General features: G+C 64.0%; 55 protein-coding genes (1 of these 55 only partly in view). 28 read left to right on the top strand and 27 right to left on the bottom strand.

What is annotated here, in order from left to right; translation table 11 throughout:
• Both Q0R16_RS13310 and Q0R16_RS13305 read left to right on the top strand, forming a co-directional pair.
• A protein-coding gene (locus tag Q0R16_RS13310) for an aminotransferase class I/II-fold pyridoxal phosphate-dependent enzyme (protein ID WP_295636844.1) crosses the window boundary here: on the top strand, positions 1–640 show its 3' portion. 611 nt of this gene lie to the left of the window's left edge; 640 of the gene's 1,251 nt are visible here — the last part of the coding sequence; its start codon lies off the left edge, out of view; its stop codon occupies positions 638–640.
• A gap of 13 nt (positions 641–653) precedes the next feature.
• Positions 654–2,297 carry a hypothetical protein gene (locus Q0R16_RS13305; RefSeq protein ID WP_295636841.1) on the top strand — a complete coding sequence of 548 codons (1,644 nt, stop codon included), beginning with the start codon at positions 654–656 and terminating at the stop codon, positions 2,295–2,297.
• A gap of 3 nt (positions 2,298–2,300) precedes the next feature.
• On the opposite strand, the gene Q0R16_RS13300 is transcribed toward Q0R16_RS13305, so the two are convergent.
• Entirely contained in the window at positions 2,301–2,939 is a 639-nt protein-coding gene (locus Q0R16_RS13300; RefSeq protein WP_295636838.1) for a YqaA family protein, read from the bottom strand.
• 198 nt (positions 2,940–3,137) lie between these two features.
• On the opposite strand from Q0R16_RS13300, the gene Q0R16_RS13295 reads away from it, so the two are divergent.
• The 18 genes from Q0R16_RS13295 (at position 3,138) to Q0R16_RS13210 (ending at position 18,523) form a co-directional block, all read left to right on the top strand.
• The gene (locus Q0R16_RS13295) at positions 3,138–3,638 is read left to right on the top strand and encodes a hypothetical protein (protein WP_295636835.1); all 501 of its coding nucleotides are present in this window, start codon (positions 3,138–3,140) and stop codon (positions 3,636–3,638) included.
• The gene (locus Q0R16_RS13290; protein ID WP_295636832.1) at positions 3,604–4,944 is read left to right on the top strand and encodes a terminase family protein; all 1,341 of its coding nucleotides are present in this window, start codon (positions 3,604–3,606) and stop codon (positions 4,942–4,944) included. Before Q0R16_RS13295 ends, Q0R16_RS13290 begins: the two co-directional genes overlap by 35 nt.
• Before the next feature lie 38 nt (positions 4,945–4,982).
• On the top strand, positions 4,983–6,155 hold the full coding sequence (locus Q0R16_RS13285) for a phage portal protein (RefSeq protein WP_295636829.1): 1,173 nt from the start codon (positions 4,983–4,985) through the stop codon (positions 6,153–6,155).
• A 32-nt stretch (positions 6,156–6,187) separates the two neighbouring features.
• The gene (locus Q0R16_RS13280) at positions 6,188–6,496 is read left to right on the top strand and encodes a DUF6127 family protein (protein WP_295636981.1); all 309 of its coding nucleotides are present in this window, start codon (positions 6,188–6,190) and stop codon (positions 6,494–6,496) included.
• Positions 6,493–6,918, top strand: a complete 426-nt coding sequence (locus Q0R16_RS13275) for an HK97 family phage prohead protease (protein WP_295636826.1) — start codon at positions 6,493–6,495, stop codon at positions 6,916–6,918. Before Q0R16_RS13280 ends, Q0R16_RS13275 begins: the two co-directional genes overlap by 4 nt.
• A gap of 106 nt (positions 6,919–7,024) precedes the next feature.
• Positions 7,025–8,164 (top strand): phage major capsid protein, encoded by a 1,140-nt coding sequence (locus Q0R16_RS13270; RefSeq protein WP_295636823.1) that lies wholly within the window; start codon positions 7,025–7,027, stop codon positions 8,162–8,164.
• A 168-nt stretch (positions 8,165–8,332) separates the two neighbouring features.
• On the top strand, positions 8,333–8,881 hold the full coding sequence (locus Q0R16_RS13265; RefSeq protein WP_295636821.1) for a hypothetical protein: 549 nt from the start codon (positions 8,333–8,335) through the stop codon (positions 8,879–8,881).
• Between the two features lie 169 nt (positions 8,882–9,050).
• The gene (locus Q0R16_RS13260; protein ID WP_295636818.1) at positions 9,051–9,446 is read left to right on the top strand and encodes a DUF3168 domain-containing protein; all 396 of its coding nucleotides are present in this window, start codon (positions 9,051–9,053) and stop codon (positions 9,444–9,446) included.
• Between the two features lie 33 nt (positions 9,447–9,479).
• Positions 9,480–9,887, top strand: coding sequence for a phage major tail protein, TP901-1 family (locus Q0R16_RS13255; protein ID WP_295636815.1), 408 nt, complete (start codon positions 9,480–9,482; stop codon positions 9,885–9,887).
• Positions 9,884–10,204, top strand: a complete 321-nt coding sequence (locus Q0R16_RS13250) for a gene transfer agent family protein (RefSeq protein ID WP_295636813.1) — start codon at positions 9,884–9,886, stop codon at positions 10,202–10,204. Before Q0R16_RS13255 ends, Q0R16_RS13250 begins: the two co-directional genes overlap by 4 nt.
• The gene (locus Q0R16_RS13245) at positions 10,201–10,398 is read left to right on the top strand and encodes a phage tail assembly chaperone (protein ID WP_295636810.1); all 198 of its coding nucleotides are present in this window, start codon (positions 10,201–10,203) and stop codon (positions 10,396–10,398) included. The genes Q0R16_RS13250 and Q0R16_RS13245 overlap by 4 nt, the downstream gene beginning before the upstream one ends.
• On the top strand, positions 10,388–10,969 hold the full coding sequence (locus Q0R16_RS13240) for a tail tape measure protein (RefSeq protein ID WP_295636807.1): 582 nt from the start codon (positions 10,388–10,390) through the stop codon (positions 10,967–10,969). Before Q0R16_RS13245 ends, Q0R16_RS13240 begins: the two co-directional genes overlap by 11 nt.
• Before the next feature lie 12 nt (positions 10,970–10,981).
• Positions 10,982–13,318 (top strand): DUF2460 domain-containing protein, encoded by a 2,337-nt coding sequence (locus tag Q0R16_RS13235; RefSeq protein WP_295636804.1) that lies wholly within the window; start codon positions 10,982–10,984, stop codon positions 13,316–13,318.
• 3 nt (positions 13,319–13,321) lie between these two features.
• Entirely contained in the window at positions 13,322–14,143 is an 822-nt protein-coding gene (locus Q0R16_RS13230; protein ID WP_295636802.1) for a DUF2163 domain-containing protein, read from the top strand.
• A 23-nt stretch (positions 14,144–14,166) separates the two neighbouring features.
• Positions 14,167–14,535, top strand: a complete 369-nt coding sequence (locus tag Q0R16_RS13225; protein ID WP_295636799.1) for a peptidoglycan endopeptidase — start codon at positions 14,167–14,169, stop codon at positions 14,533–14,535.
• A 7-nt stretch (positions 14,536–14,542) separates the two neighbouring features.
• A complete protein-coding gene (locus Q0R16_RS13220; protein ID WP_295636796.1) occupies positions 14,543–16,732 on the top strand; it encodes a phage tail protein in 2,190 nt (729 codons plus the stop codon).
• A 27-nt stretch (positions 16,733–16,759) separates the two neighbouring features.
• Entirely contained in the window at positions 16,760–17,212 is a 453-nt protein-coding gene (locus tag Q0R16_RS13215; protein ID WP_295636793.1) for a DUF2793 domain-containing protein, read from the top strand.
• A gap of 195 nt (positions 17,213–17,407) precedes the next feature.
• Positions 17,408–18,523 carry an OmpA family protein gene (locus tag Q0R16_RS13210; protein ID WP_295636790.1) on the top strand — a complete coding sequence of 372 codons (1,116 nt, stop codon included), beginning with the start codon at positions 17,408–17,410 and terminating at the stop codon, positions 18,521–18,523.
• A 114-nt stretch (positions 18,524–18,637) separates the two neighbouring features.
• Here Q0R16_RS13210 and Q0R16_RS13205 read toward each other — a convergent pair whose 3' ends face one another.
• Positions 18,638–19,714 carry a VacJ family lipoprotein gene (locus Q0R16_RS13205; RefSeq protein ID WP_295636787.1) on the bottom strand — a complete coding sequence of 359 codons (1,077 nt, stop codon included), beginning with the start codon at positions 19,712–19,714 and terminating at the stop codon, positions 18,638–18,640.
• A complete protein-coding gene (locus tag Q0R16_RS13200) occupies positions 19,711–20,316 on the bottom strand; it encodes an ABC transporter substrate-binding protein (protein WP_295636785.1) in 606 nt (201 codons plus the stop codon). The genes Q0R16_RS13205 and Q0R16_RS13200 overlap by 4 nt, the downstream gene beginning before the upstream one ends.
• Before the next feature lie 290 nt (positions 20,317–20,606).
• Here Q0R16_RS13200 and ispH point away from each other — a divergent pair, with 290 nt between their 5' ends.
• Positions 20,607–21,566 carry a 4-hydroxy-3-methylbut-2-enyl diphosphate reductase gene (ispH, locus tag Q0R16_RS13195; RefSeq protein WP_295636979.1) on the top strand — a complete coding sequence of 320 codons (960 nt, stop codon included), beginning with the start codon at positions 20,607–20,609 and terminating at the stop codon, positions 21,564–21,566.
• Positions 21,563–22,708 (top strand): adenosyl-hopene transferase HpnH, encoded by a 1,146-nt coding sequence (hpnH, locus tag Q0R16_RS13190; protein ID WP_295636782.1) that lies wholly within the window; start codon positions 21,563–21,565, stop codon positions 22,706–22,708. The genes ispH and hpnH overlap by 4 nt, the downstream gene beginning before the upstream one ends.
• Here the strand turns inward: hpnH and Q0R16_RS13185 are convergent.
• From Q0R16_RS13185 to hpnA, 7 genes are read right to left on the bottom strand one after another with little or no spacing between them, the layout of a single operon-like run.
• The gene (locus Q0R16_RS13185) at positions 22,705–23,328 is read right to left on the bottom strand and encodes a phosphorylase (protein ID WP_295636780.1); all 624 of its coding nucleotides are present in this window, start codon (positions 23,326–23,328) and stop codon (positions 22,705–22,707) included. The two genes, hpnH and Q0R16_RS13185, sit on opposite strands and share 4 nt — an antisense overlap.
• Entirely contained in the window at positions 23,325–25,268 is a 1,944-nt protein-coding gene (gene shc, locus Q0R16_RS13180; RefSeq protein ID WP_295636777.1) for a squalene--hopene cyclase, read from the bottom strand. The genes Q0R16_RS13185 and shc overlap by 4 nt, the downstream gene beginning before the upstream one ends.
• Entirely contained in the window at positions 25,265–26,542 is a 1,278-nt protein-coding gene (hpnE, locus tag Q0R16_RS13175) for a hydroxysqualene dehydroxylase HpnE (RefSeq protein ID WP_366857677.1), read from the bottom strand. The genes shc and hpnE overlap by 4 nt, the downstream gene beginning before the upstream one ends.
• 5 nt (positions 26,543–26,547) lie before the next feature.
• Positions 26,548–27,387 carry a presqualene diphosphate synthase HpnD gene (gene hpnD / locus Q0R16_RS13170; RefSeq protein ID WP_295636772.1) on the bottom strand — a complete coding sequence of 280 codons (840 nt, stop codon included), beginning with the start codon at positions 27,385–27,387 and terminating at the stop codon, positions 26,548–26,550.
• Positions 27,384–28,238, bottom strand: coding sequence for a squalene synthase HpnC (hpnC, locus tag Q0R16_RS13165; RefSeq protein ID WP_295636770.1), 855 nt, complete (start codon positions 28,236–28,238; stop codon positions 27,384–27,386). The genes hpnD and hpnC overlap by 4 nt, the downstream gene beginning before the upstream one ends.
• The gene (locus Q0R16_RS13160; protein ID WP_295636767.1) at positions 28,235–29,374 is read right to left on the bottom strand and encodes a glycosyltransferase; all 1,140 of its coding nucleotides are present in this window, start codon (positions 29,372–29,374) and stop codon (positions 28,235–28,237) included. The genes hpnC and Q0R16_RS13160 overlap by 4 nt, the downstream gene beginning before the upstream one ends.
• Positions 29,374–30,372, bottom strand: a complete 999-nt coding sequence (gene hpnA / locus Q0R16_RS13155) for a hopanoid-associated sugar epimerase (RefSeq protein WP_295636765.1) — start codon at positions 30,370–30,372, stop codon at positions 29,374–29,376. Before hpnA ends, Q0R16_RS13160 begins: the two co-directional genes overlap by 1 nt.
• Before the next feature lie 46 nt (positions 30,373–30,418).
• On the opposite strand from hpnA, the gene hpnI reads away from it, so the two are divergent.
• Genes hpnI through Q0R16_RS13135 form a run of 4 tightly spaced genes read left to right on the top strand, consistent with a single transcriptional unit; the run spans position 30,419 to position 34,920 of the window.
• Positions 30,419–31,594, top strand: a complete 1,176-nt coding sequence (gene hpnI, locus Q0R16_RS13150; protein WP_295636762.1) for a bacteriohopanetetrol glucosamine biosynthesis glycosyltransferase HpnI — start codon at positions 30,419–30,421, stop codon at positions 31,592–31,594.
• Positions 31,591–33,066, top strand: coding sequence for a hopanoid biosynthesis associated radical SAM protein HpnJ (gene hpnJ / locus Q0R16_RS13145; RefSeq protein WP_295636759.1), 1,476 nt, complete (start codon positions 31,591–31,593; stop codon positions 33,064–33,066). The genes hpnI and hpnJ overlap by 4 nt, the downstream gene beginning before the upstream one ends.
• 11 nt (positions 33,067–33,077) lie before the next feature.
• Complete coding sequence (gene hpnK, locus Q0R16_RS13140; RefSeq protein ID WP_295636976.1) at positions 33,078–33,917, top strand: hopanoid biosynthesis-associated protein HpnK; 840 nt, start codon at positions 33,078–33,080, stop codon at positions 33,915–33,917.
• A gap of 25 nt (positions 33,918–33,942) precedes the next feature.
• Complete coding sequence (locus tag Q0R16_RS13135) at positions 33,943–34,920, top strand: lysylphosphatidylglycerol synthase domain-containing protein (protein ID WP_295636973.1); 978 nt, start codon at positions 33,943–33,945, stop codon at positions 34,918–34,920.
• On the opposite strand, the gene Q0R16_RS13130 is transcribed toward Q0R16_RS13135, so the two are convergent.
• From Q0R16_RS13130 to Q0R16_RS13115, 4 genes are all read right to left on the bottom strand, one after another.
• Positions 34,917–35,819 carry an alpha/beta hydrolase gene (locus tag Q0R16_RS13130; protein ID WP_295636756.1) on the bottom strand — a complete coding sequence of 301 codons (903 nt, stop codon included), beginning with the start codon at positions 35,817–35,819 and terminating at the stop codon, positions 34,917–34,919. The two genes, Q0R16_RS13135 and Q0R16_RS13130, sit on opposite strands and share 4 nt — an antisense overlap.
• A gap of 15 nt (positions 35,820–35,834) precedes the next feature.
• Positions 35,835–36,941, bottom strand: coding sequence for a hypothetical protein (locus Q0R16_RS13125; RefSeq protein WP_295636753.1), 1,107 nt, complete (start codon positions 36,939–36,941; stop codon positions 35,835–35,837).
• A gap of 77 nt (positions 36,942–37,018) precedes the next feature.
• The gene (locus Q0R16_RS13120) at positions 37,019–37,705 is read right to left on the bottom strand and encodes an MBL fold metallo-hydrolase (RefSeq protein WP_295636750.1); all 687 of its coding nucleotides are present in this window, start codon (positions 37,703–37,705) and stop codon (positions 37,019–37,021) included.
• Between the two features lie 74 nt (positions 37,706–37,779).
• A complete protein-coding gene (locus tag Q0R16_RS13115; protein WP_295636747.1) occupies positions 37,780–38,442 on the bottom strand; it encodes a LexA family transcriptional regulator in 663 nt (220 codons plus the stop codon).
• Between the two features lie 132 nt (positions 38,443–38,574).
• Between Q0R16_RS13115 and Q0R16_RS13110 the strand changes: the two genes are divergently transcribed.
• Both Q0R16_RS13110 and Q0R16_RS13105 read left to right on the top strand, forming a co-directional pair.
• Positions 38,575–38,763, top strand: coding sequence for a hypothetical protein (locus Q0R16_RS13110; RefSeq protein WP_295636745.1), 189 nt, complete (start codon positions 38,575–38,577; stop codon positions 38,761–38,763).
• Between the two features lie 163 nt (positions 38,764–38,926).
• Entirely contained in the window at positions 38,927–39,118 is a 192-nt protein-coding gene (locus tag Q0R16_RS13105) for a hypothetical protein (RefSeq protein ID WP_295636744.1), read from the top strand.
• An 83-nt stretch (positions 39,119–39,201) separates the two neighbouring features.
• On the opposite strand, the gene Q0R16_RS13100 is transcribed toward Q0R16_RS13105, so the two are convergent.
• From Q0R16_RS13100 to Q0R16_RS13040, 13 genes are all read right to left on the bottom strand, one after another.
• The gene (locus tag Q0R16_RS13100; protein ID WP_295636741.1) at positions 39,202–43,791 is read right to left on the bottom strand and encodes a hypothetical protein; all 4,590 of its coding nucleotides are present in this window, start codon (positions 43,789–43,791) and stop codon (positions 39,202–39,204) included.
• 22 nt (positions 43,792–43,813) lie between these two features.
• A complete protein-coding gene (locus Q0R16_RS13095; RefSeq protein WP_295636970.1) occupies positions 43,814–45,688 on the bottom strand; it encodes a hypothetical protein in 1,875 nt (624 codons plus the stop codon).
• 290 nt (positions 45,689–45,978) lie between these two features.
• Positions 45,979–47,991 (bottom strand): heme-binding protein, encoded by a 2,013-nt coding sequence (locus Q0R16_RS13090; protein ID WP_295636738.1) that lies wholly within the window; start codon positions 47,989–47,991, stop codon positions 45,979–45,981.
• Between the two features lies 1 nt (position 47,992).
• A complete protein-coding gene (locus tag Q0R16_RS13085) occupies positions 47,993–49,333 on the bottom strand; it encodes a multiheme c-type cytochrome (RefSeq protein WP_295636967.1) in 1,341 nt (446 codons plus the stop codon).
• A 333-nt stretch (positions 49,334–49,666) separates the two neighbouring features.
• Positions 49,667–49,954, bottom strand: a complete 288-nt coding sequence (locus Q0R16_RS13080) for a hypothetical protein (protein WP_295636735.1) — start codon at positions 49,952–49,954, stop codon at positions 49,667–49,669.
• Positions 49,955–50,170, bottom strand: coding sequence for a hypothetical protein (locus tag Q0R16_RS13075; protein WP_295636732.1), 216 nt, complete (start codon positions 50,168–50,170; stop codon positions 49,955–49,957).
• Positions 50,171–50,364: 194 nt separating this feature from the next.
• A complete protein-coding gene (locus tag Q0R16_RS13070) occupies positions 50,365–51,270 on the bottom strand; it encodes a hypothetical protein (RefSeq protein WP_295636729.1) in 906 nt (301 codons plus the stop codon).
• A complete protein-coding gene (locus tag Q0R16_RS13065; RefSeq protein WP_295636726.1) occupies positions 51,270–51,830 on the bottom strand; it encodes a hypothetical protein in 561 nt (186 codons plus the stop codon). The genes Q0R16_RS13070 and Q0R16_RS13065 overlap by 1 nt, the downstream gene beginning before the upstream one ends.
• Before the next feature lie 24 nt (positions 51,831–51,854).
• Positions 51,855–52,070 (bottom strand): toll/interleukin-1 receptor domain-containing protein, encoded by a 216-nt coding sequence (locus tag Q0R16_RS13060; RefSeq protein WP_295636724.1) that lies wholly within the window; start codon positions 52,068–52,070, stop codon positions 51,855–51,857.
• A 7-nt stretch (positions 52,071–52,077) separates the two neighbouring features.
• Positions 52,078–53,514, bottom strand: coding sequence for an aldehyde dehydrogenase family protein (locus Q0R16_RS13055; RefSeq protein WP_295636721.1), 1,437 nt, complete (start codon positions 53,512–53,514; stop codon positions 52,078–52,080).
• Positions 53,515–53,639: 125 nt separating this feature from the next.
• Positions 53,640–55,313 (bottom strand): acetolactate synthase large subunit, encoded by a 1,674-nt coding sequence (locus Q0R16_RS13050; RefSeq protein ID WP_295636719.1) that lies wholly within the window; start codon positions 55,311–55,313, stop codon positions 53,640–53,642.
• A gap of 194 nt (positions 55,314–55,507) precedes the next feature.
• Positions 55,508–56,446 (bottom strand): D-2-hydroxyacid dehydrogenase, encoded by a 939-nt coding sequence (locus tag Q0R16_RS13045; protein WP_295636716.1) that lies wholly within the window; start codon positions 56,444–56,446, stop codon positions 55,508–55,510.
• A partial coding sequence (locus tag Q0R16_RS13040; protein ID WP_295636713.1) for an RES family NAD+ phosphorylase occupies positions 56,443–56,838 on the bottom strand: 396 nt, incomplete at its 5' end. The genes Q0R16_RS13045 and Q0R16_RS13040, both read right to left, overlap by 4 nt.

Raw genomic sequence — 56,838 nt, 5'->3', positions numbered from 1 at the left:
GCTGGGCGACATCGCGCCGCTGACGGAAATGATCGCAATCGCCAAGGCCAATGGCGCGATGGTGCTGGTGGATGAAGCGCATTCTATGGGCTTCATCGGCCCCAACGGCCGCGGCGTGGCCGAGGACCAAGGCGTGTTGGACCAGGTCGATTTCGTGATCGGCACGTTTTCGAAGTCGGTCGGCACGGTCGGCGGCTTCTGCGTTTCCAACCACCCCAAGTTCGAGATCATGCGGCTGGTGTGCCGGCCTTACGTGTTCACCGCCAGCCTGCCGCCGAGCGTGGTCGCCACCGCCGCCACCTCGATCCGCAAGCTGATGCACGGATCGAACAAGCGCGCGCACTTGTGGGAAAATTCGCGCACGCTGCACAAAGGGTTGCGCGAAATGGGCTTCAAGCTCGGCACTGAAACCCCGCAAAGCGCGATCATCTCGGTGATCATGCCCGATCTGGAGCGCGGTGCGGCGATGTGGGAAGCGCTGCTGCACGAAGGGCTCTACGTCAACCTGGCGCGCCCGCCGGCGACGCCCGCAGGCATGACCTTGCTGCGCTGTTCACTCTGTGCCGAGCATACGGCCGAACAAGTCCAGACGATCCTCGGCATGTTCCAGTGCGCCGGGGCGAAAGTCGGGGCGATCTGACGGGGGGTTTGTGATGCGAATGAGGACGATCGTCTGGATCACATCGGTCGTCCTGTTGGCTGGGTCGTTGCCCGTCGTCGCGCAGGACCTGCATGGCGACGAGCACCACGATCACGCCGCGACGAGCGCAACGCATTCGCATGACGATGATATTGCGCCGAAAACCGCCACGCTGCTCCCTGGCTACGGCGGCGGCGGTTTCACCATCAGCACCAAGGTGCCGGCCGCGCAGGCGTTCTTCTCCAACGGCATGGAACTCGGCGCGGCGTTCGCGCACACTGCGGCAACCAAGGCGATGCACGAAGCGTCGCGGCTCGACCCGGCTTGCGCGATGTGCCGATGGGGTGAGGCTCTGGTAGCCGGGCCCACGATCAACTTCGGCAAGGACGCTGATGAGCGCAAGGCACTGGCGAAGCTGGTCGATGAGGCCGCACGCTTGGCGAAAACAAGCGGCACCGCGCGCGAACGCGATTTGATCGCGGCGCTTTCGCTGCGTTACCGGCCCGGCGCAAAAACCTTCGACCACGACCAGGCCTATGCCGCGGCAATGCGCACCATGGGGGCCAAATACCCTGGCGACGACGCGATTGCGGTGCTTGCTGCCGATGCATTGCTGGTCACGGTTTTTGCGCCCGAGCATCCCGGCGACGTGCTGGAATTCGACCATAAGCCGCTCGATCAGGCCATCGCGCTGATCGAAACCGTGCTGCGGCGCAGCCCCGATTTCACCCCCGCGATCCACTTCTACATCCACGCCGAGGAAGTGCTCGATCAGCCCGAAAAGGCCGAGCCTTACGCCGACAAACTCGCCGCGCTGGCGCCGAATGCCAGCCACCTGGTGCACATGCCCAGCCACACCTTCTATTGGCTGGGCCGCTACCAGGAAGCGGCGGACACCAACTGGCGCGCGGTCGAGATCGGCAAGGCCAATGCTGCGCGGCTGGGGCTGGCGCCACCGATGGGTGTGTGGGGGCTGCCATACCACGCGCACAACGTGATCTTCGGGCTCTGCGGCGCGCTGATGGCGGGCGACTCGCGCATGGCGCTCAACCTCGCGCGGCCGCTTGTCGAACGTTCGGCTAGCGAGGCCGAGGCGCCTCCGGCAGCGCAATTGCTGTCGGCCTCGGGCTATTTCGCGTTGGCCCGGTTCGACGATCCGGCTTCGGTGCTGGCGTTGCCCGAACCGAAAACACCCTATCTCAAGGCGGCGCGTCACTATGCGCGCGGTGAGGCCTATTTGTGGTTGCGTGATCTGGCTGGCGCAAAGGCCGAAATGAAGGCGATCCCCGAGAAAATCGGCGACAAGCCGGTCAAGGGCGATTGGGAGCACGATAACCGCGCGCCCGAAGCGATGCTGGCGATCACCCGCAAAGTGCTCGAAGGCCGGATCGCGATGATCGAGGGCCGGCCGGCGGAGGCCGCCAAACTGTTCGGCGCGGCGGCTGATCTTGAAGAAACCCCCGATTTCCGACGCTTCTCCGACCCGCCCGCGTTCTGGTATCCGGTGCGGCGCGATGAGGCTGCGGCATTGCTCGCCAGCGGCGATGCGCTGGCTGCGCGACGCGCCGCGCAAGCCTCGCTTCGATTGCGGCCGCGCGATCCGGTGGCGATGGCCGTGCTGGCCCGGGCCGAGGGCGCCCTACCCCCGGTGCATTGATCGTCAGGCTTGCGCGGTTGCGGTTGCCGGGGCGCAATTCGACGCCTTCTTGCCACCGTGGCCGAGCATCGTCACCGCCAGCACGCCGCCCACTACCGCCACCACGAAGCCCACGACCACCCACAGCAAATACTTGTCGATGAACGCCTTGATCGGCGCGCCGAACAGGCGGAACAGCACGCCCACGATCATGAAGCTGATCGAGCGCGAAATCAGGCTGGCCGCCAGGAACATGCCCAGCGGCATGCCGATGAAGCCGGCGGTGATCGTTATCAGCTTGTAGGGGATCGGCGTTGCGCCCTTGGCGACGATGATCAGGAACCCCGCCTGCCCGCGCAGCAGGCACACCGCTTCGGGAAACGACTTCGACAACCCGAGTAGGTCGATCAGCTTCTGGCCGACGCTGTTGAACAGCAAGTGCCCGACTTCGTAGCCCAGCAATCCGCCGGCCACCGAAGCGATCGTGGCAATTGCGGCAAACCGCAGCGCCTTTTTCGGTTCGGCCAGGCACATCAGCCCGAGCAGTGGGTGCGGCGGCACTGGAAACACGCTCGCTTCGAGGAACGCGAACAGCGCCAGCCACCATTCGGCGTGCGGATGGGAGGCCTTGGCCAGCGTCCAGTCATACAAGCGGCGAAGCATGGGCAAGGAAATCCTCGGGCAAATGGCAATTGTGCGCGCCTTAAGCGACCGGCCAGGGATGTGCCAGCATTCTTGATGAACCTATATGGCACTTTTTGATTGACATCGTCACGCTCATTGGTTAGAGAAGACGAACATCACGAAATGCCGAGTCGCCCCACGGGCTGGCCGGCACCGCACCCTTTCGGATATTCCTTCATGACCACACCCGAAGCCGGGGCGCCCGCGCCCCAGCGGCGCGTTATCGCGCCGCGCAACTGGCGCGACCAGTTCCTCGCGCTGCTGGCCGAGACGGCGAACGTCAGCCACGCCGCGGCGCAAGCAAAGATCAGCCTCAGCCACGTCTACAAGATCCGTCGCGAGGACCGCGGCTTTGCCCGCGCCTGGCAGGCGGCGCTGTGCGAGGGCTACGATAACCTCGAAATGGCGCTGCTAAATCGCTTGCTGGCCGGCGAATCCAAGGATGGAGATGGCAAGAAGTACGACAACGCCACCGCCTTCCGCTTGCTGACGGTACACAAGGACAGCGCATCACGAGAACGGGCGCAACGCGAGAACGAGAGCGAGGAAGAAATCCTGGCCTCGATCGACGCCAAGCTCGCGGCGATGCGCGCTCGGGAGAAACAAGCGACCGCCTTGCTCACGCCAATCGTGACCGGACCGGATGACATTGATGGCACCGTTGCCGATGGCGGATGATCCGCTGCCCCGCATGGGTGATGCAACACGCGCTGCCTTTCTGTCACTCTTGTCGCGCGATGAACTCGACCGATCGCGCTGGCACTGGTCGCTTTGGGCACGCAAGGAACAATTGCCCCCGCCGGGCGACTGGCGGGTCTGGCTGATCCTCGCCGGGCGCGCCTTCGGCAAGACCCGCGCGGGTGCCGAATGGGTTCGCATGATTGCCCGGACCAATCCCGATGCGCGGATCGCGTTGATCGGCGCCTCGCTGGGCGATGCGCGCGCGGTGATGGTCGAGGGTGAAAGCGGGCTGCTCTCGGTGGGCGCACCCGATCGCGCGCCGAAATTCGAACCGTCGCTGCGGCGGCTGACGTGGGACAACGGGGCACAGGCGACGATCTACGGAGCGGCTGAGCCCGAAGCGCTGCGCGGACCGCAGCACAGCCACGCCTGGTGCGATGAACTGGGCAAGTGGGACGTGTCGGGCAATCGCGCAGAGCGATGCTGGGACAACCTGTTGCTGGGGCTTCGGCTGGGTGAAGACCCACGCATCCTGGCCACGACCACGCCGCGCGCGGTGCCGTTGCTGCGTCGCTTGCTAGCCGAAGAGGCGAGCGGCGACGTGATCGTGACGCGCGGTGCGAGCCGCGCCAACATTGCCAATTTGCCGCGCAAATTCTTGAAAGACATGGAGAACACCTACGGCCAGAGCGCGCTCGGCCGGCAGGAACTGGAGGGCGAGATGCTCGATGACCTGCCCGGCGCGCTGTGGACGCGCGCCATGTTCGAGCAGGCCCGCGTAGCGCGTGTTCCGCCGATGAAGCGCGTGGTGATCGGGGTGGACCCGCCCGCCAGCGCGCACGGCGATGCTTGCGGAATCGTGGTTTGCGGGCTGGGTGATGATGGGCTGGCTTATGTCCAGGCTGACCTAACCGTCGAAAAGGCCAGCCCCGAACGCTGGGCGCGCGCCGTGTCCAATGCTTCGGCAATCTGGCAGGCCGATCGCGTGGTGGCCGAAGCCAACCAGGGCGGTGCGATGGTCGGCAGCGTGCTGCGCGCGGCCAATTCGGCGCTGCCGATCAAGCTGGTTCACGCCCGCCACGGCAAGGGCGCGCGGGCTGAACCGGTGGCGGCGTTGTACGAGTGCGGACGCGTGCGGCACGCAGACATGTTTCCGCAGCTCGAGGATGAATTGTGCGGGCTGATGGTGGGGGGCGAATATCGCGGCCCCGGCCGTTCGCCCGACCGTGCCGACGCCTGCGTGTGGGCGCTGACAGAACTGATGCTCGGCGGTGCCAGCGAACCGCGCGTGCGGCTCGCTTAAGCACCACGAACGCCTGACTTTTAACCGAAAGGGTTTCCATGTCGTTTTTGCAGTCGCTTGCGGCCGCCTTCAAGGGCGTGCCCGCAGCCGAGAGGCCGCCACTGGCGCGCAGCTTCGTTTCGCCGTGGCAGACCGCCGATTGGCGGGGTGGCGATGCGCGCGCGCCGTTCCATTACAACACGGCGGTGCGCGCGGCCTACTTGCGCAATCCGGTGGCGCAGCGCGCGGTGCGGCTGGTGGCCGAGGGGATTGCCGGAGCGCCGCTGAGCGCGTCCGATCCTGCGCTGATGGCGCTGGTGGCGGAAACCAGCGCAGGGCAGACATTGCTCGAAACGCTGGCGAGCCAGGTGCTGCTGCATGGCAATGGTTATGTGCAGGTGTTGCGCGATGACTTCGGCCGGCCAGCCGAATTGTTCGCATTGCGGCCCGAACGGATCACGATCCAGCCCGACGCCAATGGCTGGCCGGCGGCTTATGCCTATCAGGTTTCGGACCAGCGGCTGGTGATCCCGGCGACCGATGATTTCGGCCGGGTCAACATCATCCATATCAAGGACTTCCATCCGATCGACGATCACTACGGCGTCGGGTGCCTGGCTGCGGCGGACGAGGCGGTGGCGATCCATAACGCTGCCGCTGCGTGGAACCTGGCGCTGCTGGAAAATGCGGCGCGGCCTTCGGGGGCGCTGGTTTACGATCCGGGCGAGCCCGGCGCGGCGTTGACCGCCGACCAGTTCGATCGGGTCAAGGAAGAACTCGCCACCGCGTTTGCAGGGCAAGGCAACGCCGGGCGGCCGATGCTCTTGGATGGCGGGCTCAAGTGGCAGTCGATGTCGATGTCGCCCGCCGACATGGATTTTGCCACGCTGAAGGCCGCCGCCGCGCGCGACATTTCGCTGGCCTTCGGGGTGCCGCCGATGATGCTCGGCCTGCCGGGCGACTCAACTTACAACAATTACCGCGAGGCCAACCGCGCGCTGTGGCGGCTGACGATCCTGCCGCTGGCTTCGAAACTGCTCTCCGCGCTGACCGAGGGGCTGGTCGATGCATTTCCAGAAGCGAGCGTCACGGTCGATCTCGATCGTGTGCCCGCGCTGGCCGAGGACCGCGAGATGCTGTGGGCTCAGCTTACCAAGGCCGATTTCCTGACCCGCGACGAAAAGCGCGCAATGCTGGGAATCCCGCCTGACAACCAGGAGCCAGGAACATGAGCGCGCCGCAACCATCCGCCGCCAACCGCCCGATGAGCAACGAGGACATGCTCGCCCGGCTGATCGCGCAGGCCGAAGGATCGGGCTGCGAAATGGTGACCTTGCGCGCCATCGTAGAGGAAGCGTGCGACCTCGGCGCCGCGAGGGTGCTCGATCGGATGGGGTTGTCCGATCCCTCGGCGCATCAGGACCTGACCGAATTGCGCGAATTGCTGCGCGCCTGGCGCGACGCCAAGGCGAGCGCGTGGAAGGCCGCGATCGAATGGGTCGTGCGGCTGGCGCTGGCCGGGCTGCTGTTCGGCATCGCAGTGCGGCACGGCTTTTGGGATCTGGTCAAGTGAGCGGCGCGGGCGATCCCCCCGCCGTGCCGGTGCGCTTCGCGGGCTATGCCGCGATCTTCGGCAAGCGCGACCTGGGCGGCGACGTGATCCACCCCGGAGCCTTTGCGCGCAGTCTGGCCGCGCGCGCCGCCGATGGTCCGCTGCCGGTGTTCTGGCAGCACCGGCCCGACCGGCGGATCGGCACGATCGACACGATTGCGGAAGACGAACGCGGCTTGCGCGTGATCGGCACGCTGACCGATCCCGGTGCCGCCGCGCTGCTGCGCGATCGCACGGTGCGCGGGCTGTCGTTCGGATACCGCGCAACCGCTGCGCGACGCACAGCCGCAGGGCGCGATTTGCAGGCGGTCGATCTGTTCGAGGTCAGCCTCGTAACGCAGCCAATGCAACCGCTGGCGCAAGTCCATCTCGTCCGGCCCTGATCGGCCGTCCCCTCGATATTTCAAGGCAGTTTCCCCCGCCGCAGCGCCCCCTGCGGGCCAATCTCGCAGGCCAGCGGCATTTTCACGCAAGAAAGGACGTCCCCTAATGGACAATCAGGATATGACCGATCCGCTCGCCGCGTCGTTCGACGTTGTAGCGCGGCAGGATGCGCAGGAAGCCGATCTGGCGACGCTGCGATCCGATGTCGATGAAGTGAAGGGCCGGCTCGAAAAGGTCAGCCTGGCCGCCAGCCGCGCGCCGATCAGCGGATCGCGCTCCGGATCGACCGAGATGAAGAGCTTCGTCAACGGCTTCCTGCGCCATGGCCGCGAGAGCGAACTCAAGTCGATGTCGATCGGTTCGCCGGCCGATGGCGGCTATACGGTGCCGCGCGAAATCGACGTCGAAATTCAGCGCCAGTTGCTCAAGCTCAGCCCGATCCGCACCATCGCACATGTCGTCCAGGTCGGCACGGCCGGTTACCGCAAGCTGGTCTCGCTCGGCAGCGTGGCTTCGGGCTGGGTGGGTGAGACCGATGCGCGGCCCGATACGGCGACGCAAAAGTTCGCCGAGATCGCACCGACGTTCGGCGAACTGTATGCCAATCCGGCGGCGAGCCAAGCCATGCTCGACGATTCGATGTTCGATGTCGAAACCTGGCTGGCCACCGAAATCGCGCGCGAATTTGCGCGTGCCGAGGGCGCCGCGTTCGTCAACGGCACCGGCGCCAATGTGCCGCAGGGCTTCCTTGCTGCACCGACCAGCACCGCCATCGACGGAACCCGCGCGTTCGGTTCGCTCCAGTATCTGGCCACCGGGAACGCCACCGGGCTCGACCCGACCGCACCCGATGCCAAGCTGATCGATCTGGTCCACGCGGTTAAGCCCGGCCACCGTCAGGGCGCGGTGTGGGTGATGAATTCGACCACCTTGGCCTCGATCCGCAAGATCAAGACCGCGATGGGTGAATTCCTGTGGCAGGCCAGCCTGGTCGACGGGCTGCCCGACAAGCTGCTTGGCTATCCGGTGATCGAGAGCGCCGACATGCCCGATATCGGTGCCGGTGCCTTCCCGATCGCGTTCGGCAACTTCCAGAACGGTTACCTTATCGCGGAACGCTCGGCCACGTCGATCCTGCGCGATCCCTACACCAACAAGCCGTTCGTGCGGTTCTACGCCACGCGGCGGATCGGTGGGCAGGTGCTCGACAGCGAAGCGATCAAGCTGATCAAGATCTCGACGTAACCGCCGTGATCCGGGCCGCGTCCTGACGGGCCGGCCCGATTCCGGGCGCTGCGCTAACACCATCTGTCTTGGCGCGCCCCGGCGCGCTCGCGGCGGGTTGATCCCCCTTTGCCCGCCGCGGGCGCCTTCTTTCTTGCCTCCCGTCCCACCAATTTTCCGGAGATTGCCATGAAGCGGGCAATAGTCGCGCCGCCGCTGCTGTCCCCGGCGGCGCTTACCGAACTCAAGGCCTGGCTAGGGATCGCGCTCGGCCGCGACGATGCCGAACTGGGCGCGCTGCTGGCTGCTGCGCTAGAAATCTGCGAGGGCTTCACCGGGCAGTTGCCGCTGCTAAGCGGTTGCGAGGACGTGCTGGCCGCGCATGTCTGGTGGCAATCGCTGTCGGCGCGACCGGTGCAGGCGATCACTGGCGTATTCGCGCTGGGGCTCGACGGCACGCGCAGGGCGTTGGCCCTAACCGAATACATGATCGACCTCGATGCCGATGGCGGCGGTCGAGTGCGGCTATCGGCCCCGATCAGCGAAACGCGCATCGTGGTTTCCTATTCAGCCGGCGTGTCGACGGGTTGGGAGCAACTGCCCGAAGGCATCCGCCAAGGCGTGATCCGGCTGGCGGCGTTCCAGCATCGCGAACGTGAGGCGGACCGTCCGGCTCCCGTGCCGCCCGCTGCTGTGGCGGCGCTGTGGCGGCCGTGGCGCCGGGTGCATCTGACATGATCAGCGCGACCGCAGATTTCGGCGGGCTGCTGCAAGCGCTTGAGAACGTGGCGACACGACTAGCTGCGCAGTCGCCCGGCAACGCCGGTCCGCGCGATCCGCTGCGCTGGCGCCAGCCGCATTTGCTGTGGCCGCACTTGGTCCATCACCATCAGAAAGGGACCGCCAAATGGAAATCGCCTTCCGCGCCGCGCTAATTGCCTGGCTGGCCGCCGACAGCGCGCTGGCATCGGGGCTCAACGCGATTGTCGAGGAAGCGCCGTCGCGCACCGCATTGCCCTGGCTGGCGCTGACCGCCAGCGCGAGCACCGACTGGGGCACCAAGGACTTGCGCGGGCGCGAAGTCCGCGTTGCGCTCGAACTCAATTATCGCGGCGATGATCCGCTGTCCGAAGCCGCGCTGGTGGCAGCGATCGAACGGCGCGTGGAAGCGATGCCCGCCGACCAATCGGCAGCGGGCTTCCGCCTCGTCAACCTCACTTTCATGCGGGCCAAGGCCGAGCAGCGCGGCGAAGCGTTGCGCGCGCTGATGCTCGATTACCGGGCGCGCGTACTCGCCGCCTGAGCGAACCAATCCTCTTATAAAAGGACAAGATTCATGGCTGCACAGAAGGGAAGCGCGTTCCTGCTCAAGATCAGCGACGGCAATGCCACGCCGGCGTTCAACACGGTGGCGGGTTTGCGCACCACACAGATGTCGATCGCGGGTGAACTCGTCGTGGTGACAAGCAAGGATTCGGGCGGCTGGCGCGAATTGCTGTCGGGTGCCGGCGTGCGCACGGTGTCGGTCAGCGCGGCGGGGATTTTCCTGGGCAGCGCGGCCGAAGCGCAAGTGCGTGCCCGCGCGCTCGACGGGTCGATCACCGATTACCAGCTTTCGTTCGAGGACGGATCCAAGCTTGTTGGCCGGTTCCTGGTGTCGAAGCTCGATTATGCCGGCGATTTCAATGGCGAGCGCAATTACACGCTGACGCTCGAAAGCTCGGGCGCGGTGTTGCCCCAATGACCGGCAACGTGAGCGCCAATCGCTGGCGCGGCGAGGTTGCGCTGCATCTGGGGCCGGTGGCGCACGTGTTGCGGCCGAGCTTTTCGGCGCTGGTTGCCGCCGAGGACGAACTCGGCTCGCTGTTCGCGTTGATCGAACGGGCGAGCGCGGGCCAACTTCGGCTGACCGAGCTGGCCGGATTGTTCTGGCACTGCCTGGCCGACCGCACGGACATGACACGAGAGGCTTTCTCCGAGGATGTTGCCCAAGCCGGCCTCGCGCGGTGCACCGAGCCGCTCAAGGCGCTGCTCGTGCAGGTGCTCAAAGGCGGCGAATGAGCGCGCTGTTCGGCGAGGCGGCGGCGCGGCTTTCGGGCCAGGTCGCGCTGATGCTCGGGTGGAGCCCGGATCGGTTCTGGGCGGCAACCCCCGAGGAACTGGCGACAATCCTTCTCGCCGCAGCCCCCAATCCCGGTGCGACGATGAGCCGCGCCACTCTCGATTCGCTGATGGAGCAACATGGTGACAAATGACCTCAATTCGCTGGTGGTCGACGTGCGGGCCAACACGCAGGGCTTCGCCACCGATATCCAGCAATTGCGCAGCAGCTTCGATTCGATCGTGGTCGGGGGTTTTTCCAAGGCCGGATCGACGCTCGAGACCGGGCTGGTCAGCGCAATCAAGCGCGGCACATTGGGCTTCGGCGATCTGCGATCGACCGCGCTGAGCGTCATCAACGACATTACCGGGCAGGCGGTGCGATCGGGGCTCGGCTCGTTCGGGCTGGGCGGTGGCGGCGGGTCCGGCGGTGGCGGGAGTCTGCTCGGGCTTGTCGGCGCTGTCAGTTCGCTGTTCGGGTTGCCCGGCCGCGCCACCGGTGGGCCGGTCTCGCCCGGCCGAGGCTTCGTCGTCGGCGAAAACGGGCCCGAGCTGTTCGTGCCGACCTCGGCCGGGCAAGTCGTGCCCGCCGGCGGCGGTTCGACGCGCAACGTTAACGTGTCGATCAAGGTGATGGCGCCGGCCGGTGCCTCTGCACCCGAAAGCCTGGCGCGATCGAGCCGTCAGATCGCGCAATCGGTCCGCCGCGCTCTCGCCGATTATTGAGAGGACCGGATAATGACATTCTGGCTCGCCCGCAAACGTACGGTGCAGCAGACCGACACGATCCAGCGCTTCGATCCGCGATTCTGGACGGTCGACTTTCCGCGCCCGGCTGTGGCTTGCGTGACGACCACTGCGCCCGACGCGCTGCGGGTCGATGCGGTGTTCCGCAAGGCCGATGATCTGATTGGCCTGATCTGGGAGAGCGTCGACCGTTGGGACCACCCTCTGCTCGCGTACGAGACATCGCGCGACTATTCGCGGCTTACGCTGGCATTCCGATGGCAGTCGGCGGGGGTTGTCGCGCTTGACGCGGTCAATGGCCCAACGCTGACGATCGAGGGGCGCGACGCCGCCGGGCTGCCCCGCACGTGGTACGTGCGGCTGTGGAACTACGCCACCGGCACACCGACCGACGCCCAGATAGCGCTGCCGTTTTCGGCGTTGAAGGGAGGATTTTCGCTTCCCGGTGATGCTGATCCCGTCCAGCCCGGTGATATCGACCGCATGTTCATGTCGCTGGCACCTCCAGGCTACGCGCCGGGCGACGCCACGCCGATTGCGAGCGAGCAAACCGGCTGGGTCGAGCTTTCGGTCATTTCCTGCCAGGGCCACAAGCCGATGCTGGCGGTGGGTGACATCATGATCCCGCCGCACGGTCTGGGGATCGCGACCGGCTATGACGATTCGTACAACCAGACACCCGCCCGATTGCTGCGCTCGATCCGCGGGCTGGGGTATCGCGGCAGCGTGATCCACTACATCGGGATGAGCCACTTCTTCCCGCTGTCGCCGAGCGGCGGGCAGTTCCTGGTCGATCCCGCGCTTCCGGCGATGAACGCGGCGGCACTGGCTTGGCACGAGGCGTTTTGCGCAAGCGCGCGAGCCTTGGGCTACAGTGTGATTCTATCGCAATCGTTCGAGCTGCTGGCCCAGCACTGCCCAGCCGAATGGCAGCAGCGAGCGGCCAATGGCGATCCGGCGCTTACGGGCTACACTCCGCCCTCCGTGCTGCTGTCACCGGCGCATCTGGCCGCGATGGACTGGTTGCAACAGGTGGCGCGGCAGTTGGTCGATCTGCAAACGGCTGCGGGCTTGCCGGTTCGCGTGCAGATTGGCGAGCCCTGGTGGTGGGTCCTGCCCGATCACCGGATATGCCTTTACGATGCGGCTGCGAGGGCTGCTTTCGGAGGTGGCCCAGCCGTCATCACCGATATGTCGACGAGCTTGTCCGCTGGACAGACTGCGCTGCTCGATCAGGCGGGCGTTGTTCTTGCCGCGGCAACATCCGGCATCGTGGCGGCCATACGCGAACAGGCGGGTTCGGCCGGTTCGGAGGCGCTGCTTCTGGCGTTTTTGCCGACAGTGCTCGATCCCGCCACGCCCGAAGCGCGGCGCGCCAACCTGCCCTTGGCCTGGGCCGCGCCGGCGTTCGATGTGTTGCAGATCGAGGAATACGATTGGGTGACGGCCGGTGCCGACGCGCTGCGCACTGCGGGTCGCGCCATTATGGACCAGCGCCTTGGCTATGCGCTGTCACAGCAGCATTACCTTTCGGGCTACGTTGCCGATGCCGCGATGGCCGAACCGCACTGGCTGCGCATCGATGAAGCGGCCAGCGATGCCCAGGCGTCGGCGATTGCCGAGGTTTTCATCTGGGCACTCCCCCAGGTTTCGCGCGACGGTTTTACGCGCCTGCCCGAATCATCCAGCGAGGCGACAATGCAACCCTTCGACGACGAGATATTCCCGATTGCGCTGGGCCGTTCGGCGACCGTTTCGCCCGAATTCTCAACGACTGTCACGATCACCGCTTCGGGATACGAACGCCGTAACAGCTTGTGGAGCGACGCTCGGCTCAAGTTCGATGTCGGCCCGGGGGTGCGGTCCGAAGCCGAATTGGGCGAACTGATTGCCTTTTTCCGAGCCCGACGCGGACAAGCCAGGGGCTTCCGGCTGCGTGACCCTGCCGATTTCAGCTCCAATGCGATGATCGGGACGCCCGGCCCCCAGGATCAGGCGATCGGCATCGGGGACGGCCAAAAGGCGCGGTTCGAACTCGTCAAACTTTATGGCGGGGGCGCCGATGCCCAGCGCCGGCGCATTACCCGGCCTCGCGCAGATAGCGTGCGGTTGAGCGTGAACGGCGTCGAGACAACTGCCTTCACCGTCGAGCCACTCGGAGAAATCGTCCTTTCCACCGCGCCGGCGGCACGCGCGATCGTTGCGGCAGGCTTCCTGTTCGACGTTCCCGTCCGCTTTGCACAAGACTCGCTCGACATTTCCGGCGCGGTGTTCGCCGCGGGCGAAGCTCCCAGCGTTCCGCTGATCGAACTCCGCGAGGCTGATTGAGCCATGACCAGGATCTGGTTTTCAACCGAGCTTGAAACCGTTGCCACCTGGTGGCGGATCGAGCGGGTGGACGGTGTGGCCCTTGGCTTCACCAGCCACGATCGCAACGTCGCGTTCGGGGGCATCACATACCGCACCGCACCGGGCATGGTGCCTTCGGCCATTCGGCTGACATCGGCGCTCGATTCAGACAGCGCGGAAATCACCGGCGCGCTCAGCCACGATTCGATCCGCGACGCGGACCTGATCGCCGGGCGTTTCGATGCCGCACGCGTCCTTGTCGGCCTGGTCGATTGGCAAAGCGGCGAGCACACCACGCTTTACGCCGGCACGATCGGCGCTGTCGCAAGCGAGGGCGCGGGGTTTTCGGCAGACCTGCTCTCGCTCAAACATTCGCTCAAGGCCGATATCGTACCGCGGACATCGCCGACATGCCGGGCGAAATTCTGCGGGGCTGGCTGCACGCTTTCGGCGGCGCGTTACAGCCATGAAGGCGAACTCGTGGCGATTGATGGCGAAGGGGCGGGAGTCCGCATCAGCACTTCGATCCCACTGGCCAATCTGGCTTACGGCACTCTGCGCTGGCTGGACGGCCCCGAGTGCGGCCTGACCCGACGGATCGAGCAAGTCGATGGCAGTTTGCTCGTCCTTGATCACCCCACGGCTATGTCGCTCACGCCTGGCACCCGCGTGCGGCTGCGCGAGGGCTGTGATCACACTCTGAGAACTTGTGGTGATCGATTCGCCAACGCCATCAACTTTCAGGGTGAGCCATTTGTGCCCGGCAACGATTTTCTGACCAGCTACCCGGCGCCGCAAGGATGAACGCGGCGCTTGCGCAGGCCGCGATGGATTTGATTGGCGTGCCGTTCAGGCTTCATGGTCGCATTCCGGCGACGGGTCTCGATTGCGTGGGATTGGTGGCCGCGGCGATGAAGCAAGCCGGCTACCATCCGGTCGCTCCGCAAGGGTATTCGGTGCGCGCGCTGACGGTAAAGCCATTGCTCGGATTTGCCGCGACGAGCGGGTTGGTCGAAGTCGACGAGCGCGGCGATATCTGGCTCGCACAAGTCCATTCGCTGCAATGTCACTTACTGATCGCAGTTCCCGGAGGAGCGGTCCACGCGCACGCAGGACTGGGGCGTGTGGTGTTCATGCCCGATCCGCTGGCCTGGCCGATCGTCATGCGCTGGCGGTTGTCCGCTGAGAGGAATTGACAAAATCATGGCAACCTTGGTTCTAACAGCAGTCGGCACCGCGCTCGGCGGCCCGCTTGGTGGCGCCATCGGGGCGCTGGTTGGCCGGCAGGTCGATTATGCGGTCATCGGTAGCGGAAGCGCTCGGGGGCCTCGCCTTCAGGACCTTTCGGTCCAGACATCGAGCTACGGCGCTCCAATTCCGCTCCAATTCGGGCGTATGCGCACGGCTGGAACCGTGATCTGGGCGACCGATCTGGTCGAGCACAACCAGCAGAGCGGTGGCAAAGCCAAGCCCACCGTGACAACGTATGCCTACACCGTTTCGTTCGCCGTCGTGCTCGCCAGCAGGCCGATCGTCTCGGTCGGTCGCATCTGGGCTGATGGCAACCTTTTGCGCGGCGCCGCTGGCGACCTTAAAGTTGCCGGGCAAATCAGAATCCATGACGGGCATGGCGATCAGGCAATGGATCCATTGCTGGCGCAGGCAGAGGGAATCACGCGGTCTCCGGCCTATCGCAACAGCGCTTATGCGGTTTTCGAAGATCTCGCGCTCGCCAACTTCGGCAACAGAATTCCATCGCTGACTTTTGAAATTTTTGCAGACAGTCAGCCACTGACAATCGGCGCCATTGCCGCTGAACTTGCACACGCATCCCTTGTCTCGGGACTTGATGCGCAAGTGGCCGGATACAGCCTCGATCGGGGGAGTGTCGGCGACACGTTGGATACCCTTGGCCAGGCCTATCCGATTGCTTGCGCGATCAGCGGCGAGGATCTGTTGATCGGTTCGGCCGATCTGCAACAAGCCTTTTCGCCGGTTTTGGCCGAACCAGCCGCCGGCGGACCCGGAAGCGATGCCGTCAAGGCCACAGGCTGGAGCCGGCAACGGAACAGTCTCCCTCTCACCAGACAGTGCGGCGTTCGCTACTATGATGTGGACCGGGATTACCAGCCCGGGCTGCAACAAGGCATCGGCCGCAGCGCGCTGGGCAATCTGGCGGTCATCGAATTGCCGGCAGCCCTGGCAGCAAACGACGCGCGCCTGCTGGCCGAAGCGGCCGGACGCAGATTAAGCCGCCCGAGCGACACGATCCACTACCGGACCAACCAGATCGACCCATCGATTCGCCCCGGCTCGATCGTGCGGCTGCCAATCGCCGAAGGGCTCTGGCGAATCGACCAGTGGGAATGGCAGGCTGACGGCGTTCTGCTTGAGCTGAGCGCACAGCCTCGCTTCGCGCTCCATGCCCCCGTCGCGGACTCCGGAAGAAGCAACGCCCAACCCGATTCGCTTGCCACGCCAACGATCCTCAACGCTCTCGAACTTCCATGGGACGGTTCGGGCACCGGCGATCTGCCAATGGTTTATGCAGCGGCTTCAGCAACATCGTCCGGTTGGTCCGGCGCTGCACTCTTTGCAGAACATCCGGGCGGCGGACTCGATCCGCTGGGCAGCACGGGACGTCGGCGCGCAGTCATGGGAACAACTGCGAACGCCCTGGCACCGGCCTCTCCGCACTTCGTCGATCGCGCGAATCGCCTGGAAATCGTGCTGGCGGGAGAAGGCCTTGCAGTCGGGTCGGCTGATTTCTTGCGGCTTGGCCAAGGTGCCAACCGAGCGCTTGTGGGCGAGGAACTGATCCAGTTCGGATCGGTCGAGTGGACTGCGCCGGATCGTGTGGTCCTGACAGATCTGCTTCGCGGCAGAGGCGGGAGTGAATGGGCAGTCGCGGGTCACGCAGCCGGCGACCCGTTTGTCCTGGTCGACGATACACTTGTACCGTTAAATCCGTTGTCGATCGGAGACCCACGCGACGTGCTTATCGTCGCAAGCGGGCTGGGCGATCGCGAACCCGTAGCGTCCTCAGTCGCGGCACCCGGTAGCACGAGGCGGCCCTTCACACCGGTCCACGGCAAAGCCACGCGAATGGCAGACGGTTCGATCGTGTTATCCTGGGTGCGGCGCGCGCGAGGCGCTTTTGCTTGGCCGGACAGCGTGGAGACGCCGCTGAACGAACAATCAGAGGGCTATGAAGTGCTTGTCGACAATCCGGCATCTTCGCCCATGCGATGGATGGCCGGGACAACGGACCTGACAATCAGCTCCGAAATCGCAGCAATTCTGGCAAGCAACACCCCGCGTGCAATCTTCCGGGTGTCACAGTTGGGCAATGCCGCTGCGTCCTTTCCGCTTGCGATCCAGATGCCGGAATAAAATCACGAAAATCAGGAGTTTCAGGACATGACCCTACCGATCGCGTTTCCGTCCACCACGCCGCGCCTGGCGTTTCCGCTACTTTACGTCGGTCAAACGCAAAAAGAAGTTACGGTCAATGAAACCTTTTTAAGTGCGGATTTCCTGATCGACAGTGCAATCGAAGGGGTGATATCGAGCCCTCCGACGTCGCCTGCGGTCGGCTCGATGTGGCTCGTTGGCGCGGCGTCATCCGGAGCTTTTGCAGGGAAAACCGACAATCTGGCGGGCTGGACCGAGAGCGGCTGGCGATTTTTTGCACCAAAAGACGGCATGCGGGTCTTTGACCTGAGCCTGTCGGCGTTCCGGCTTTACCGTTACGGGTGGACCGTTGCCGCCGCACCGGTTGCACCGACCGGCGGCCAAACCGTCGATGTGCAAGTCAGACAAGCGCTAGCCTCACTGATTGAGGCTTTGAAGTCAGCCGGAATTCTTTCCTAGCCTTGACGGGAACCGATTTCCCTACAATGCATTTTGGACGGCATGAGGGATCATTCGAATGTCAGCTTGATCGCACATAACGGTGGTGCGTGGTTTCTCGGCAACAGTTCCGAAGCATGGCCGCTTGCAGAAGCAATTGGGAACCGATAGATAGCCGCCACTGCGTGGCATAATTCGCAAAAAGGGGAAACGACAATGCGGAAACTCGTCCTGGGCTTAGCCCTGGCGTCTACAGCCATGGCAACACCAGCGATGGCCCGGAAGGATTCCTGGTACGTCGAAGGTGATGCCGGCGGCACGATCGTCGAAAACATCAAGAATATCACTGGATCCCAGAACCAAGGTTCGCTCGTCACCAAGCCCGGTTATGATTTTGGCGGCATCGTCGGCTACGATTTCGGCGGCTTCCGTCTTGAAACCGAAGCCAGCTTCCGTCGGGCCGAAGAAAAGAGCTACCAAGGACCCAAGAACAGCTACCCCGACGCTTTTGTTGGTGGTGGCGCTCAGGCACTGAGCTTCATGGTCAACGGCTTGATCGACTTCGGTGACGATAATGGCCTGCAAGGCTTTATCGGCGGCGGCGTTGGCATCGGCCGCGTCAAGAACGCCGTCCTGCTCAGCACTCTGCCAGGTCAGGCTGTGCCGCGGGTTGCTGACAACACCAACAACCTCGTCGATAGCGATACGCGGTTCGCATATCAGGCTTTGGCCGGTATTCGCGCTCCGTTGACCAACCATATCGATGTTGGTTTGAAGTATCGTTTCTACAACCAGTACCACAACAACCTGGTCGACGCGGCTGGTCGGAATATCCGTACCCGCTTCCGTTCGCACTCGTTGATGGCAACGCTGGCGTATAACTTCGGTGGTGAGGCTCCGCCTCCTCCCCCGCCGCCACCGCCACCGCCGCCTCCCCCGCCGCCGCCTCCGCCGCCGCCTCCGCCGCCTCCGGCTCCGGTTTGCAGCAAGGGTCCGTACATCGTGTTCTTCGACTGGGATAAGTCGGACATCACGCCTGAGGCAGCAACCATCCTCGACAACGCGATCACCGCCTATGGCAACTGCGATCACGTGCCGATCATGCTTGCCGGTTACGCTGACCGTTCGGGCACGCCCAAGTACAACCTTGGACTTTCGGCACGCCGGAATACCTCGGTTCGCGGTTACCTCACGTCGCATGGCGTGGCGGATGGTTCGATCAGCAGCCAGCCGTTTGGTGAAGCCAACCCCCGCGTTCCGACCGCCGACGGCGTTCGCGAACTTCAGAACCGCCGCGTGGAAATCACGTACGGTCCTGGCTCGGGCATGTAATACGGTTCAACCTTCGGTTGAATCAATCAAAGAGGCTGGAGAAATCCAGCCTCTTTTTTTGCCTGTAGCTTACATGATTTGCGGATTTTACGGCCGCCTGAGATAGTCAGGTCTTCAGGACTTGGGCGGTACTGTAGGATCGACCAGTGGATCTTGCGTCGCGGGCGTCTGTTGTGGAGGAGCGACAGCCTCCGTCGGTGGAGAAACCTTTGCGGCCGCCCCCGGCGAAACCGTGTTGTGTTCGGGGTCCTCCAACGACTCGTAAAGCGGCGAAGCAACGCTCTGTTGGCCGGAACGGTGATGCAGCGCATCGATTTCGGCCTTGCGGTCTTGCAGATAGACTGAACGGAGCGACGCGTAAGGATCGACCGCACCCGCGTATAAGGCGCGCAAGTCCTCATCATTCTGTTCGCGTTGATCCAGCCCACCGATCACCACATTCGGGACAAGATATGCCGGCTGGTTGAACGGCTTACCCGCCGCAAGGACCGGGATGGTCAGGTTATCAGCCTGTCCACCGAGAAAATCACGCAGATTGGTTGGGCCAACCAAGGGCAGAAACAGGTAGGGGCCCGGCTTGATGGCGTAAAATCCAAGGGTGTTGCCAAATCCGTTCGGGCGGTGCGGCAGTCCGATGGAGGGCAGTTTGGCAACGTCGAGCACGCCTCCGACACCGATCGTGGAATTCACCGTAAACCGAACCAGGGTTTCCGCAGCCTTACCCGGTTTCAACTGGAGCAGGTAATTGAGGAAAACTATCGGCTCGGTCAGGTTGCTGATGAAATGGCGCAGTCCACCCCGCACCGGCTTGGGCACAACATGACGGTAGCCGATCGCAGCAGGCCTAATGATCGCACGGTCCAGTCCATCCTGAACTGCAAACATCTTGCGATTGAAGCCTTCAAGCGGGTCTCCCGGTGCATGAGGAACGCGCTTCGGAGCAGACTGCCGTTCCAATTCGAGCGCCGGTTTCACAACCAGCGCTGCTGGTATTTCATCTCCGGCAGCCGGCACTTCCCGGCTGGGCATAGCTTCGGCTTGCTCGGCCGAGGGGATGGGCTTCACCTGTCCACTGGCCTCGTCGGGCGACTGGAGATAAATTTCAGAACGGCCCGCCGGGGGCACGGTGCCTGCACCATGCCCTACCTGACCCAGCAACAGGAGTGCGGGCGCCAGTGGCGGAAGGATCAACCGCCGACTTTCGCGGACAAGCCATTGAGATGCGAGACTAGCGCTTTGGCACCTCCGCTGGCAACGATGCGCGCAAAATCAGCACGTCGGGTTGCCAGTTGGCTGATCGAGTTCTTGTAGAACACATCGATGATTTTCCAGGTTCCGCCAGACTGCCGCAAGCGATAGGCGATTGCCACAGATTCGCCCTTAGGGTCGTTCAAGGTGGTTCGCACCATGCGGTCTGTCCCCCGTACATCTACGCGCGGATCAACGGCAAACGACTGGCCGGCATAGCCATCGAAATTCGACGCGTACTGCGCGATGGTCAGGCGCCGCAGAGCGGTGACGAGTGCGGCCTGGTCCGATGGAGCAAACGAGGTCCACTGTGCGCCGACTGCCAGCCGGGTCATCAGCGGGATATCGTAAACCCGATCGACCACCGGCGCGATTGCAGCCGACCTCCCTCGCATGCCAGCGGATTTACCGGCTTTCATGATACCAACAAGGCCTTGGTCCAGCGCTGCAATTGGTGCCTGTGCGGGATCGTTAGCCTGGGCATAAACCGCTGTTGGTATCGCGAGGAGCAAGGCTCCCACTGCCGAAAGGTGAACTGAACGCATAGTCATGGCTCCTGTTGCCAGAAAAAGAGCCCGAGAACAGGCCCCTTTTTGAACGGCAACACTGGCCGTCCTCAAAATTGCCCGCGCCAATACCGCGTATCTCCTGCACCAATCCTGTACCGATGCGTGTCTTCAAGAGCACGCTTGCGCGACGTCCGCCGCCAACGAACGGCTTGGCGATACATTTGGTATGCGAATTTGCGAAAATTCTGCTTATACGGCAATCGGGCAAACAGACAGATGCGGGGCGGATCGACTTGGTGCATTCGACTGATGGTGAACAGCAACCTCTGCAGGTGATCCTCGCGAAGCCGCGTGGATTTTGCGCGGGCGTGGTTCGCGCGATCGAGATCGTCGAACGCGCATTGGAACGCGAACAGAAGCCGGTCTACGTTCGCCATGAGATCGTCCACAACCGCCATGTCGTTGAAAAGCTACGACGCAAGGGCGCGATTTTCGTGGACGAATTGGCGGAGATCCCCGCGGGCGCGCTCACCATATTCAGCGCGCATGGCGTGGCACAATCGGTGGAGCAGGATGCGGTGAACCGCGGCCTGCCCGTTATCGACGCGACTTGCCCGCTAGTGACCAAAGTCCACGTCCAGGGTCGAAAGTACGCGAAGAGCGGGCGCGCACTCGTGCTGATCGGTCACGAAGGCCATGCCGAAGTAGAAGGCACGATGGGACAGGTTAACGCGCCGGTGCACCTGGTGTCGACAGTGGAAGATGTTGCGCTGGTTGCTCTGCCGCTCGACACACCGATCGCCTACGTCACTCAGACAACGTTGAGCGTCGATGATACGCGCGATGTGATCGCGGCGCTCCAGGCGCGGTTCAGCGATGTAATCGGACCCGACGTCGCGGAAATTTGCTACGCCACCCAAAATCGACAGACCGCTGTACGCGATCTGGCGCTGGTCAGCGATCTGGTCATCGTAGTGGGCGCCGCCAACAGCTCCAACTCTCGCCGCTTGCAGGAAATTGGCCTCGAGATGGGCGTGCCCAGCTACCTTGTCGATGACGGCAGCGGGGTAGACCCCGCATGGCTGGATGGCATTGCAGCGGTGGGTATCACAGCCGGCGCTTCAGCGCCCGATGAGCTTGTCGAAAGCGTGATCGACGCGCTCCGCAATTTGCGGCAGGTGCGCGTATCACAGCTTGACGGCGTCGACGAACACATCGAATTCAGCCTGCCTCCGCAATTGCGCCAAGTCGAACCGCGCATTGCTGCCAATGGAAACCCTGCATGACCCTGCCACTTCAGCCACTCGTGCGCATCGGCGCCTACACCCTGCGCCAGCACATCAAGGGCGGAAAATATCCACTGGTGCTGATGCTCGAACCGCTGCTGCGCTGCAATCTCGCCTGCCCTGGCTGCGGGAAGATCGATTACCCCGACGCCATCCTCAACCAGCGCCTCAGCTTTGACCAGTGCATGGACGCGATCGACGAGTGCGGCGCGCCCGCTGTCTCGATCGCAGGCGGCGAGCCGCTGCTGCACCGCGATATGCCCAAGATCGTCAAGGGCTACATTGCCAAGAAAAAGTTCGTCATCCTTTGCACCAACGCGTTGTTGATGAAGAAAAAAATCGACGATTACGCGCCCTCGCCCTTCTTCACCTGGTCGATCCATCTCGATGGTGACAAGGCCATGCATGATCATGCGGTCGATCAGGATGGCACTTACGAAGTCGCGATCGAGGCGATCGACTTGGCCAAGGCGCGCGGTTTCCGCGTGCAGGTCAACTGCACCGTGTTCGACGGCGCTTCGCCCGATCGGCTGGCGGCATTCTTCGACGAAATGGAGAAGCGCGGAGTCGAGATCACGATCTCGCCGGGCTACGCCTACGAACGCGCGGCTGACCAGGAGCATTTCCTGAATCGCGAACGGACGAGGAACTTCTTCCGCGACGTGTTCCGCAAGGGCGATGGCGGCAAGGCGTGGAGCTTTACCAATTCGCCGCTGTTCCTCGATTTCCTGGCGGGCAATCAGACGTATGAATGCACGCCATGGTCGATGCCGCTGCGCACCGTGTTCGGCTGGCAGAAGCCCTGCTACCTCGTTGGTGAGGGCTACGTTTCCACCTTCAAGGAACTGATGGAGGGCACCGACTGGGACCAGTACGGCGTCGGGAAATATGCCAAGTGCTCGGACTGCATGGTCCATTGCGGGTTCGAGGGCACCGCGGCCAGCGATTCGATTCGCCATCCGCTCAAGATGTTCCAGATCGGCCGCAAGGGCGTGCGCACTGACGGCCCGATGGCGCCCGACATCGATTTGTCGAACGCCCGGCCGGCCGACGATGTGCATTTGACGCACGTCGAACGCGAACTGGCCAAGATCAAGGCAGAGCAAGGCAACGGCGCGAAACGCGTGCAACGCGCGGCTTAGGCGAACCCTGCGCGTGCCAGCGCATCGAATGCGCCGGCCAGGTTCCTGAAGGCAAGGCCCGACTGCCGCCCGATCCGAATCAGATCGGGCAACTGCTGCGGATGGTGCACAAGCGAGGCCAGCACCCGTCCCAATGCCATGCCACCATCGGCCTTCATACCCACCAGCGCGGCTGGTGGCAGCGTTTCATGTGCAGTGTCCGAGATCACCCGCACCGCACAGAACGGTAGGCCATGCACGCAAGCCACCTCGAAGGCGATGTGGCTTTCCATATCAACTGCCTTGCCCCTCACGGCCAACGCGCGCTTGGTGGCTGGGTCGACTGCGATTTTATCTTGGCCGATCACCGTCCCAACCTTTGCCACCGGCAATGCCCGCGTAAGCCTCGCCAGCGTTTCGGGATCGCCATCGATCACGATGTCACCCGGCGCCAATTCGGGATCGAGCGCTCCAGCAATTCCCGCGGACAGGATCAAGCCGCGATGTTGCCGGGCCCTTTCGCCGAGGTCGGCACGCAACCGCGCCGACTGACCTCCACCGATCAAGATGTCCGCACGCGGAACCAGCCGCCGGGCAAGTCTAGCCTCGCGGATCAGCCCGCAGATGACCAGCACCGTCACATCCCGTATGCCACTTCGCGCGCATTCGAGCGCTTGAGATTGCGGTACCGCGCCAGCGCCCACAGCGGGAAGTACTTCGGGTAGCCGTGATACCGCAAGTAAAACACCCTTGGAAATCCGCCACCGGTGTACATTTCCTGACCCCACAGCCCATCGCCCTGCTGGTTGGCCGCCAGCCACGCCACCCCGCGTTCCACCGCTTCGCTGTTGACCTCACCCGCAGCCATCAGGCCCAAAAGTGCCCAGCCCGTCTGCGATGCCGTCGATGGCGCTGGCGTGTGCCCCTTGCGGTCGAGCGCATAGCTGTCGCAGTCTTCACCCCAGCCGCCATCGGCATTCTGGATCGCTTTCAGCCAGCGCACCGCCTTCGCCACCATCGGATGGTCCGGCGGCAAACCCACGGCATTGAGCGCGCAAAGCACCGACCAGGTTCCGTAGACATAATTCACGCCCCAGCGCCCGAACCAGCTCCCGTCCGGCTCCTGCTCACGCTCCAACCAGGCCAGCGCGGCCTTGATCCGTGGACTGTCACGCTCCCCCAGTTGCGCCAGCATCGAGACGCAGCGCGCGGTCACGTCGGCGGTCGGCGGATCGAGCAGCGCGCCGTGATCGGCGAATGGCAGGTTGTTGAGGTAGTGGTAGGCGTTGTCGGCATCGAACGCGCCCCAGCCGCCATCTTTCGATTGCAACCCGACGGTCCACTCCACCCCGCGCGCAATCGGTTGCTCGAAACCGTCTGCCCGACCTTTCGCGCGGTCCATTGCCATCACAACGACGGCGGTATCGTCTAGATCGGGGTAGTGGTCGTTGTTGTACTGGAAGGCCCAGCCACCTGGGCGCACACCGGGGCGCTCCTCGGCCCAATCGCCGGCCACATCGAGTACTTGCCGCGGCTTGAGCCAGGCCAGCCCGCGATCGGCCTCGGCGTCCTGCCCCGCTTCCATCATCGCATGCGCGGCCAGCGCGGTATCCCACACCGGTGAAACGCATGGCTGGCAGTAAGCCTCGTCGTCCTTGATCACCAGCAACCGTTCAACCGATTCGCGCGCGATCCTGCGGCCCGGATCATCGGGCCCAATCCCCAGGCAATCGTACATCATCACGCTGTTGGCCATTGCCGGGTAGATCGCACCGAGCCCGTCCACCCCATTGAGCCGCTCGCCCACCCAATCGACGCACTGCGCGATCGCGCGTTGATGCAAACCCGCCGGCCAATGTCCTTCGGCCACCTTAAGCACGCGATCGAGCCCGTGGAAAAACGCAGTCCACACGCGCTTTGTATTCGCCGCCTTGGTGCCCGCCTTTATCGGCAAGCCCGAATAGAGCTCATCCACCTTGAGCCCGAGCGGATTTCGCGCGACCGGCTGAACCGTGCACAGCACCAGCAGCGGCACCACCACCGTCCGCGCCCAATAGGCCATTTTCGACAAATGGATCGGAAACCGGCGCGGCAGCAGGATGAGTTCGGGCGGCAATGTCGGCACGTTGGACCAAGGCCCCGCGCCGAACAGCGCAAGCTGGATGCGGGTAAACACGTTGCTCGCCTCGGCGCCGCCCGCGAGCAGAATTGCCTCACGCGCGCGGACCATGTGCGGTGCGTCCATCGCATCGCCAATCATCTTGAGCGCATAGTAAGCCTTGACGCTGGCGCTGACATCGAAGCTGCCCGCATGAAACAGCCCCCATCCATGGTGCTGTGCCGACTGGATGCGGCGAAGATAGCGGCCGATCTTGCATTCGAGCACAGCGTCGACCGGCTCGCCCAAATAGTGCCGCAGCAACACGTATTCGGCCGGAATCGTGCAATCGGCCTCAAGTTCGAACACCCAGTGCCCGTCGGCCTGCTGTGCCGAAGCGAGTGCCTGCGCCGCGCGATCGACCGCACGGTCTATGTCGACGAGCGGCGTAGCGGACAAAAATGGTGGGGTAGGCACGTTCATACCTTCTCCTGACCTGCCGCCACGCGCAGTGCCGAGCGCCTTATGATCTGCCCTGCTGCAGTCTCGCCCGATCGCAACGCGCCTTCGATCGTGGCCGGCAGGTCAGTCTGCGTCCAGTCGCCCGCGAGCAGGAGGTTGCGCCAATGTGTTCGCGTACCCGGCCTTCGCGCGTCCTGATCGGGCGTGGCGGCGAACGTCGCGCGCTTCTCCTTGACCACCTGCCATGCCGGCAAGGGCGCCGCACCCAGACCCAGCGCGCGGGTGACCTCGCCCCAGATCTGCCGCGCAAGAGCTTCGCGATCCTGATCGACCAGATCATCGGCACCACTGATGGTTACGGAAATACGATCAGCATGGCACACCACCCACTGTGATTTCGCGCCAAGCAAAGCCGTAATCATCGGCGCGCCCGGTGGCGGCGGAACCGCAAAATGGGCGTTGACGATCGCGCAGAACCGATCCGGCACGGTCAGCCCCGGCACCAAAGCACCCGCGACCCATGGCGGCACGGCCAGGATCACCGCCTCGCCCTCAACCGGCTCTGGCCCTTTCCCGAAATCGAGCGCCGCCACGCGATCTCCATCAAAGCCCATCTCGCGCAGCCGCGATGAAAATTCCACCTTCACGCCATGGCGCGCCAGCCACGCGAGAGCTGGATCGATCAGAGCCGCATCAAGTGTCGGCAGCGCCACCATCGTCCGGCAGGCCTTGCCCCCGCGCACGAAGGATTCGCGCAAGAACCGCCCCGCCAGTCGCGCCGACCCTTGCTCGGGCGGGCAGTTGAGCACCGCGAGCATCATCGGTTCGATCACCCGCTCCCACATCGCTCCGCGAGTGGGTACCATGTCACCGATGGTGCGCTTGCCCCCCGTTACCAGAGCCAGCCGCGCCAGCGCCAAGTGCCCGGCCAAGGTAGTCCCAGGCGCGCGGCGTTTCGGATCGAGCATCCACAACGGTAAAGGCCCGTCATTAACCGCAAGCGTCCAGCGTGCATCGTCGCGCAAGTCGTGGAATGCGAATGTCGCGTGATCGGGCCCGTGCAGCATCGCCTGGCTGCCGATCGTAGCGCAGTACCGCTGAACCGCCTGGTTGCCCGAGAAAACGAAGTGGTTGCCGTTGTCGATCACCTGGCCAAGCGGGGCATCGTAATAGCTGCGGCAGCGCCCGCCCGCGCGCGGAGCGGCATCTACCAACCTCACCTTCACCCCAGCGCGGACAAGACCGATTGCCGCCGAAAGCCCGGCCAACCCCGCGCCAATAACGGTCGCCTTCACAACGCTCAACGCGTCACCATCAACCGCGCAACCGTCCACAACAGCGCTGGCTTCGACATCGTCACGCGGCGACGCGGTGGTGCCCAACCCAGAGCCTCGGTGCGGGCGAGCACTTTCGAGTAGACCGCCTCCATCAACCTCGGCGCCAGCAGATGACCGCGCGGGCGCGAGGCAAGGACCGCGTGGGCCTTGGCGTAATGCGCGTGCGCAACCTGGGCGACCGTCCGACAAGCGGCATCGACCCGCGGATCGGCCATTACGTCCATCGGCGTAGTCAACGCAATTCCGGCCCCCGTCAGCGCCTCCTCCGGCAGATAGACGCGGCCGATCGCGGCGTCCTCATCGATGTCGCGCAAGATGTTGGTCAATTGCAGCGCGCGGCCAAGGTCATAAGCCAGCGCAATTCCGGGCGCTTCGTCCATGCCGAACACCCGCACCGACAGCCGGCCCACTGCCGAAGCGACGCGATCGCAATACAAATCGAGTTCGGCCATCGCTGGCCAGCGGATATCGCGCGCAACGTCCATGGCCATGCCGTCGATCACCGCTTCGAAATCCTCGCGGCGCAGTGCAAAACGCGCCACCGCCTCGACCAGCAACGCCGCCTGGCCGGGATCGCGCCCCGCGTAGAGCGCATCGAGATCATGGCGCCACCGGTCGAGCGCAACAGCGCGGCTCGGGCGGTCGCCCACGTCGTCATCGGCAATGTCGTCGACCATCCGGCAGAAGCCGTAGATCGCGTACATCGCCTCTCGCTCGGCGCGCGGCAGCACGCGCATCCCGGCGTAGAACGAACTGCCCGAAACCTGGGCCTGCAATGCGGCGGGCGTGGTATCGGGATTCATGCTGCGCGCCTGAACAACACGGGCAGCGCGGCGCGCGCGGCGATGAACGCGGCCTCGGCCTTGCCGTGATGGACCCGCTGGCTGAGCGGATCGAAGCGCTCGAGCCGTGCCACAAGGCTGGTGGCCAGCCGATGGATTGCGGCCACTTCGGCGGCGAGACGGCGGTCGCGGATCATATCGGCAAAGCCGGCCGATTGGTAAAGCAAATTGCGTGTGCGCCGGGCGAGAGACACGATCGTGGCTGCAAGCGCCGGGCTGGCTCGGTCTGCTCCGAGATTCTCGATGCGCGCACCTTGCGCTGCGAGCGCATCTGCAGGAAGGTAAACTCTTCCGATCGTGCGATAATCCTTGCCGCAGTCCTGGAGGTGATTGATCACTTGCAACGCGGCGCAAAGCGCATCGTTGGCCGGCCAGATTGCACGATCCTCGCCATGCACGTCGAGCACGAAGCGCCCGACCGGCATCGCCGAATAGCGACAATACCCGATCAGCGCGTCCCAATCGGCATAATGATCAACCGTTACATCGCGCTCGAAAGCGGTGAGCAAGTCGGTTGCATGGACCGGATCGAGGCCGTGCTTTGCCATGACCGAGCCAAGCACCACTGCTTCCGAGATACCGCCCGGCTCACCGGCCAGTCCGGCGCGCATGGCTGCGAGCTGCTCCGTCTTCACAGTCGGCGCAGCAGTCTCGTGATCGGCAATGTCATCGGCCGCACGAGCGAAACGGTAGAACGCCATGATCGGCGCCCGGTGCTCAGGCCGCAGCAGCACGCTGGCGACCGGAAAATTTTCGTCGCGGTGGCCCTTCCCCGAATCAAGGGCGCCAGAAGCGCGCGATTCAACCTTCATCGCGTCACCGCCTGTGCCCGCCCCTTCCACATGCCCCCGCGTCCCCGATACTGCTGCCACGCCGATAGCAAGGTGCAGCCAGCGTAGAAAGCCGCGATTGCCGGCAGTGCCACGCCCCACAGCGGCGACCGCTGGTAGAAGCGCAGCATGGGCTGGAAGCTGACCGCCATCAGCGCCCAGGCTCCGGCCCCGACCAGTTGCGTGATGCCGTTCGCGAACAGTGCCAGCAGCGGCGGCGCCATATAAACCAGCCCCAGCCCGAGCACCGTGCCGATCAGCGCCAGCGGATTGTAGCGAAGTTGCGCATAAGCCGAACGCGCGATCATCGCCACGATCGTACCCGCAGTCTCGTACCCGCGGATGCTCTGCGACCGGTCGGTCAGCCCCAGCCACACCCGACCCTGTCGTTTGAGCGCCGCACCCAGCGCGCAATCGTCGATCAGCGCGTTGCGGATCGCGGCAATGCCACCCGCCCGTTCCAGCGCATCACGCCGCACCAGCATGCACCCGCCCGCCGCCGCGCCGATGCCGGAAGGCCGGTTCACCCGCCCGAACGGATAGAGTAGCTGGAAAAAGAACACGAACGCGGGGACAAGTGCACGTTCGGCCAGGCTCTCACAGCGCAGTTTGGCCATCAGCGAAACCAGCACCAGCCCCCGCGCTTCGGCCCGCGTCACCAGCGTGCGCAGCGTATCGGGTGCATGCGCGATGTCGGCATCGGTCAGCCACAGGTAGCGCGAGGTCTGCCCGGCCTGTGCAACGCCTTGCGACACCGCCCACAGCTTGCCCGTCCAGCCCGGCGCCAGTGGCGTTCCGGTCAGGATCTCCAACCGCTCTGCACCCGTTGCCCGTCTGGCAATCCCGGCGGTGCCGTCGCTGCTCGAATCATCGACCAGGATGACGCGGAATGGCCCCGGGTAAACCTGCGCCAGCAAACTGCCGATCGAGCGCGCGATCACTTCGGCCTCATCGCGCGCCGGCACAACCGCGATCACTTCGGGCCATTGCACAGGCTCTGGCGGCATGTCGCGCGCATCACGCTCTCGCGTCAGCCAGAAGCCATCGCGGCCCACGATCAGCCCGATCCAGATCAGCAGCGACAATCCACCGATCGCCATGGCCAATTGCCCGGCCATCACGCCAACATCCCTTGCGCGCCGAACCATGCAAGCGCGTCCGCAATCGCCTCCTGCCACGGCCGCGCGCGGTAACCCAATTCGGCCTCTGCCTTGGCCGAAGTGTAGAACATGCGATGCGCCGCCATGCGCAGCGAATCGACGGTGAGGAACGGTTCCTTGCCCGTAATCCGCGCCAGCGCTTCGTTGGCATGGGCCAGTGGGAACAACAGCTTGCGCGGGATCACGATCGTTGGCGGCTTGCGCCTGACTTGCGCGGCGATTTCGGCCAGCATCGCGCCCAGCGTCACGTCCTCGCCGCCCAGGATGTAGCGTTCGCCGATCCGGCCCCGCTCCATTGCAGCCAAGTGCCCTAGCGCGACGTCATCGACGTGAACCAGGTTCAGCCCGCTGTCGACAAACGCCGGCATCTTGCCCCGCGCTGCTTCGACGATGATCCGCCCGGTCGGTGTGGGCTTGACGTCGTGCGGGCCGATCGGCGTGGACGGGTTGACGATCACCGCCGGCAAACCTTGCGCCACCATCGCCTCTACCAGCCGTTCGGCCACGACCTTGCTGCGCTTGTACGCGCCCACCGCCTTTTCCGGGGTTGCCGCGCGGGTCTCGTCGGCCGCACTGCCGTCGAGAGGCTTCAGCGTGGCGACGCTGCTGGTGTAAACCACGCGTTCGACCCCGGCATCGCGCGCCGTCACCATCACGGTTTGCGCGCCGGCCAGATTGTTGCGGACGATCTCCTCGGTATCGGGCGCCCAGATCCGGTAATCGGCGGCGACGTGGTACAAATGCCGCACCCCCGCCATCGCCCGCGCCATCGACGCCGGATCGCGCGCATCGCCTTCGACCAAAGTCCCCGGAAAGTCGGCCAGATTGGCGCGCGGGCTGGTGCTGCGGACCAATCCGCGCACCGTGGCACCGCGCGCGCCGAGCGCACGCGCCACCGCCGAGCCGACAAAGCCCGACACACCGGTTACCAGCACGATGTCCGTAGCCCTGCTCACGCCCATGAGCCTACACACGACGGGCGCGCGGCGCTAGGGAGGGACTATGGCGCTTGCCCACAACATTCTTGCAGGGGTCGGCTGGGCGCTGGTGGTGCTGTCGGTGGCGGGATCTGTCTACACGCTGGCTGCGGCGGGGGTGCTGGTGCGGTTTTTGGGTCGTCGTAACACACGGCCCGCTCGCAGCGATGCGGTCACATTGCTCAAGCCGCTTTACGGCGCCGAACCGCGATTGCTGGACAACCTGGCGAGCTTCTGCACGCTCGATCACGCGGGGCCGCTCCAGATCGTGGTAGGGGTACAGCGCGCAGATGACCCCGCGCTCGATGCTGTCGCCCACTTACGCGGGCGCTTTCCGAAAGTGCGGATCGATCTGGTGACGGGCGCGGACGTTGCGGGGGCGAACCGCAAGGTTGCCAACCTGATCGCGATGGCGCCGCACGCTGTGCACCCGGTACTGGTGCTGAGCGATAGTGATATGGCGGCGCCCCAGGACTACCTCGTGCAGATCCTCCCGGCACTCGACACTCCCGGCGTCGGGGCGGTGACTTGCGCCTATCACGGGCGCGGCGATGCCGGATTGTGGTCGCGGATGGGTGCGGCGGGGCTCGATTGGCAAATGCTGCCCGGCGTGGTGTTCGGCACGCGCACCGGCCTTGCAACGCCCTGCATGGGATCTACGATCGCGTTGCATGCCGAAACGCTGGCGGCGATCGGCGGGTTCGAGGTCTTTGCCGGAACGCTGGCCGATGATTACGCGATCGGTGCCGCGATTCGTGCGCGGGGCGAAACCGTGGTGGTTCCGCCCCTGCTGGTCACGCACGGTTCGGCCGATCGGTCGCTGGCGGAGTTGTGGCGCCACGAAGTGCGCTGGGCGGCGACCGTGCTGGGGGTCGAACCGATCGGCCATGTTGCCAGCGTGATCGCGATGCCGCTGCCGCTGGCCATGCTGGCGCTGCCCTTGGTGCCATCCGCAGGGCAAGTTGCGCTCATCCTCGCATGGGTGGCGCGGGCCGTGCTGGTGCAGGCAAGTGCTGGCGTTTCGGGTGAAAAGCCATTCGGATCGACCATCCTGGCCATCGCACTGTTGCCGATACGCGACATTCTCGGCTTTGCCGTCTATATTGCCAGCTTCGGCGCGCGATCGGTTGTTTGGCGCGGCGAAAAACTGACTATGAAGCCTGAAGGCCGGATCGAAACCGGCGCGGAGATCTCTGCATGACCCCCGGTACGAAGTTGCGCACGCTTTTCCTTCAGGGCCCCTCGTTCGATGGGTTCGATGGTGGCGCCGGTGCGCGCTACCAGATGAAGCGCGAGGTCAAATCGTTCTGGTATCCGACCTGGCTGGCGCAGCCGGCCGCAATGGTAGAAGGCAGCAAGCTGATCGACGCACCCGCGCACGACCAGAGCTGGGACGACATTGCGCACGAATTCGACGAGCGCGATCTCGTCATCCTCCATACCTCCACCCCCAGCTTCCGCCAGGACGTGCAGACCGCCGAACTGATCAAGGCGCGCAAGCCCTCGATCGTGATCGGCTTCGTCGGCGCCAAAGTGGCGGTCGAGCCCGACAAGAGCCTGGCCGCCAGCAGCGCGATCGATTTCGTGGCGCGCGAGGAATACGATTTCACCATCGTGGAAATCGCCGAAGGCCGCCCGCTGAGCGAGGTCGACGGGATCACGTATCGGGTTAAGGATGGGCGCGCACCCGAGGGCACCTTCATCCGCAACAAGGATCGCGCCATCATCGAGGACATGGACGTGCTGCCGATGGTCAGCCCGATCTATCGCCGCGATCTCGATCTCACCAGGTATTTCGGCGGCTACCAGCGCCACCCCTATGTCTCGTTCTACACCGGGCGCGGGTGCAAGAGCCGCTGCACCTTCTGCCTGTGGCCGCAGACGATCAGCGGCCACCGCTATCGCCACCGCACCGTGCCCAAGGTGATCGAGGAGGTGAAATACGTCCTGGCCGAAATGCCCGAGATCAAGGAAATCTTCTTCGACGACGACACCCTGGCCGATGCGCACGATTTCGTGATCGAGCTTTCGGGCGAACTGGCCAAGCTCGGCTTCGGCAAGCCCGGTTTTCCCGTCACCTGGGGCTGCAACGCCAAGGCCAACGTGCCGATGAAGGTGTTGACCGCGATGAAGCAGGGTGGCTGCCGCGTGCTGCTGGTCGGCTACGAAAGCGGCAACCAGCAGATCCTCCACAACATCAAGAAGGGCCTGCTGACCAAGGTCGCGCGCCAGTTCACCAAGGACGCCCACAGCCTGGGCCTGACGATCCATGGTACTTTCATCCTCGGCCTGCCGGGCGAGACGCTCGAAACGATCGAGGAGACGATCAACTACGCCAAGGAGCTCGATCCACACACGATCCAGGTGTCGCTGGCCGCGCCCTATCCGGGCACGTTCCTCTACAAGCAGGCGATCGAAAACAACTGGTTCGATGGCAGCGACCACTTGCTGACCGACGGCGGCAACCAGATCGCGCAGCTTTCGTACCCGCACCTGCCGGCATCGGTGATTTTCGACAAAGTCGAGGAATTCTACAAGCGCTTCTATTTCCGCCCGTCGAAGATCGGTTCGATCGTGTGGGAAATGCTGCGCGACTGGGACATGCTGAAGCGCCGCCTGCGCGAAGGCGTGGAATTCTTCGACTTCCTGCGCCGCCGGAAGGTGGACGCCTGAGCGACGATTCCATCCGCCGGCTTGTCATAACCGCCGACGATTTCGGCGCGGCGGTCGCGGTCAACGAAGCGGTTGAACGGGCGCACCGCGAGGGCATCCTCACCGCCGCCAGCCTGATGGTTGCGGGCGAGGCTGCCGCGGACGCGGTGGCGCGCGCGCGGACGATGCCCGATCTGGGCGTGGGCCTGCATTTGGTGCTGGTGGAAGGCCGACCATCGCTGCCGCCCGAACAGGTGCCAGACCTTGTCGACAGCCACGGGCGTTTCCGCGAAGACATGGTGCGCTCGGCGATAGCCATGGCGTTCATCCCCCGCGTACGCCGCCAGCTTTTCGCCGAAGTCGAGGCGCAGTTCGCGGCCTTTGCGGCGACCGGGCTGAAACTCGACCACGTCAACGCGCACAAGCATTTTCACCTGCATCCGGTCATCGCCTCGGCCATGATTGCGGCAGGTCGCAAGCACGCGATGGTTGCCGCGCGCGCACCGGTGGAGCCGCGTGACGTGCTGGCGGCGATCAAGCCCGGCGCCCCCCCGCGCCGCGATCCGGCGGGGCCGTGGGTGCGGCTCGTGCGGAGCAGGCTGCGGCGCGCCGGGCTCACCGTGCCCGACCAGGTGTTCGGGCTGGCATGGTCGGGCGCAATCACGCCCGAACGGTTGCGCGGGTTGATCGAGCACCTCCCGCCCGGCCTGACCGAGATATACACCCACCCCGCCACCGGCGCCTATCCCGGTTCGGCCCCCGGCTATGGCTATGCAACCGAACTCTGGGCGCTGATCGATCCTCTTGCCAAGCAGGCAATCGCGCGCGAAGGCATCGTGCTCGGGTCCTTCTGCAGTTTCGCGGGAGGCTGAACTTGGGCAATAGCGGAGACCGCGTCTGAAAATCTATGCGCGGGCAGGCATCCTGCTCGCCACCCTTGCCGGACTTGGCGCGGCGGCCTGGGCGTTCGGCGCGGCCGGGCTTCACAATGTGCTGGTTGCGGCGGCGCGCGTGGGTCCGGCCGGGTTCATCGCATTTTGCCTCTACACCGGGGCGATCTTCGTGCTGCTCGGCGGTGCGTGGCTGGCTTCGGCGCCGGGCGAGCCGGTGCGAAGGCTGGGGCTGTTCGTATGGGCGCGGATGCTGCGCGAGGCGGTGGCCGATCTGCTGCCGTTCTCGCAACTCGGTGGCATCGTGGTGGGCACGCGTTCGCTGCTGCTGGCAGGCGTGCCGGGCCCTAGGACATACGCCTCGATGATTGTCGACATGACCACCGAAATGGCTGCGCAACTGGTGTTCACCCTGTTCGGGCTGGCCACCATGGCCAGCCTGCTCGTGGCAGGGCCCAATGCCGACCAATTGCGCCCGCTGATCCTGGGTGGGACTGCTGCGATGATCGCGATAATGATCGTGTTCTTTTCCGTGCAAAGGCCTGCGCTGGCACTGGCTGAACGGCTGGCCGGGCATTTCCTGCCCGAATCGGCGGATCGCGTGGGCGAGTTGGGCACCGAACTGCGCGCGATTTACGCTCGCCCGGCGCGGATCGGACTGGCTTTCGCGCTCAATCTGGCCGGCTGGATCGCGAGCGCGTTGGGGGCGTGGTTCGTGCTGAACGCGATGGGTTCGCGGATGTCGGTGTGGGCGGTGCTGAGCCTCGAAAGCCTGATCTTCACGCTGCGCAGCGTGGCCTTCGCCATCCCCTCGGCGATCGGCGTGCAGGAGGCCGCCTATGCGCTGGCGGCGCCGCTGTTCGGCCTGCCGCCCGAATCTGCGCTCGCGCTGTCGCTGGTCAAACGCGCGCGCGAGATCGCGATCGGCATACCGACGTTGCTGGCCTGGCAGGCCAGCGAAGCACGCGCAGTAATCGCCGGTTAGCGCGGCGCGGAAAGGCTGGTGTTGAAGAACGCCAGCGTATCGTCCAGCAGCGGCGCCTTGCTACGAAACGGCTTCGAAATCGCCATGATCAGGTCGTTGTGATCGAGCCCCTGGTATTGCTTCAGCGCGGTTGTACGGCTGCCCAGTGCCTGCTGCCGCGCCGCGAGATTCACGGCATTGCGTGGACGCACTTCGGTGTCGGCGGTGCCCGTCACCAGCAACAGTGGCGGCGCATCGGCACGCGCGAAGTGGATCGGCTGGGTTTGCTGCGGATCGGGCGCCTGCCCCATCGCATCGATCGAACGGCGCTTGTCGAACGGATAGAAATCGTAAGGCCCGGCCCACCCGGCCGCGGCGCGCACCACACCGGGCTCGACGCCCACCGCCTGAAGGTAGCGCGGATCGAGCGCCAGCATGACCGCGAGATATGCGCCGGCCGAATGCCCGGCCAGAACGATCTTGTCGGGATCACCACCATACTTGGCGATGTTGTCATGCGTCCAGCGCACCGCCGCCGCCGCATCCTGCACGAACGCCGGGAAGCGCACTTGCGGCACCAGCCGGTAATCGGGCAGCACCACGACATAGCCACGTGCGGCGAAAGCCTTGGCAACGAAAGGATAATCCTGCCGTGCGCCCTTGGCCCAACCGCCGCCGTAGAAGAATACCAGTACCGGCTTGCGCTCCGCCAGGCCTGACGGCTTCGTCCAGACGTCGAGCCCGCCGCGCGGGCCGGGCATGAACGTCACGTCGGCGGCGACGCGCTGCACCCCGCCATCGCCAGGCGTCAGATCGTTGAGCACATTGAGCGATCGCGGCGGCGAATAGAGATAAATGCCGCCCGCCGCAGCCAGCAGCGCCACCAGCAACACCAGCGTTCCGATCACCAACTTGCGCATCCGTTATTCCTTCGGTCAGTCGGCGAGATCGGTCATGCCCGCAAATCCCATCGGCGCGTAGGGCCCCAGGATCAGTTGTTCGAACGTGCCCAGGCCATGCCGCAGCGGCTCGCCCTTGCGGCGCAATTCGACGCGCGACAGGCGCTGGACGTGGAACAGATCGTACGATGCCGGATCGAGCGCATCGAGCACCCAGTCCTCGCGCTCGACCGCCAGTTCGCCGTGGAACAGGCCGTGGCCCCAGGTGGGGTTCACATAGCCGATCCCCTTCATCTGGAACCGCGCGAACGGCGTGAACACCGCCTCTGTCACCGAACCATCGGGCTCGGTGATCGCAAGCTCGCCATAACGCGGCCAGCGCGTGCCGCCGCTGTTGCGCGAATCGAGCTTGGCGTTGTGGCTGACGACCGCCGCATCGGCCTTGCCACCATCCGCGATCTGCACCGCAGCCAGGTTGAAGGCCTTGCCGTCGGCATCGGCGTTGACGTGGAAATAGAGGCTGCAGTCTTCGAAATTGGTCGGCGTCCATTGCCAGAAGAAGCCGGGCATGACCGCGGGCGCGTGCGGTTGCGCATCGCTGGCGCCGACCGGGCGGACCCCCCAACTGCGATCGCGCGTGCCGAACGCGCCTTCGCCGAAGGTCGATCGCACGCCGTCGCATTCCACCCAGCCCGAAACGCGGCAGTTCTGCGTCAGCCGCGTATAATCCATGAACGTGCGCGGCCCGATCCGCTGGATGAAACGCGGTTCCTGGATCGGAAAATGGCGCCCTTCGAACACCAGTTCGGCGCTGATCCCCTGTTCGGGCGCAACGGTGACCTTGAGCCGTTGCAGCGGTTCGATCACCTCTATCGTGATCGGCCCGACCGTCAGTTCCAGCCGCTCCATATTGAGAATGCGCGATGCATGGAGCGAGGTCTGCACGCCATCACGCACCAGCGAGATGTGCGCGTCTGCGATGTTCAGGTGCGGATAGACCCCGAACGCGATCGCCACGAAGGCACTGCCATCGGGCAGATAGGCGTTGAAGAAATAGCGATCGTAGAAATTGCGATCGGTGCCCGCGAACGCGATCGGCTCGGCGGTCTGGTGGATCGGGTAGTCATCGCCCTTGGTCAGCATTGTTTCCGCCTCTCCCGCTTATCGCGCAGTCTTGGCGCGGCTGCGGGCTGTCTGGCAAGCGGCAAGTCAGCAGGACCTCAACTCAGCGCGTAATCGCTGACGTAGGCGTTGGTCTTGCGCTCCATGCCGAATGTGCTGGTGGGGCCATGACCGGGCAAGAAGGTTACGTCGTTGCCCAGCGGCCACAGCTTCTTTGTGATCGCATCGATCAGGTCCTGGTGATTGCCCATCGGGAAATCGGTGCGCCCGATCGAGCCCTTGAACAGCACATCGCCCACGATCGCGAAGTGGCTGGGCGCGTGGTAGAACACGACATGGCCGGGGGTGTGGCCGGGACAGTGGATCACGTCGAGTACCAGATCACCCACCGTCACCGTATCGCCGTCGTGGAGCCAACGGGTCGGTTCGAACACCTCGCCCGGAATGCCGAAATTGCGGCTGTCATCGCCCAGCTTGGCGATCCAGAAGCGATCGGCTTCCTGCGGCCCTTCGATCGGCACGCCCAGATCGCGCGCGAGCACCCCGGCCGAACCGCAATGATCGAGGTGACCATGCGTGATCAGCAACTTCTCGACCGTCACCCCGGCGCGCTCGACCGCCAGTTTCAATCGGTCGAGATCGCCACCCGGATCGACCAGCGCCGCCTTCATCGTGCGCGTGCACCACACCAGCGAGCAGTTCTGCTCAAATGCGGTGACGGGGATGATGGCAACCTTCATCGGCGGAACGTCTGGCGTCGGCGATTCTGCGGGGCTTTGATTCATGCCATCGAGATGGCGGGGCAGCGGAGCAATTGCAACCGCCCAGACGATTGCCAACGCCGGCCGCGCCGCCGCCGTCAGATCCGGCCGCCTTTCCACACCACGCGACCCAATATCTCGACATCGGCGAGCGGATATTCGCTGCGCCCATAAGCGGCATTATCGCTGATCACCCGCACCAGCCCGGCCGCGGCCGGCTCAAGCCGCTTCACCAGCAGAACCCCGTCGATCCGCACGACGTGAATGCCCGCGCGCAACGGCCGGGGCGTGCGATCGACCAGGATCTCGTCGCCGTCATGGAGCGTGGGCTCCATGCTGTCTCCCTCCACCGCGATCACGGTCAGCACCGCCGGTTCGAAGCCTTGCTGCGTCAGCCAGCGCCGCGAAAAGCGCAACTGCCCGACGGGGGTCTCCTCTGCCGGAAATGCGCCGGGACCAGCCGACGCGCCAAGCGGAAGCCGCGGCACATCGATCCAAGGCGCGGCCGTGCGGCGCGAGCTCTGGGCTGCCGTTGCCTGTTCGCCGTGAAATTCGGGCGCACCGAGCTCGCTTTCGGATACGCCGAAGAATGCCGCAAGCTGGTGACGATCGCGCTCTTCGAGCCGGCGCGGCGACCCCTTGCGGACGAATTGCTGCAAATACGTGGTGTTGCGCCCGAGCAGACCCGAGAGCGCGGCCAAGCTGACGCCCTTGCTGCCGGCCAGTTCCAGCAATCGTGCGCGCGGGTTGCGGTCTTCCATGGCTTCCATCCTTCCGACGTACATTCGCCTGCGGCCCTCAATCCATTTCCGAGGTGATTTCCTCTAGCTTTGTAGGATTTCTACGTCAACATAGGAAATGTCCTATCAACATTCACTCTGGAGGGATTCGCAATGCTGATGCGCAAGATCGAGAGGTTCCTTGCCAAAACCGGCATGCCCGTGACCAAATTCGGCAGGCTCGCCGCGCACGATCCGCGGCTGGTCGGCGATTTGCGCAATGGCCGTGAACCCCGAACATCGTTGTCCTCCCGCATAGAACATTTCATGAACACTTATGGAAAGCAAGACCATGTTGCCTGACCGCACACCAACACAGCGACTTACCGGCCGGCCAGTCCGGAGCAACCGTTCGGGCAGCAGCCGGCTGATCGATGCAGTTGCCGTACTGGCGAACTCGGGAATTCTGACAGATCATCGCGAGACTTCGTGGGCATCGATCACGTTTGCAGGCACGCGGCACGGCATGACCTGGCTGTTCAGCGGAGCAGAGGCGGTGGAATGCGGTGAAGCATTTATCGCCGCCTTGCCCGATCACGAATTCAGGATACCCGGCTGCCTTGTTGCCGACGCCACGATCGTTGAGGTTTCAAGCAGCCAGTTGCCCGAGCCCATGATGACTTTGACAATCGAGATCCTGCTCCTCGAAGAAGCCTGATCCGAAACTTCGGCCCTTGTCTTTCGACTTGCGGCCGGTGCGCCTCCCCCAAGGCGCACCGGCCGCACTGCCGACGAACTGAATTACATCGCGGGAGTTGCGCCTTCGGACGACGGCGATCCATTGGCCGCCATGATCTTTGGCGCGCCCTTGGCGCCGATCCACAAGCTCATATCGACCGTGTTGGATACCTTGAATGGCACCCGGCGGCTGTTGAGGAACAGTTCTTCCATTTCGCTGCGGACGAACGGGCGTGCACCGAGCCGGCCGAAGATGGCCATCTGGCCCCCGGTTTCGTCGACCCCCCGATCACGATCGAGACCCTTCGACATCGCGATGGCCGGCCACTTGGTGTGGGTCCATGCGATCAATTCGGGCTTGGGTTCGGGCGAGAAGCCATAGAAATTCGGCTGGCTGTCGGGCGAGGTCAATTGCAGGACCTTGAACCCGTTCTTGCCATCAGCGACATAGGCGAACAACGAAGCGTTGGTTGACCCCACCACCACGTCCTCCGCATCGTTGAGTTGCCCATCGGCCGTGTACGCCTGGTAGATCGACGGCTGGGTCGGCTTGGTGATGTCGACAATCACCAGCCCCTGGCCCTTGGCGGCGACATAGGCGTAAGTGCGTGCCAGATAGACCTTGCGCGCATCGGCCAGTTGGACGGTCGCCTGCGGCACCGACTGCGGATTGGCCATCTCGGTAATGTCCATCAGTTCCAGGCCATTGCCGGTGGTCACCCACAAGTACCGGAACTGAACCGCGGTTGCGCGCGGGTCCTTGAGCGGGACCACCGACGTCACCTTCGGATCGAGGCATGTATCGCCGCCTGCGGCTTCGTTCACTTCGCACGGCTTGTCCGCCGACCACGGCTTGGTCAGGTGCACAGTCACCAGCGCCTTGTCGGTCACGATGTAGGCGTAGTCGCCCGCCAGCGTGATGTGCCTCGCTCCGTTCAGCACTCCATCGGGGTTGAACGTCAGCGCGCGGTGGAAGAAGTTGTTGCGGAACTCGCCGTCACCCAGCGTATCGATGTTGACCGCAATCAGGCCTTCCTGTCGGTCGCTGACGAAGGCGAAGTGGTAGATTGGCGAAAACGGCTGTTCCTGGTTCAACTTGCGCAATTCGGGCGTGTTGCGGGTTGGCGCGATTGCCTGGTTGGTCGGCAAGGCCATGCAGGTCGCGTCCTTCGACCCGACATGCGTATCGTGACCCAAGGCCGAGAACGGCGCGTTGACGATCCGTTCGGAGAAGCCCTTGTCGCCGATTGCGGCAATATCATAAGCACGGAAGCCACCCTTGCCTTCGGCCACGAACATGTACTCACCGCGCATCTGCAGGCAGTTCACTTCATCGCGGGTGCCATTGACGTGGTTGGAGAACTGTTCGCGGCCCGTGTCTTCGCCCGAAAACTTCTTGTCGAAGATCGCGCCGCGGGTCCAGTTCTTGAGCTCGCGCTTGTTCTTCTCGACATGGTCCTTGAAGAAGTCTGGATAGGCGTAGCGGTGCAGGTAGCTGCCGATCACCGCCTGGGGTTCATCCCACTCGGTGACGCGAACGGCTTCGAACCCACCGCCGAGACCCACCCATGCATTCATGCCAACAAAGTTCACGTAGTTGGTACCCAGCAACAGCAGTTGCGACATGATCGCGTTGTTGTCTTCGTCCTTGCTCACGTGGCAGTCGGTGCATTGCTTGGTTTCCGCGCGGCGAACCGTGTGCGGGAAATGCGGGGCGAAGGCCTGGCTTGAATAGCCGATCGACGAGATTGGCGGTTGCTGGACGTAGATCCGTTCGCGGTTGATGTTAGTCGATGACAGGATCAGCGCCGAGGTTGACCGGATCGGCGCGGTGATCGCCTTGCCCGATACCGGTACACCCGTTTCATCGAACGTCACCGGATCGGACCCGCTCGACTTGTTGCGGGCGTGCTTGCCCAACTGGAACATGTCGTCGCGTGCGACCTGCGGGTTGTAGGTCGCGAAGTTGCGGGTGTCCTCGTCCTCATACTTGTGGATCTTGGACTTCCAGTTGGCTTCGATCGGCAAGTGACAGCCGGCGCAGCTCGTCGTCCACGACAAGTGGCAGGTGAAACACGCCATGTCGTCGTCCTTGTGGGCGCGCTCCGCCTTCGGGATTCCCAGCCCGAACTTGTAGATTCCATCGTCGGCCGCGGACTTGGCCATAAGCTTGGCGCGCGCCGCCTTGGGGTTGAACACCGGGCGGCCCTGGTCGTTCTTCACGTTGGCCCACTTGGGATCGACGGCGTCGCGCACCAGGCTGACTTGCCAGGTCTTGCCCGGATCGATGATCGAGCGCTGGACCAGTACGTTGCGACCGTTGGGGTCCTTGAACCATTCGAAGCGACGCTGGCCATCGGCGTTGCGCAACAGCGACAGGTTGTGCCCGTTTGTGGGCGCCGCCATGTTCGATGTCATCAGCGTCGGGTACTGGTCGGGCGTGCCGTGGCAGTCCTTGCAACCGATCTCCACCGCATTGGCGACTTCGCCATAGATCAGCCCCGAACCGTGGCTGTCCTGCGCGAAGTGGCAATCGGCGCATTGCATGCCGAGCTGCGCGTGGATGTCCATCATGTGAACAGACTTGCCGGGATTGTCGTAGCTCGCCTCGACGAATTTGCCTTCACCGGCCTTGCGGAATTTCTCCGGATCTTCGGGCGAGATGATGTGCGCCTTGTCGGTGCCGTAAGTCGCCATGTCGCCATCGTCGTCGAGCAGGTTGCCCCGGCGATCGCGCTTCAGGATCGCGCGGAAGTTCCAGCCGTGGCCGTGGTAATCGGCGAACTGCGTAGCCTTCAGCTTGTCATTGAGATCATAGACGTTGCGCAGGAATTCGACGTCGCGCCACAGCCCGTGCGTCGATGCCGCCTCGGGATTGCGATCGAGCACTTCGCGCGCTTCGGACATGGTCGGGTGGAACTGTGTCTTGAATGCCTTCTGGTAATCGGCATCCGACATGCCAGGAGGCTTCGGCGCGCGGTTTTCGGGCCCGGGCCACATGAATGGCGCATCGGATTCGTAGTCCCACATCGTGTAGCCGAGATAGGAATTCAGGAAAATGTTGGGCTGGTGCATGTGGCAATTCATGCACTGAGCGGTCGGGATCGCGCGGGTAAAGGCGTGGACCAGCGGGTGGCCGCGTTCACGGTCCTGCATCGCTACCGGCCCGCCCTCGCCGCCGGCGGATTTGCCGTGGCTGTCCAGCCCGGCGGCCGCGTGGGCATCGGCCTGGCTCATCGCGTTCGACGGCATCGTGCCGTGCGGCGCCTTGCCCTCGGCATCGCCGAAGACCTTCAACTGTTCGGCTGACTGGATGGCCTTGAAGCAACCGTCGGCCATGTCGGCAGATTGTTCAGGATCTGTCTTGTCACCGCCAAGGTAGGCGCCATGCCCGCCCAGGACCGTACCGCGCACCAATTCGGCATGCTCACCGTGTCCGGCTACATACTTGCCGTAAGCGCCCTGGCGTTCCTGACCTTCGCGCAAGCGGTTGATCGTGGGGTCTGCGGTGATCGTCTGCCCATCGCGTCCGCACTTGGCGAACGACGAAGAATGCCGCGGTTCACGATCGTTGGCATAGATCACGTGACACGATGCGCAACCGGAAGAGCGATAGTCGCCCGGCTGGTCATTGGTGCCCATCATATAGAGGAACGGATCGTTGAGGCGCGACTTGTGGATGTTCAGCACCGGGATGGCTACGCGCAGCCCGGTAGCCATGCCGCGGTTGGATTGCTTGAGATCGGGGCGGCCGTTTTCGTCGAGTTTCTGAATCGAGCCGGTCGAGTTGGGCAGGCCGATTTCAGGGAATTGTGGATTGATCGTGCGGCCGCCGTCTTCGAACACGCGGAACACATCACCCGGCGGGATCGAATTCCACATCGGCAGCGGATACATCGCGGGAAGCGCACCGCGCGCCTTTTCGGTTGGGGTAACGGTGCCCCACATCGGCTTGCCGTCCGGGCCGACCGCGCTCGAGGCAGACTTAACAAAAGCCGGCTCACCGTCGCGGGTCAGGCTTTCGCCGAACATGTAGTTCTTGAACGGAACGATGCCGTTGTTGTAAGCGGCGCCGCCCCATAGCATAGCACCCGTCGTCATGATCGAACGTTCGGACGCCTCGATGATGTTCATGTGGCAGGCGCCGCAAGCTTCGCGCGCAACGCGATAGTCCGACGGATTGACGAAGCGCACGAACTCGGCGCTTTCCTTGTTCATCCCGGAATAAAGGTGCTTCGGATTGGCTGACGATGGCCAGTTCCAGGACTTGGGGAAGCGCGGCAGGATGTGCGCTTTCGACATCGCGGTCACGTAAGGGAGGCTTTCGGCCTTCCAGCCAGCGTCCACGCTCACGGTGTTGTCGCCGCCGTGGCAATCGACGCATGCCAGCACGACGGCCGGGCTGGCGTGCATCGTGCGGTGGTCGCTGGCGGTGTGGCAGCTTACGCAGCCCTTGTTTTTGGCGTCGACTCCGGCCCTCTGTTCTTCAGCCGTGTCGCCTGGCTGGCCCTTGGGGGCATTGGGCGCGCGGTGGTACGTGACCTTTTCGGCGACTTCCTCAGATGCGCGCAAGGCAACCGGCGCGATGAACGAAGCCAGGACGACGAACAGCCAGATAGCCAAGAGCCGGCTGGAACGGGAAGCTAGGGCCATGAAGCGGGTCGCAATCATCAGATCAGAAAGCCAAAATCGCGTTGCCGAGGATCGAGTAGAACCGTGAATTGTGCCCCGTGGAGGCGAACAGGTCCTTGAAGCCGCTGCCGGCCTGGAGCACCGCGCCCGACAGCCTGAACACGATGTTCTGATTGGCCTTGGGGCGGTAGATCGCCGAAATCGATGCGTCAGTGCCGATCGACCGAGGGATCGTGCCTTCATTGCGCAGGACTTGCAGAACCGAAGTGTTGGCGAACCACAACTGGTTGACGTTGGCCGTAACGCGAAGCTTCGGTGTCAAATCAAAGTCACCACCGACACCCAGCAGCACCGTGCCGGGATTGACGAAGTTGGACTGACCTTCGATGCCCGAACTGCGCAAGTCGGTCAGGATGCCGTTGCGTCCGTTGATGTTGACCAGGCCGCCGCCCACGAACGGGATGCTCTGGCGGATATAGTAGCTGGTGTCGGCGCCGGCGAATTGCGGATTTTCCGAAATCGCATCGAAGCCGCCTTCGGTGTTGTCGCGCGGGTTCTTGTCGCCGCTGGCATAGAGGCCTGAGAGGCGAAAGCGCATAAAATCAACGTCATACGAAACTTCGGCTGCAGCGAAGAAGGCCGCAATCTTGGCTGGCTTGCTGGTAATGAAATTGTTCGTGTCGTGGCCCAGCGCTGCATAGAACTGGCTCGACAGGTTGACCCGGCCGATGTGGCCATCGTTGCCGTAACCCAGGTAGAACACGTCGTAATTGTGCCCGCGGATATCGCCGATGATCGAAGGCCGGACCGGGAAACCGTTCTTGTCCGAATGGATGAAGCTGCCTTCGCGGTTGCGGTTGTAGACGAGCTGAAAGGCGCTCGTCAGGCCAACTACCGGGAAATCCTGCCGGAAGATGTTGGCAAGAAACACGAAATCATGCCGCAAAGGCGCAGTAATGTCGTTCAGCCCGGAATTGGAATCCTTCTCGAGCCGCCAGAAAGCAGCGAGATTGAACTGGATGCGATTGTTGTCGCGATCACCGAAAACGCGCACGCCAAGTTGCTGATCAAGAAACAGAAATCCCCGGAAATCCGCGGTGATTTCCTGAATGCCCGCGCGCACCGAGATGAAATCGTAACGGTTCGAATCGAACCGCGCCATGTGGTAATCGACGAAGGCTTCCTGCACGCCCACGAATGCCGTGGTCCGATGCGTGAGATCGCTGGGCTTCACGCGCAGGATCTGCCGTTCGGCCACACTGGCGTAATTGACCTGCGTTGCTAGCGTGAGCCGGTATTCGACGATCGGCGGCTTGAACGCGGTCAATCCCTTGAGCAGCGAAACGCCGGTGATGAAAGTTTGCGCCAGGACGAGGCTGTTCGAGCGGCTGAACTGGTCGATCGAATTCGGATTCTGGCTGGTCGCCTGGGTGACAGGTTGCGGAAACGAACGTGGCTCGACGATCGTGTCCGAAATCGCATTGGCGATGAAGAACCAGTCGTCACCATGCAGAAAACCCGGCTTGTCCTTGGCCGAAATCGGCTTGTCGCCCTTCAGCACGTTGTGGTGGAACGGATCCTGCGTTGAATGGCAGACCGCTTCGAGCTTGGGGAAAATCCCGAACAGCGCACGATCGGGCAGTCCGGTCTTGGGGTCCTTCTTCGGGCACAACCCCGACGTAATCCGCCAGCGATCCGGTACCACCACATTGACGCCCAGCGAGCTCATCGGGCCTTCGCCGTCATACTTGTCGTAAAAGGCTTCGGGGGGCGGAGCATTGGCCGCACCCGGATTGTCCTGCTCGATCTTGTCGGGCAGCGGCTTTTTGTAGCCGGGGCGGCGCCGCTCATCGAGCAGGGCCTTTTCGGCGGTAATGTCGGGCCCTGTGTTCGCCGCTGCTGCCGGCGCGGCTTCCATGGTCGCTGCCGGCGACGCGGGGGCCGAAGATGCGGCCGGTGGTGTTGGCTCGGCCGGCGTTGTTGGCTCGGACAGCGTGGAATCGCCCGCGGCGGCGGACGACGGGGCTTCCACCGAAGCAGCGCCGAACAACGCGAGCGGGAAACGATTGCGCTGCCCCGGCTGGATCGCGCCGGCTGCGCGGCTGATCACAACGCCCGGCATTGCACCCCCTGGGACAGGGAGTTGTGGCAAGCCGGATCCGCCCGGCAGGCCGAGCATCGGGGCGAGCAGCGCGATCGCGGAAACCATCATAGGCCCTCGCAAACATTCTGGGCGGCCGTGTCCAGGAACGGCGCAAACGGACAGTTCACGTACCGCAGCCTGACCGGATTGCCGTTGACGGTGACCGAAATGTTGTCGGCGCGGATCGCTTTTGGCGCGTTGCCGATCGAGCCGACCCGCAGGCCGCCGTTGTTCAGGCCGAGAAACGCGGACAAATCGTCCTGATCGATACCATCGCCCGAGATGCCGATCGCGCCGACCAAAGTGTTGCCGCGATAGATCGGCACACCGCCCGAAAAGATCTGCAAACCGTTCGCCAACCGTTTGTTGCCATTGGGTGCATTGGGCACGTTGGTGCATTGCTGCGGCGTATCGGTTGCCGACTGGCCAAGCACATAACCGACATGCTGGACCAGGTTGGACGCGACCAATTGCACCTGAAGACCCACGCCGAACGGATTGAACTGCGCGATCGGACGGCTCAGCGGACCATTTGGCGTGTTGAGCTGGCCGTCCGGAAAGAACGGCCGCGCCAGGTTGCCGATCGACCGGTTGCCGAACGCGAATGCCCCGGTCAGCGCGGTGGGATCGCTGAGGAATGTACGCGTGCGCGCAACGAATTGCGCAACATCGCCATCAGAGTCAGCCTGCAACTGCGCTGCGGCCACCTTGTTCGAGAAGAACGCCACCGATCGCGCCTTCTGCAGCGAAACGTCTGTGCCGAAGATCGGCGCATCGGGCCCACGTACCAGCCCGAGCAGCGTGCCGTAAGTGTCGATCACGCTGACAGTAGTCTGCGCCTGGCTGTCTAGCGGTTGGCGAATCTGTGCACGTTCACGGCTCATCACCTTGAAGGCTTCTTCGGCGACAGCGCGGACTTCGGTGGCGCTGAGCGGCGTGCCGACATCGACAGCGTCAGTGCCGCCCTTGATCGGGTAACGGTTGTTGCCCGATCCGTCGGTCAACACGAACGCGTCGGTGTTTGCAAATTCCGCCGTTGTCGCTGCGCGAAAGCCGCTGGCTTCGCTGCCATAGGCAGTGCCGGCCACAATCGTGCCGTTGGTATAGCCGATCACGGCCTCGAGCGCGCCGAGCACGTTGTTAATCGCGGCAAAGCTGGTCTGCAACGCCGAGAGCCCTGCCGACGTAGCATCGGTAAAGCGCAGCGTTTGCCCGCCAGCGGAGATCTTGTCCGCCGTAATCGTGGGATCGGGCGTGAAGTTCTGCTCACCGGCCAGGGCGATGAATTCCTCGGCATCGGTATCGATGTTGGTGATATCGGGATCGAGCCCGTAATCGCCATCGCCCATCACGCCGATGCCGCCGACAACCTGGCCATTCTTGTAAAGTGGCAATCCGCCAGGGTCCGCCGCCAACCCCAGCGGCGAGCGCTTGGGGCCGATGAGCGCCGTTGGTCCGCCGGCCGGCTGGAATCGCTGGTTGAGATCCGAGCACGGCAACTGGCTGAACTGCACGCCAAACAGCGGCCCGCCCTCCAGCCCCAGAGTCGAGGGTGCAGGCGGGAAGTGCTGCTGGACGATCTCGCTAGCGGTGCGGGTCGAGAACGCGTTGCCCGCGGACGATAGATAAGCGCCGGTCACCGCTTTGGCGATCGCCCCGGCTTCGGCCGGCAGCGTCACGCCTTCAAGATCGACCGGATTGGCGATCGTGGTGGCGGGAAAGGTTTCGGTGTTCAGCTTGCTGGTCAGCATAGTCGCCTTGGCGCCGTTCATCTTGAACACCGCCAACACGTTGCCCACGCGATCGACCACCGCGATGATCGATGGCAGATTGCGCGCCTTGGCCTCGCCCACCGCTTGCGCGATGATTTGCTGGACATCCGCCACCGTCAGCGACGCTTGCGGATAAGTGGGATATTTCAATGCGCCGCCCACGGTCGTGGTCGGTGCAGGCGACGGGGTGGGCGTGGGCAAAGTGCCCGATCCACCGCCGCCACAACCCGCGAGCGCGAGTGAGGCCGCCGAAACCAAGCCGATGGTCCGGGAAACGGGGCCGCCAAATGAACCGAGCACCTGCATGTCAGCGAAGGCCCCGGATGCTGCCGATGGCGCCCGAAAGCGCGCGCCGGAAGGCAAAGGGTTTATACTGGTTCGGATCGCGCACTGCTGCATAAGCTTGGTTGATCTGCACGCGCAGCCCAGCCGCCGAACCCTGCGGTACCATTCCCTGGTTCACCAAACCGTTGAGCAGCGTGTCGATCGCCATGACCGATTGGACCGAGCCTTCGTAATCGGTCAGCCGGCTGGAAATCGCGTCGCCCGCGATCGTGTCCATGATCTTGAATGTCTGTTCGCGGGTGAAGCTGCTGGCGGCGAACCGATCGGACAAGGCTTCTGCGGTCTGCCGCAAGCCCTGTGCTGCGCTGACCGCAGCCCCTCGACCTTCGCCCATCGCACGGTGGAACGCCTTCGAGCGCGTGTCGAACGTGGCCGCCAAATCGGGCGCCGCCACACGGGCCGCGGCGAGCAGCATGATCATGTTCTCGTCGTTGTACGGCGGCATCCCGGTCTGGATCGGGCGTCCGGGATTGGGCACCGCGCTCACGCTGTCCTGTTCACCGTCGATGATGCGGCGATGGCAGCTATGGCAATCATAGAAGTAGAATTCTGGGAATACGCCATCGTTGGCCCGGGCCGGCTGGCTGAACAGTTCAAGGCTGCGCTTGACCGCCTCGGCCTGGCCGACCGCCCACATCCGCATCGTGTTCGACTTGGATTTGCGCTGCGCATAATCGGCGTCTTCGTTCCAGTGCTGCTGCAGCGTCGAGAACAAGTCCAGCTCGAACGATACGCGCGGGTGGCCCGCAGCCATGATCCGGTGCTTGACGAATTGCCCCTGGCCTTCGCCCGAGAAGTGGCAATCGAGGCAGACTTTCGCGCGGGTCTTTGGATTGACCAGATCGGTCATCCCTTGCGACACATCGCGGCGATAGGTCTTGCCCACGGTGTAGTGCGAGGAAATCCAGCCGCCGGCGGCGCCGTGGCAGGTTTCGCAATCGACACCTTCGCTGACCTTCACGGCGCCGGGCGATGCGTGACAGCCGAGGCATTCGTTGCGGATGCCGGCCGAATCGAGGCCCATGCGACGGATGATCGCCTGCCCGCGCGGTTCGACGATCGCGCGATAGGCGCGGCTATGCGCGCCGGTGGGTGATGCTTCTTGCTGCCATTGAAGGAGTTCGTCCTGCCGGACAGGATTGCCGTCAGGCACCGAATGTCCGTGGCACGTGCTACCCGCGCACGTCGACACGCCAAGATGTGCGCGCGACGAATGCTCGGTCATCGAGCCGGCGCTGCCGCCCTCGGCCCGGAGTGGAGCAGGTGCAATCAGCGAAGCCGCGGCCAAAGCCGTTGCCACCATCGCCACGCAAGCGCCGACCGCAATGGTCGCCGCGCGAGGAATCGAACGCCAAGCGGCCACAATGCCGCGCTTTGACAAGGAAGTCCCCTGCATTGCCCCTCGTTCCACCGATTTAACGCTGGCTGTCAGGACTTTGCCCCATTCAACCGCGCTTATCGATAATGCTGCAATGCGAACCCGTCGAAACAGACTATGCCAGTCTCACCCCTGGGTTCAAGCCCCGAATTGACTCGAATGGCGTTGAATCGCCTCCAACTACCACTTGAACCCATGAAATCCGAGGCGATTGCGGTTTTGCAGGCCCTGGCACGGTCTCGCTTGCGGCGTTCCCGGTCAAAGTCCGATTCGGCCACCGATCCCGCTGCGCCGCAAATGAACGAGCGCGCTGGGTGCGCCATCGGTCCACGGCTGCTGCGATTTGCCCGCCCTGCGCTCGAACGCATAAACCAGCGCGAAGACCTTGCGTGTACCGAACGGCAACCGCGCCAAAGCCGCCGGCAACGCGCTGGCTTCGCCGATCCGGTCCAGCGGAATGGACAATGGCGAACGCGTCGGGTCGATCGCAATCTGGCCGGTCACCACGAATGCGATCGCGCGAAAATGCCCCGGCCGTTCGGCCATCTATCCGCGGATGGCATCCCAGAAACCGGCGCTGGGGTTGCCCCGGACCGTGAACCGGTTCGGCGCGGGGAACGGCGCGCCGTCATCGGTGATGCGCTCCATCCGGGTGAGCAGGACGAAGCCGTCGGACGGACCCGCGAACAGGCCGATCTCGAAATCAGGATCGGCCGCCTGGATGCGGGTGCGCAGGGCTTCGGCCACCTCGCCCAATGTCATGCTCGGTCCGCCCAGCGCGGACATTGGAATGGGCTGCTGGAGCACCGGTCTCGGCGCGGGCCAGGGGAAGTGAGGCAGTTGTGACGACATTGCATCGATTTTTTCGGTGCCTCGCTTCCGCCTTTGATTGGATATCGGCCGCGATCTTTGCCCGCTTGACGAAGGCTTTTGGCTTGCCTTGCTGGCCTTCGGCATCACTGCCAGCGAGAACTTTCTCGATACGCCCTGTCCTTAGCGAAGTCGGTTTCGTCGCAAACAGCAGTCAATTCGCATGTGATCTGATCGGCTGACATGAGCGGCTCGCGATGGGCTTGCCGTTGCGCGGTCATTGTCAGCGCGAAGACAGCGGCTTGCTCGAATGCCTTGGTTTTCTCCGCCAGCCCATCTTCGGCCGCCACAATCGCGGCATAGGCCGTCGCGCCGCGCGATCCCGCCCTGCAAAGTCGAATGTCGGGCCATTTCCCGGTTGCCGCATTCCGATGACATCGCACGGGCAATGCGCCCGAGCGAGCAGCGGTGTCGGGCGAAAGTAATGAGCCTGGGCCTTTCGTGGCTGGCGCGGCTCCGGGCAAATAAATGCCTTGCTCGAACAAGGCCTGCCACCGCGAGCCTCCGGGCAGCAGCACCGGCCCACCACTTGCACCACCGCGCCCGATCACCTTGAGCGCAGCGGCAGCCCAATCGGCCCCCGAGGTCGGCGTATCGAGCGAGTCTGCGGCCATCCTCGCCAGCAATGCTGGTCGCATCGCATCGGCATTGCGCAGCGTCGCGACCAGCGCCTCTTGCCGGATGATCTCGGCTGGATCGGACAGATGCGCGATGATCGCCGCGATCGCATCGGCCGATGGCGCCTCTGCATCGCCTAGCGCGGCGATGGCGCGCACCCGGGTCACTGGATCGGAGCAGCCAAGCAGCGCAAGCGCATCGGGTAGGTTGGGTAGAGGGGAAGCAAATGCGTTGAGCGCCGCTGCTGGATCGGTTGGGCAGAGGGCCAGATGCGTCGTGGCGGCCAAACCTACGTCCGCAACAGCACAGATCGGCGCACATAACGCGGCCAGGCCGATGCTTGCCGCCAGCGTGGTCAGTGCCCGCATGCGCATCATCGCGCTCCCTTCGACCGGCGCGCCAACCACCAGTTTGCTGCGCGCCAGGCACTGCGACCGATCAGCGCATAGCACGCCAGCATCGCCAGCGCCGACAATAGCACAAGCCAAGCGCCAAGGCTCGTCGGCGGATCAGCGAGGAAGCGCACGATCGCAAGCGGCGCAAAAGCGAACGCGGCGATGACCGGCAACGCGTCACCCGGCGCCAGGCCCTGTTCGGTGCGCGCGGCCGCCAGCCCTTCACCCATCAGCCCTTGCCCAACGAGGCCGACCAGCATCGTGGTCAGCCAGATCGTGAGCAATGCGCTCCACGAACGGCTGATCCGCGACCACCAATTGCGGCGGATCGGCCGCGCACCGATCGTCTCGGCCACCTCTGCGCGCGCGGTTCCGGGCGCAATCCGCGCGAGGCCGCGCGCCAACCGGTCGAGTTCGTCGATTGGATCGCGCCACGCCTCGATCCAATTGAGTGCGGCCATCTCGTAAAGGAACCGGCCGCGCGGAGGCCGGTTTTCCAGCCTTACGGCGATCAGCGTCTTGTGCGCGGCGCTCGCCACCGCAAGCTCCTTCTGCACTTCTTCCTAGCGCTCGGCCGCGGCCGAATGGAGCAGGACGACGATTTCCGCGCGCTCGATCGCCGCGACGATGCCCTCGCGCCAGTCCTCGCCCGGGCGAATCTCGCGATCCCACCACACGTCTCCGCCATAGGCGGTGAGACGTTCGGCAAGCAGCCGCGCGTGTTCGACGTCGACGCGCTGGTAGCTGACAAAGACCGGCGCGCCTGCGGGCTTCGACATCGGGCGATCAGGCCCGGCGGATCACCAGGTTGCGGATTTCGGTCATGTCTTCCATCGCGAACCGCACGCCTTCGCGTCCGAGCCCCGAATCCTTGACGCCGCCATACGGCATGTTGTCGACACGGTAGCTCGACACGTCGTTGACCACGATGCCGCCGACATCGAGCACGTCCCAAGCTTCGAGCACTTTATGTATGTCTCGCGTGAACAGCCCGGCCTGAAGCCCGAACTTGCTGTCGTTGACTTCGGCCAGCGCGGCGTCCCAATCGTCGAACTTCGACAGAACCACCACCGGGCCGAACGCCTCTTCGACCACAACCGCGCAGCCGGATGGCACGTTTTCGAGCAGCGTTGCCTGGAGCATGTTGCCCTGGCATTCGCCGCCCGCCAGCAGCGTCGCGCCCTTGGCTACCGCTTCGTCGATCCAGCCCTTGAGCCGGCTGGCTTCCTTGGCCGAGATCATCGGTCCGATGAAGGTATCGCGGTGCTTGGGATCACCCGAGATCAGCGTCTTGACCTTGGCCGCGAGCATGTCGCGGAACTGGTCATAGATGTCGGCGTGGACGATCGTGCGCTGGACGTGGATGCAGCTCTGGCCAGACTGGTAATACCCGCCGAACACGATCCGGGCGAGCGCGTGATCGAGATCGGCGTCCTTGTCGACCACCACCGCCGCGTTGCCGCCCAGTTCGAGCACGACCTTCTTCTTGCCGGCCTTGGCCTTCAGTTCCCAGCCCACGCCGGGCGAACCGGTGAACGACAGCAATTTCAAGCGCTCATCGGTGGTGAACAAATCAGATCCGGCGCGCGCGGCGGGCAGGATCGAGAACGCGCCTTCGGGCAACACGTCGCATTCGGCCAGCACTTCGCCCATGATGATCGCGCCCAGCGGGGTCATGCTCGCGGGCTTCATCACGAACGGGCAGCCGACCGCGATGGCCGGCGCGATCTTGTGCGCGGCCAGGTTGAGCGGAAAGTTGAACGGCGAAATGAAGCTGCACGGCCCGATCGGCACGCGCTTCCACATCCCCATATAGCCCTTCGCGCGGGGGCTGATGTCGAGCGGCTGGACTTCGCCGTAATTGCGCGTGGCTTCTTCCGAAGCGATGCGGAAGGTGTCGATCAGACGGGTGACTTCGCCTTCCGAATCGGCGATCGGCTTGCCGGCTTCAATGCACAGCGCATAGGCGAGTTCATCGAACCGCTCGCGGAACCGGCCCACGCAATGGTCGAGCACGTCGCGCTTTTCGTAAGACGCCAGCCGCGCCATCGGTTCGGCCGCACGCACGGCGCCGGCGATCGCTTCCTGAATCACATCGGGCGTGGCCAGCGCGCAGCGGAACGCGACTTCGCCGGTGAACTTGTCGGTCACCTCGAGATCGGTGTTGGGCTGCGCCGCCTTGTTGTTGAGGTAGAGCGGGTAAACGTCTTTGAGCTGGACCATATCAATCTCCCCCCTCCCGGCCCGATCGTTTCAGGCGTGGGAGGGGTTGGGGGTGGGCCTAAGCAGGTGGGCGCTTGGACGCTGCCCACCCCTAACCTCTCCCGCAAGCGGGAGGGGAACTAAGGTTACAGCGCCTTGCTGAGCGTCTTGATATCCTTGTTCAGGATCTGGTCGTTCTCGGTATAGTCGACCGGGCAGTCGATCAGGTGCACACCCGGCGTATCGCGGCAATGCACCAGCAGTTCCTCCAGGTGCGCCGCCGATTCCACACGGTGGCCGAACGCGCCATAGCTTTCGGCATACTTGACGAAATCGGGGTTGCCATAAGTCAGACCGAAATCGACGAAGCCCATGTTGGCCTGCTTCCAGCGGATCATCCCGTACGAATCATCGCGCAGGATGAGGATAGTGAAGTTCAGCTTCAACCGAACAGCGGTTTCCATTTCCTGGCTGTTCATCATGAACCCGCCGTCACCGCAGATCGCCATGACCTTGCGATCCGGATAGACCATCGACGACATCATCGCGCTGGGAAGCCCGGCGCCCATCGTGGCGAGCGCGTTGTCGAGCAACACGGTGTTTGGCTTATAAGCCGTGTAACCGCGCGCGAACCAGATCTTGTACACGCCGTTATCGAGACAGATGATCGCGTCTTCGGGCAGCGAATCGCGCACCGCCTGAACCAGGTGCGGCGGGAAGATCGGGAAGCGTTCGTCCTTGGCCAGCCCGCCGGTGTGGGTAAGTTCGGCCGCATGGTACGACAGCATCTTGGTGAAATCCCAGGCCGGCTGCGCCACGATCTTCTGGTTCATCTGCCACACCGCGTTGGCGATATCGCCGATCACCTCGATGTGCGGGAAATAGACCGGATCGACCTCGGCGGTCTTGGTCGACATGTGGATCACCAGCGGGCCGCCTTCGCGCATGAAGAACGGCGGCTTTTCGATCACGTCGTGGCCGATGTTGACGATGCAGTCCGAATCCTCGACGGCGCGGTGGACGAAATCGCCGGCGGAAAGCGCCGCGCAGCCCAGGAACTTGGGATGGCGTTCATCGATCACGCCCTTGCCCAACTGCGTGGTCAGGAACGGGATGCCGGTCTTCTCGACGAATTCGAGCAGCATGCGGCTGGTCATCGTGCGGTTGGCGCCCGCGCCCAGCACCAGGATCGGCGCCTTGGCGCGCTGGATCGCCTGCACCGCCATGTCGATCGACTTTCCGTCGGCATTCGGGCGCCGCACCAGGCTGCGCGCCAGCGGCCGCGAATCGGTGTGCTCGTCGGCGATGTCCTCGGGCAGTTCGATATGCGTGGCGCCGGGCTTTTCCTCCTCGGCCAAGCGGAACGCTTCGCGCACGCGGCTGGGGATGTTGTCCGAGCTTTGCATCTGGTGCGTGAACTTGGTGATCGGCTGCATCATCGACACGACATCGAGGATCTGGAACCGGCCCTGCTTGGATTTCTTGATCGGCTTCTGGCCGGTGATCATCAGGATCGGCATGCCGCCCAACGTGGCATAAGCCGCTGCTGTCACGAAGTTGGTCGCGCCAGGCCCCAATGTGGCGATGCACACGCCGGTCTTGCCGGTGTGGCGGCCGTAGGTGGCGGCCATGAAGCCGGCGCCTTGTTCGTGGCGGGTCAGGATCAGTTTGATCTTGGTCGAGCGGGACAGCGAATCGAGGAAATCGAGGTTTTCCTCACCCGGCACGCCGAAAATGTATTCGACGCCTTCGTCCTCAAGGCATTCGATGAACAAGTCGGAGGCCTTCATGCCCCCAGTGGTGTTGCTCGTGTCGGTCATCGCATGCTCCTGCCCAAGATCGATAGATCCGGCGCCCCGGCGCTACTGCGCGCGAGGTCGCCCAAGGTTAATTTCACGTGCGACCGCCGGCGAAGCTGCGATGTCGTTGGATATGCCCCCAAGCCCGCCCTGACGCAGGCCTAACAAATGGCCGCGCCACTGTCACCCGCGTTTTGTGAGGCATTCTCGTTTGATCAATAACCTAGCGCGAGGTCGACCTGCGCCTCCAGCCTTTCGCCGGCATGGAACCGCGGGATGTTGGCAAGAAACCGCGCCACGCCGCGCTGGAACATCTTGTTCTGCGCCTGGCCCGACAAGTGCATCGTTACGTGCGCATTGGGCAACGTCCACAACACGTGATCGGCGGGCAGCGGTTCGGGCGTGGTCACGTCGAGGAACGCGCCGCCGATCGCCTTGGCCTGCAACGTGGCCACCAGCGCGGGCTGGTCGATCACCTCGCCGCGCGCGATGTTGATCAGGTGCGCGGTGGGCTTCATCGCCGCAAGCTCGGCCGCGCCGATCATGGCGGCGGTATCGGATGTTGATGGCACCGCCAGGATCACCCAGTCGAACTCGCCCAGCCGCGCGCGCCACTTGTCGGGGCCGAGGTCGCCCGGCCCCGGCGTGCGCCGTACCGTGACCACTTCGACATCGAACCCGCCGAGCATCCGGGCGATCTTCTGCCCGATCGCCCCCGCGCCCAGCACCAGCGCCTTGCTGCCCGCCAGTTCCATCACACCCGGCGACGCGCGCAGCCACTCGTGCCGATCCTGCGCGCGCACCACCTCGCGGTAGCCCTTGGCCACCGTCAGCATGCCCATCACCACATATTCGGCGATCGTCACCGCGTTGATCCCGGCGCCGTTGGTGACGATCACGCCCCGCTCGCGCAGCAGATCGAGCGGCCAGCCATCGAGCCCGGCGTAGATCGAATTGAGCCAGCGCAGTTTCGTGGCGCTGCGCATCGCGGTCACCATGTCGGCCTTGTCGTAAAGATCGAACCAGCCGATTTCGGCCTGTGGCGCCAGATCGAACAGCTCATCGGTGTTGCGGAAAAAATGCGGCTCGATCCAGCTCGGCAGATGCGGCTCGATCAGCGGCTGCGCCATAGCATTCATTACGAGGACGGTCATGGCATACTCCTGAAGCGGGCCAGCATTGGCGGTTCGTGCAGGCAATCGGCAAAGCGGAACGGGCGGGTTGTCAGCGGGCCGAGCCGCGCGGCGGTGGGATGTGCGGGGTTGAGCAGGACCACATGCGCCTCGGGCAGCACGCGCGAACGCACTGCCAGCAGCAGCGATCGCCGTTCATCGAGCCAGGCCGCCACATGCTGCCGAACCACTGGCTCATCGGCATCGGCGGGCACCTGTTCGGGGCTGGCATCGACGTCCACCCAGCCGAGGCGATAGTCGTCGCGATCATCGGCCGCGTGATAGCGCAGCGCCACCAACACCGCGAGCCCCGCCTCCGACGCCAGCGGCACCACCGCCACACCCGGCGGTGTGTAACGCCCGCCATGCCGCAG

It is taken from the genome of Novosphingobium sp. (genome assembly GCF_025351285.1).
Classification (GTDB): domain Bacteria; phylum Pseudomonadota; class Alphaproteobacteria; order Sphingomonadales; family Sphingomonadaceae; genus Novosphingobium.
This window is presented reverse-complemented; position numbering and strand designations above follow the sequence as displayed.

Excerpts from the sequence above, each read along its gene's own strand:
- Q0R16_RS13265 (WP_295636821.1), top strand. The coding sequence starts at position 8,333 with ATGAAGCGGGCAATAGTCGCGCCGCCGCTGCTGTCCCCGGCGGCGCTT.
- Q0R16_RS13300 (WP_295636838.1), bottom strand. The coding sequence starts at position 2,939 with ATGCTTCGCCGCTTGTATGACTGGACGCTGGCCAAGGCCTCCCATCCG.
- Q0R16_RS13125 (WP_295636753.1), bottom strand. The coding sequence starts at position 36,941 with ATGCTGACCAAGGGCGATGACTACCCGATCCACCAGACCGCCGAGCCG.
- Q0R16_RS13045 (WP_295636716.1), bottom strand. The coding sequence starts at position 56,446 with ATGACCGTCCTCGTAATGAATGCTATGGCGCAGCCGCTGATCGAGCCG.
- Q0R16_RS13060 (WP_295636724.1), bottom strand. The coding sequence starts at position 52,070 with ATGTCGAAGCCCGCAGGCGCGCCGGTCTTTGTCAGCTACCAGCGCGTC.
- Q0R16_RS13290 (WP_295636832.1), top strand. The coding sequence starts at position 3,604 with ATGACATTGATGGCACCGTTGCCGATGGCGGATGATCCGCTGCCCCGC.
- Q0R16_RS13130 (WP_295636756.1), bottom strand. The coding sequence starts at position 35,819 with ATGCGCAAGTTGGTGATCGGAACGCTGGTGTTGCTGGTGGCGCTGCTG.
- Q0R16_RS13220 (WP_295636796.1), top strand. The coding sequence starts at position 14,543 with ATGGCAACCTTGGTTCTAACAGCAGTCGGCACCGCGCTCGGCGGCCCG.
- Q0R16_RS13225 (WP_295636799.1), top strand. The coding sequence starts at position 14,167 with ATGGATTTGATTGGCGTGCCGTTCAGGCTTCATGGTCGCATTCCGGCG.
- Q0R16_RS13230 (WP_295636802.1), top strand. The coding sequence starts at position 13,322 with ATGACCAGGATCTGGTTTTCAACCGAGCTTGAAACCGTTGCCACCTGG.
- Q0R16_RS13255 (WP_295636815.1), top strand. The coding sequence starts at position 9,480 with ATGGCTGCACAGAAGGGAAGCGCGTTCCTGCTCAAGATCAGCGACGGC.
- Q0R16_RS13285 (WP_295636829.1), top strand. The coding sequence starts at position 4,983 with ATGTCGTTTTTGCAGTCGCTTGCGGCCGCCTTCAAGGGCGTGCCCGCA.
- shc (WP_295636777.1), bottom strand. The coding sequence starts at position 25,268 with ATGAACGTGCCTACCCCACCATTTTTGTCCGCTACGCCGCTCGTCGAC.
- Q0R16_RS13270 (WP_295636823.1), top strand. The coding sequence starts at position 7,025 with ATGGACAATCAGGATATGACCGATCCGCTCGCCGCGTCGTTCGACGTT.
- Q0R16_RS13210 (WP_295636790.1), top strand. The coding sequence starts at position 17,408 with ATGCGGAAACTCGTCCTGGGCTTAGCCCTGGCGTCTACAGCCATGGCA.
- Q0R16_RS13055 (WP_295636721.1), bottom strand. The coding sequence starts at position 53,514 with ATGGTCCAGCTCAAAGACGTTTACCCGCTCTACCTCAACAACAAGGCG.
- Q0R16_RS13235 (WP_295636804.1), top strand. The coding sequence starts at position 10,982 with ATGACATTCTGGCTCGCCCGCAAACGTACGGTGCAGCAGACCGACACG.
- hpnI (WP_295636762.1), top strand. The coding sequence starts at position 30,419 with ATGGCGCTTGCCCACAACATTCTTGCAGGGGTCGGCTGGGCGCTGGTG.
- Q0R16_RS13260 (WP_295636818.1), top strand. The coding sequence starts at position 9,051 with ATGGAAATCGCCTTCCGCGCCGCGCTAATTGCCTGGCTGGCCGCCGAC.
- Q0R16_RS13280 (WP_295636981.1), top strand. The coding sequence starts at position 6,188 with ATGAGCAACGAGGACATGCTCGCCCGGCTGATCGCGCAGGCCGAAGGA.
- Q0R16_RS13095 (WP_295636970.1), bottom strand. The coding sequence starts at position 45,688 with ATGGAAGCCGCGCCGGCAGCAGCGGCGAACACAGGGCCCGACATTACC.
- hpnJ (WP_295636759.1), top strand. The coding sequence starts at position 31,591 with ATGACCCCCGGTACGAAGTTGCGCACGCTTTTCCTTCAGGGCCCCTCG.
- Q0R16_RS13115 (WP_295636747.1), bottom strand. The coding sequence starts at position 38,442 with ATGGAAGACCGCAACCCGCGCGCACGATTGCTGGAACTGGCCGGCAGC.
- Q0R16_RS13160 (WP_295636767.1), bottom strand. The coding sequence starts at position 29,374 with ATGGCCGGGCAATTGGCCATGGCGATCGGTGGATTGTCGCTGCTGATC.
- Q0R16_RS13120 (WP_295636750.1), bottom strand. The coding sequence starts at position 37,705 with ATGAATCAAAGCCCCGCAGAATCGCCGACGCCAGACGTTCCGCCGATG.
- Q0R16_RS13080 (WP_295636735.1), bottom strand. The coding sequence starts at position 49,954 with ATGGCCGAACGGCCGGGGCATTTTCGCGCGATCGCATTCGTGGTGACC.
- Q0R16_RS13070 (WP_295636729.1), bottom strand. The coding sequence starts at position 51,270 with ATGCGCATGCGGGCACTGACCACGCTGGCGGCAAGCATCGGCCTGGCC.
- Q0R16_RS13305 (WP_295636841.1), top strand. The coding sequence starts at position 654 with ATGCGAATGAGGACGATCGTCTGGATCACATCGGTCGTCCTGTTGGCT.
- Q0R16_RS13085 (WP_295636967.1), bottom strand. The coding sequence starts at position 49,333 with ATGGTGGCAACGGCTTTGGCCGCGGCTTCGCTGATTGCACCTGCTCCA.
- hpnD (WP_295636772.1), bottom strand. The coding sequence starts at position 27,387 with ATGAATCCCGATACCACGCCCGCCGCATTGCAGGCCCAGGTTTCGGGC.
- Q0R16_RS13110 (WP_295636745.1), top strand. The coding sequence starts at position 38,575 with ATGCTGATGCGCAAGATCGAGAGGTTCCTTGCCAAAACCGGCATGCCC.
- Q0R16_RS13075 (WP_295636732.1), bottom strand. The coding sequence starts at position 50,170 with ATGACATTGGGCGAGGTGGCCGAAGCCCTGCGCACCCGCATCCAGGCG.
- hpnH (WP_295636782.1), top strand. The coding sequence starts at position 21,563 with ATGACCCTGCCACTTCAGCCACTCGTGCGCATCGGCGCCTACACCCTG.
- hpnC (WP_295636770.1), bottom strand. The coding sequence starts at position 28,238 with ATGAAGGTTGAATCGCGCGCTTCTGGCGCCCTTGATTCGGGGAAGGGC.
- Q0R16_RS13200 (WP_295636785.1), bottom strand. The coding sequence starts at position 20,316 with ATGCGTTCAGTTCACCTTTCGGCAGTGGGAGCCTTGCTCCTCGCGATA.
- Q0R16_RS13215 (WP_295636793.1), top strand. The coding sequence starts at position 16,760 with ATGACCCTACCGATCGCGTTTCCGTCCACCACGCCGCGCCTGGCGTTT.
- Q0R16_RS13100 (WP_295636741.1), bottom strand. The coding sequence starts at position 43,791 with ATGGCCCTAGCTTCCCGTTCCAGCCGGCTCTTGGCTATCTGGCTGTTC.
- Q0R16_RS13250 (WP_295636813.1), top strand. The coding sequence starts at position 9,884 with ATGACCGGCAACGTGAGCGCCAATCGCTGGCGCGGCGAGGTTGCGCTG.
- Q0R16_RS13295 (WP_295636835.1), top strand. The coding sequence starts at position 3,138 with ATGACCACACCCGAAGCCGGGGCGCCCGCGCCCCAGCGGCGCGTTATC.
- Q0R16_RS13090 (WP_295636738.1), bottom strand. The coding sequence starts at position 47,991 with ATGCAGGTGCTCGGTTCATTTGGCGGCCCCGTTTCCCGGACCATCGGC.
- Q0R16_RS13050 (WP_295636719.1), bottom strand. The coding sequence starts at position 55,313 with ATGACCGACACGAGCAACACCACTGGGGGCATGAAGGCCTCCGACTTG.
- Q0R16_RS13245 (WP_295636810.1), top strand. The coding sequence starts at position 10,201 with ATGAGCGCGCTGTTCGGCGAGGCGGCGGCGCGGCTTTCGGGCCAGGTC.
- Q0R16_RS13105 (WP_295636744.1), top strand. The coding sequence starts at position 38,927 with ATGACCTGGCTGTTCAGCGGAGCAGAGGCGGTGGAATGCGGTGAAGCA.